We start from the raw sequence: 57,671 nt of genomic DNA, 5'->3' as shown, positions 1-57,671 counted from the left end.
CATGGAATACCGGCCATGAAGAACATGCCGCCCCACACGACTGAAGTCAGAATGGTCTGGCCGAAGTCAGGCTGGGCGATGAGAAGGGCTGCCACGATGCCGAAGGTGATGATGGCGAAGAGGTTGCCGGGAATTTCAGGATGGCGAGCGCGCTCGGCAAACAGCCATGCACAGACGATCACGAAGGCGGGCTTCATGAATTCGGACGGCTGAATGGAGAAACTGCCGATGGAAATCCAGCGGCGCGCGCCCTTCACTTCGATCCCGAAAAACAGCGCAAAGATCATCATCAGCAGCGCAACGATGAGCATGATGACGGCGACACGGCGCACTTGGCGCGGTGTGAGGAAGGACAGGCCGAGCATGATCGCCACTGATGGCACCATGAACATCGCCTGACGCTCCACGAAAAAGAAGCTGTTGAGGCCGATGCGCTCTGCGACAGCTGGAGACGCCGCAAACGACAGCATCAGCCCAATGCCCATCAATGCGATGAACGCAGTTAGGAAGAAACGGTCGATGGTCCAGAACCATTCCGCGACCGGCCCCCGGTCTATACGGCTTACCATTTCTTCATTCTCCCTTTTGAGAACCGACCAATATCGTCACGCCATCAAGTGCCGCAACGTGCGAAACGAACGAATCACCACGAATTTCAAAATTCTTATATTGGTCGAAGCTTGCGCAAGCCGGGGATAACATGACGATGTTTCCGTCTCTGCCATCCGCTTGCGCATCGGCTGCCGCATGCTCGACAGCTTTGTCCAGCGTTCCGGCGATTTCGTAAGGCACGGCCTCGCCCAGCGTCGCGGCAAATTCCGCCGCTGCTTCACCGATGAGATATGCCTTGGCAATGTGGGAAAACAACGGCGAAAGGCTACTGATGCCCCCCGCCTTCGGCAGCCCGCCAGCAATCCAGTAGATTCGATCATAGCTGGACAAGGCCGGTGCCGCAGCATCCGCATTGGTGGCCTTGCTGTCATTGACGAAGGTGACGTTGCCGCGGCGACCGACCGGCTGCATGCGGTGCTTGAGACCGGGGAAAGAATTGAGCCCCGCCTTCACCACATCCACCGAAACGCCGACAGCAAGGCACGCAGCAATGGCCGCAGCCGCGTTCTGTGCGTTGTGGCTGCCGCGCAGGGTCGCAATACCGTCGAGATCTACCAGAAGCGACGACGTGCCGTTCTCACCCTTCATGATCCGGCTTCCCTCGGCATAAAGACCATTGGCGACGACATTGCGTTTGGAGATACGCGATACCGTGACACCGGCGCGCTCGATGCGGTCGGCAATCAACGTGCAATAGCTGTCATCGACACCAACGACGGCCGTATCGCTGCCTGCAACCAGCCGCTCCTTGATATCGGCATAATGCTGCATCGTGCCGTGACGGTCGAGATGATCAGGCGTCAGGTTGAGCAGAATGCCTGCGGTCGGGTTCAGCGTCGGCGCGAGATCGATCTGGTAGGAAGAGCACTCAACCACATAGAGACGCTGTGCTTTCGGAGGTTCGAGGCTGAGGATCGCCGTGCCGATGTTGCCACCCAACTGCGTATCGCGACCAGACGATGTCAGAATATGTGCAATCAACGCAGTCGTCGTGGATTTGCCGTTGGTGCCGGTAATGGCGATGAAGGGGCAATCCGGCGCATGTGCACGGCGTTCGCGCACGAAGAGTTCGATATCGCCGATCACCTCCACACCTGCGGCGCGGGCCAGATCGACCGACCAGTGCGGCTTGGGATGAGTCAGCGGCACACCGGGCGCCAGAACGAAAGCGGCAAGCTTCGACCAGTCCAGTGTGCGAAGATCGGCTGTCGGTATGCCTTCGGCTTGAGCCTTGGCGACGCTATCGGGATTGTCATCGAATGCCGTGACCTCAGCACCACCAGCCACCAGCGCCCGTGCGGTAACGAGGCCTGAGCCGCCGAGACCGAAGAGGGCAACCTTTTGTCCAGCAAGTGAGGTGACAGGGATCATGCGATTATCTCAGTTTAAGCGTGGCAAGGCCCAGCATCGCAAGCCCAACGGAGATGATCCAGAAGCGGATAACAACCTGGCTTTCCGTCCAGCCCTTCTTTTCGAAATGGTGGTGGATCGGTGCCATCAGGAACACGCGTCTGCCGGTGCGCTTGAACCAGAACACCTGAATGATAACCGATAGCGTTTCCATGACGAACAGGCCACCGACGATGATCATGACGATCTCGTGCTTGACGGCCACTGCGATGGAACCGATCAGGCCACCCAGCGCCAGCGATCCTGTATCGCCCATGAAGATGGCCGCAGGCGGCGCATTGAACCACAGGAAACCAAGCCCCCCGCCAATGACAGCACCGACGATAACGGCAAGCTCACCTGTGCCAGGTACGAAGTTGATCTGGAGATAGTTGGCGAAAATCGCGTTTCCGACGAGGTAGGAAATGACGCCGAAGGTTGCGGCCGCAATCATGACCGGGACGATGGCCAGACCATCGAGACCATCCGTCAGGTTCACCGCATTCCCAGCGGCGACGATGACGAAGGCACCGAACAGCACGAAGAAATAGCCAAGATTGACCACGAACTCCTTGAAGAACGGAAAGGCGATCGAGCTTCCCAGCGTGCCGCCATGTGGCGCCGTTGCCAGTGCGACCTCCATCATGAAGAACACGGCAATCGCGGCAATGACGAATTCGATACCGAGACGGGCCTTGCCGGAGAATCCCTTGTCGCTCTGCTTGGTGACTTTCAGATAGTCGTCGTAAAAGCCGATGGCACCGAAGCCGAGCGTCACCATCAGAACCGAGACGACGTAAACATTTGAGAGGTCGCCCCACAGCAGCGAGCCGCCAAGGATACCCGCCAGGATCATCAAGCCGCCCATGGTCGGCGTACCGGCCTTCTTGAAGTGCGTCTGCGGACCATCGGCACGGATAGGCTGACCCTTGCCCTGGCGGATGCGCAGGGAATTGATGATGGCGGGGCCAAACAGGAAGACGATGAGGGCCGAGGTAAACAGTGCAGCACCGGCCCGGAAGGTAATGTACCGGAACAGGTTGAAGATTTGAACTTTGTCCGACAGTTCAACGAGCCAGATCAGCATGTTTGCCCTTTCAAAAGGCCGATTGAAGCGGCGGGCCGATAAGGTGAGCCCGCGCCGCTCCACGTTTTTGTTTCAGCACCGGATAGCCCAAGACCGCATTCGGTGATGGATATCGATGCTCTAGATTTGGCGTTCCGTCTCGGGGAATGCCGGATACTTGTCAAGAAGGGCCGTTACGATCTTGCCGAAACCGATGCCAAGTGACGATTTTATCATCAAGACATCGCCCGGCTGAACCCATTTCAGGACGAATTCATTCAATTCGGCGGTGGTGGGAAACCATGCAACATTGACGCTTTCCGGCAGTGCATCGCGAAGAGCCGCCATCGACTCACCTGCAAGCCACACATGCTCGATGCCAGCCGACAGAAGCGGGCCGGACAATTCCTCATGCACCTCGGCAGAGAACTCTCCCATCTCAAGCATGTCGCCCAGCACGGCCACACGCCGTCCATCGCCCTTAACCTCGGCTGCGGCCAAAAGCGCAATGGCAGCCCGCATGGAGGCCGGATTGGCATTGTAGCTCTCATCGATCAAGAGAAACGAGCCTTCGCCCACGGACAGGCGATGACGCTGCCCCCTGCCCTTCACGGCTTCCAAAGTCCCAAGCGCTGTAAAGGCCTTGTCGAGGTCCGCGCCCAAGACGGCAATCGTGCCGATGGCAGCCATGGCGTTTTCGGCGATGTGGCGGCCAGCAGCACCGATATGCAATTCGCTGGTTTCACCGTTGATGATGGCCCAGATGGTGGAGCCGTTGGGCGTGTTCTCATAATCGGCAAGGCGGAAGTCGGCCTTGGCATGTTGACCGAAGGTCAGAACATGCTCGATGCCCGCATCAAATGCCGCCCGTTCCAGCTGCTCGAACTGGGCATTGTCATGATTGAGAATGACAGCGCCACCGGGCAGAACACCCTCGAAGATTTCAGCCTTGGCAGCAGCGATCTCTTCTAGACTGTTGAAATTGCCCAGATGAGCCGCTGCGATGGTGGTGATGATCGCCAGATGCGGCTTCACCTGCTTGACCAAAGGGCTGATTTCGCCCGCATGGTTCATGCCGACTTCGAAAATGCCGAATTCCGTATCCGCCGGCATACGCGCCAAGGTCAGCGGCACGCCCCAATGGTTGTTGAAGGAAGACACAGCCGCATGGACCCGGCCCGAAGGTGCCAGAACCTGGCGCAGCATTTCCTTCGTGGTCGTCTTGCCGACCGAACCGGTGATGGCGATGATGCGCGCCGATGTCCGCTCTCTGGCAGCGATGCCAAGCTTGACCAAGGCAGCCAGAACGTCTTCCACCACGATCATCGGCACGGTCAGTCGTCCCAGCGCTGGCAGCTTGGATTCCGACACCACCAGAAGTCCGGCGCCATTGGCGACGGCGAAACTTGCATAATCATGGCCGTCCACCCGGTCGCCCTTGATGGCGAAAAAGGCTTCGCCTTCCTGCACCGTGCGGCTATCGATGGAAATGCCCGTAATGCCTTGCGGCAGGTTGCCGACCGGACGGCCTGCCATGACGGCGACCATATCCGGTACTGTCCATAACCAGTTCAAATCTTCAGTCCTTCCAGCGCAGTACGCACCTGTTCATGGTCCGAAAATGGCAGCGTCACGCCGCCAACAATCTGACCTTCCTCATGCCCCTTGCCCGCTACGATCAAAGTGTCCCCGCTGCCCAGCAGCGAAACGGCATGGCGTATAGCCTCTGCCCTATCGGCGATTTCCAGCGCACCGGGCGCCGCCGCCATGATTTCAGAACGGATGGTCTGCGGCTCTTCCGAGCGCGGATTGTCATCCGTCACGATGACGATGTCGGACAGACGTGTCGCGATTTCGCCCATGATCGGGCGCTTGCCCTTGTCGCGGTCTCCACCGCAGCCAAAAACCGTAATGATGCGACCGGATGTGAACGGCCGCACCGAGGTCAGCACATTTTCCAGCGCATCCGGCTTATGGGCATAATCCACATAGGCCAGCGCGCCGTTCTTCGTCTGGCCGATCAGTTCGAGACGGCCAGCAGCACCCACCAGTTTCTCGAGCGCCTTGAGCGCCACCGAAGCCGAAACACCGGTCGAGATCGCAAGCCCTGCGGCAACAAGCGCATTGGCCACCTGAAAATCACCGGCCAGCGGAATATCGACTTCGTAAATCTTGCCCTGATGATGCACTTCGATCATCTGCTTGTGGCGGAAATGTTCGACGCGCTTCAGCGTCAGATAATCACCCTTGCGACCGACGGTGCGCACATCATGGCCCGCGGCTCTCGCGACCTCGATAGCGCGGTCCGACCATGCATCGTCAGAGAAGATGACGACAGGCGAACCCTTCGGCAGAAGCGTATCGAACAACCGCATCTTGGCGGCCATGTAGTCTTCAATGGTGGGATGGTAATCCATATGGTCCCGACCGAGATTGGTGAACCCGGCAGCGGCAAGCTTCACGCCATCCAGACGGCGCTGGTCGAGGCCATGGCTGGAGGCTTCCATCGCCGCGTGGGTCACACCTTCGTCGGCCAATTCTGCTAAGAGCGCATGCAGCGAAACTGGATCAGGCGTCGTTAGCGAACCATAGTCCTCGCGACCCGGCGCGATCAAACCTGTGGTACCGATCTGCGCTGCCGCATGGCCCGCGGACTTCCAAATCTGGCGAATGAAGGAGGCGACGGAGGTCTTGCCCGCCGTGCCGGTCACGGCAATCATGGTTTCGGGCTGTTTGCCATAAAAGCGAGCGGCAGAAAGAGAGAGATAACGGCGCGGATTAGCGACAACGAGAACCGGTACGCCTGCATCCATGGCATGGCTGGATACGACAGCGACGGCACCCTTGGCCACGGCGTCCTGCACGTAAGTGCTGCCATCCGCCTTGGTTCCGGCCACCGCCACGAACAGCGATCCTGGCTGGGCCTTGCGGCTGTCAGCCGTAATCCCGGTAATATCCAGCGCTCCGGCGTCTGTCCGCAGCAACTCGTTCAGTTCGGGGAACTCAGCCCCCGAGAGGTCTCGCAAATTCATCGATATGTCCGTCTTGTCCCCCCGGCGCGATTCGCCGGTCCGTCATGAGATGTACCAATCAATAAGACACCAGCAAGGCCGAACCATCCTTGCCGAACTTCGGTTTCACGCCAAGAATGGCTGCGGAACGGGTGATGATATCGTGCACCATCGGTGCCGCAGACGTACCGGCCAGTGCCGCGCCATTGCCCTTGTCCGTCTTCGGCTCGTCGATGAAGGACAGAACCACATATTCCGGCTTATCCATCGGGAAGGCAGACAGGAAGGCGTTGAAGTTCTTGTCGTGAACATAGCGACCATTGACGACCTTGTCGGCCGTGCCGGTCTTGCCGCCCACGTTGAAGCCTTCGACGCGCGCATTACGACCAGAACCGTTGACGCCATTCCATTCGAACAGGAAGCGCATGTCCTTGCTGGCACCCGGCTGCAAGACTTGCTTGGCAACCTGATCGGCCTGCGCCACCGTGCGTGGCAGAAAGGTCGGCTCGATCAGCTTGCCGCCATTGACCAGGGCGGCACCGGCAATCGCCGTTTGCAAGGGTGTGGTGGAGACACCGTGACCGAAGGAGATGGTCACCGAGTTGATCTTTTTCCACACGCGCGGCTGCGATGGCATGGCGATTTCCGGTAGTTCCGTTTGCATCTTGCTCAGAAGACCAAGCCGCGTCAGAAACTCCTTGTGCCCTTCGATACCGACCGTATCGGCAATCTTGGCCGTACCAATGTTGGACGAATACTGGAAGATTTCCGGAACGGAGAGCATGCGACCCTTGCCGTGGAAATCCTTGATGGTGAAGCCACCGATGCGGATCGGCGCACGCGCATCGAACATATCGTTGATGTGGACTTTGCCGGAATCCAGACCCATGGCGATGGTAAAGGACTTGAAGGTCGAACCCATTTCGAACGTGCCGTTCGACATGCGGTTCAGCCAGCCTTCTTTTGCGCCTTCGGCAGGGTTGTTGGGGTCGTAATCCGGCAGCGATGCCATGGCGAGAATTTCGCCGGTATGAACATTGATGACGACAGCGCCAGCGCCAATTGCCTTAAACTTCTGAATGGCGTCGGCCACGACTTCGCGAACAATGGCCTGCACACGCAGATCGATCGACAGCTTGACCGGCTCCAGAGGCTGGTCCGAGGTCATGCCAAGAGCGGTCAGGTCTGCCAGACCCTGATTGTCGAGATAGCGCTCCATGCCAGCCACGCCGCGGTTGTCGATATTGACGTGACCGACGACGTGAGCTGCGGTATGCCCACCGGGATAGAAACGGCGCTTTTCGGGACGAAAGCCAATGCCGGGAATGCCGAGCGCCAAAATCTGGCTCTGCTGCTTGGGCGTCAACTGACGGCGCAGCCATTGGAAGCGCGATTCGGATTTCAGCTTCTGATAGGTGCCGCGCGTATCGAGATCGGGCAGAACCGTTTGCAGTTTCTCGATGGCTTCATCGACATCGACGATGCGATGCGGCTCCGCAAACAGCGAGACCGTGCGAATATCGGTTGCCAGCACTTCGCCGTTGCGATCCAGAAGATCGGGGCGCGAGGCCATCAGCCGGTCTGCGGGCGCGATGCTGGACACCGTTTCCGGCTGTGTCATGCCGTATTGAACCAGACGGCCACCGACTACGCCATAAAACGCGATGAAGCCGACAATCAGCAGACCGACGCGTGTCTTGGCCTGGGTGGCGCGGCGTTTGCGCGCGCCTTCAAAAGCGGCATGGTCGGCAAAGCCACTGGTGCTTGCGGAAAAATGAGCCCTGCTTTTCAGAACCATGACGCGAGACAGAAAAGACATCAGTCCACCGATCCAGTTATCGTTTCATCCATGTCACCAGTTTCGTCACCCTGCTGGGTACGCGCCACCGGCATGGGTTGTGACGGGCGAACCGCCCGCGCACGAGGCTGCGGCACCGGAACACCACCACTCACCGCAATCTGCCCGGCTGGTGGTGATTTGGGTTTTACACCACCCAATGTTGCGCCAGGCTTGGAGCCGCTCATCGCAGCCGCAATAACATCTTCAACGCTCATGCCGACAGGCTCCGGCGGCTGCGGCAATTGCGAGCGCAGCATCGGCAATTCCTTCGGCTGCGAAAGCTGCGTCGGCTGCGTCGGCGCCAGCGCCAGATCGCCCTGATAGGCGTTGACGAGACGGTGCAGACGGTTCGGCTGGGTCAAAAGCGCCCAGTCCGCCCGCAGTAGATCGATCGTGTCCTTCTCCAGCTTGATTTCGGCTTCCAGCTTGCGCACGGAATCCAGCTTCAAATCAGCCTGATGCTTGATGGAATAGGTCACGACAGCCGCAGCCACCATCACACCCATGAGAACGAAATCGAAGGTACGCAGCATATCAACCTCCCATCTTTGCTAGGCTGGCGAGATCAGGCAGCTCGAAGATCGACAGATCCGCAGGCCGAACCGGTGCCGTGGTGCGAACGCCTGCCCGCAGCTTGGCGGACCGGGCGCGCGGATTGATCTCCGCTTCCTCGTCGCTTGCCGCAATCATCGACTTGCCCACGGCGTCAAAAATCGCCGACTTTGCGGCCACCATCGGCATATGGCGCGAGCCCGTCGCACGGTCGGAACGATCGGCGAAATATTTCTTGACGATTCGGTCTTCCAGCGAATGGAAGGTGACGACCACGAGCCGACCACCCGGCTTCAAGGCGCGCTCGGCGGCAAATAAGGCCTGCGCCAACTCGCCCAGCTCATCGTTGACAAAGACGCGTAGTGCCTGAAACACACGGGTGGCGGGATGGATCTTGTCCTTGGCCTTGCGTGGCGTCACGATTTCGATCAATCCGGCCAAATCACGGGTGGTCCGAAACGGCTCTTCGGCACGCTTCTTTTCGATGGCGCGGGCAATGCGGCCCGGCTGCTTTTCCTCGCCCAGAAATCCGAAGATGCGAATGAGATCGGACACCTTGGCGCGGTTGACGACATCGGCCGCCGAAACGCCGGATGCCGACATGCGCATATCCAAAGGACCATTCCGCTGGAACGAAAAGCCGCGTTCGGCCTCATCGATCTGCATGGAGGACACGCCGATATCGAGCACAAGACCGTCGAGACCATCGGCCGGCACATGCGCGGAAAGATTGGAAAACTGCGACTGGATGAGCGAGAGGCGACCGCCATTGGCAGCAACCATGTCCTGCCCGCCTGCGATGGCGTTGGGATCACGGTCCAGCGCGATGACATTGGCGCCCTGGTCGAGAATGGCCTGGGTGTATCCGCCCGCACCGAAGGTGCCGTCGAGAATGATTTTGCCCGGCGCTGGCTCGAGAGCGCCCAGGACTTCATGGAGAAGAACCGGAATGTGGCGAACCGGTCCGCCACTGGCTTCAGAAGATCGTCCGCCAGAATTCGCCGTCATTCCGTTTCCCCGTCCTATACGGGGCGACCAGCGGTAAAACCGCGCCCCGTTCTTGCCGCCTTCTGCGCCTCGTGAAACGCGTCCGGCTGCCACAACTGAAAATGATCCGCTCGACCCACAAAGGTAACCTCGGTGGTGATGTTGGCGAATTCCCGAATGAAATCCGTCACCATCAATCGCCCTTCGGCATCGAGCTTCATGAAAATGCCGCCGCCGTGGACCAGCAGCGACATCGCGTTCGCCTCCGGCGAGAACGCATCCATGGAAGCGATCTGCCGTTCGTATCGTTCGAGCAAGTCCGGACCACCCACGCTGATGGCTGGAAATGCAAAATCCTGGAGACAATAAAGCTCCTGAATGCCACGGTCCGCCAGCACCGAGCGAAACAGCGACGGAACCGAAACGCGCCCCTTGGCGTCGATCCTGTTTGTCACGTTCGATAAAAAGCGACCCATTCTTAAACTCGCCAAAGCCGCCAAATGCAGAGCCAAAGCTTGCACCGACCGGCAACACCGTTACGCACGACACATCGCTGACCGGTAGGACGTAATGCCCATCGGACCCTTGCAGGCCTCTCCGTTTCAGAGATTGCGGGTCAAAAACACGACCCTTTGTGGTGTGCATTTGGGATACCATGGGACACTTTGGGCGTCAATGGGAGAAGCCGGCGGGATACCAGCCTCGGATCGAGTATTCATATCCCGTTAAGTTTAACGAATGGTTTACCGTGTTCATTCAAGGGCTTGAGCAACGACAATAAAAAATCGCCCCTAAAATCTTATTTTAGAAGCAATAACAAATACTTATATACGATGAGGGAGGTCGACTCCTAAGAGCCTGTATTAAAAAGGAATTTGCCAGTTGGCCTGTAAGCCGGGTTCTGTATGGCCCCGGTTTGACCCGGAACGTGGCAGCCATTCATCTGGGACGGCATTTGCACGCCGCCTCTCGCAACCCACCCGGATAACTCGCCCAAAAACCGGCTGTAGATACGCTTGCGCGCATCCCGCGTTATCCCTATTCGGTCTTGCTCCCGGTGGGGTTTACCATGCCACCCCTGTTACCAGCGGCGCGGTGGGCTCTTACCCCACCCTTTCACCCTTACCACTATAAAAGTGGCGGTCTACTCTCTGCGGCACTTTCCCTAGGGTCGCCCCCGCCGGACGTTATCCGGCACCGTGTTTCTGTGGAGCCCGGACTTTCCTCACCCTACCGTCTTTCGACATTGGTAAAGCGCGGCTGCCCGGCCAACTGGCAGGGGCTCCTTAGACGGGTTCAGAAACGAAAGCCACCGGAAAATCCGCGAACGGATCATTACGCAGAGAAAGCAGGCGCGAAATCCGCAGCATATTCCGTATCGATGATCCGCCCTTCGACCAGAAGCTCAGCGCCCAGCCGCCCGATTTCATCGGAACTCTTGGCCGCCGCGCCGCAGCCGCCGGTCAGAACGGCGATGCCTGGCGACGCCGTATAGCCGATCGCCGGAAAGCCGCTCGGCGTATAAGATGTCACGCAAGCCGCCATCGATATCCGCGAGCGATCAATGGAAGGGATCAGCGTTTCGATGATCTCGGAAAAATCATCGCGCACCTTGGCGCTTCCACCGGAGCGAAACCAGTCACGGATTTCGCGGTCGCCGTTCAAGACGATGTCGACAGGCTCACCGCCGATCTTGAGATAGGTCTTGCCATCGGGATAGCGCACCGGCGGCAAGAGATAGATGTGCTTGCGCGGATCGGCTGGCTCATAGATCAGCGATGGCATGCCCGCGTAGCGATGCAGTTCCTGGTCTGGAATTTCAAAGAATGCGACGGTGCGGCCATTGACCTGCATCTCAAGCTTCTGCGGCAACAACCCCTCGGCAACGGAAAAACCGCCCGCCGCGACGATTACTTTCTCTGCCGTATAGATATGGCCGGACGCGGTCGTCACCGTCGCAACACCGCCGTCTTCCCGCACGCTGACGGCAATGTCATCGATCCGCGTCACGCCACGCTTTTCAGCGCTGACGATCTGCGCCCGCACCATCTCACGCGGATTGACCCATCCGGCGTTGCGCCTCTCGAACACGCCTTCGCACCCACTCTCGAACGCAAAATAGGGAAAGCGATCCGCCAGCACCGAATCATCTAGAATCTCGATCTCGACACCCAGCGTCTCCGCCGCCGCGCAAACATTCTCGATATAGTCAAAGCCGGCGCCGCGTTTCTTGCCAACGATCAGGCAACCAACCTCACCGTAAAATTCCACGCCGCTCTCGCGCTCGATTTCGGCGTATCGGGCAATCGACCGATTGGCCAGCCGCGCCCAATCCGCATTGCCATCGATGGTACGGGTAATACGCGCCGCATCATAATGGCTGGCAAAAACACCGGTGTGGTTCTTGATATCCGCAGGCTCGCCGGGTCCGATCAGCGCGACGCCATCCGACTTTCCAGTCAGATGCCGCGCCGCAGCAGCCCCCATCATGCCCGCACCGACCACGATATATTTGAACTGAGTTGCCATGTTCGAGCTCACTGATTTTAGACTCTGTTACAAGGAGTTGTAGCGGTTTGCGGAATCGATTCCAGAGGTTTTGGGTTTGATGGTGAAGGTCGGTGGGTGTGGCTTACCCCCCTCTGTCCTGCCGGACATCTCCCCCACAGGTGGGGAGATTGAATCGCGGTTAGCTTTCGGCCAATTCGTACGTTGAGACTGAACAGAAGTTAGTGCGCCCAGCCGATCTCCCTCCTTGTGGGGAGATGTCCGGCAGGACAGAGGGGGGTGAGCCACACTCGCCGACCTTCACCATCGAACCCGCCTCAAACAAACACTGGCCCCACCTGCCCCGCAAAATCCTCTTCCGTCAGTTGTCCATCCAGCAGTAGCAATGCCCCCAACCGCCCGATCTCATCGGAAGACTTCGCCGAAACAAAGTTTCCACCCGTCAACACGGCAATGTTCGAAGACTGCGTATAGCCGATATAGGGATAGCCAGTGCGGGTAATCGACGCGACGCAGGAGCCTGACGTGACCGGGCACCCCTCCAGCTTCGGCATAAGCTCGACAGCCCGCTTCACCAGAAACGCCACCTCGCTCGCCGTGCCATCGGAGTGGAACCAGCGCACCGCCTCATCAAGCGTCTCCAGCCTACCCTTCTCGCTTTCGCCGCCGATTTTCAGGTAGGTCTTGCCATCGGGATACAGCACCGGCGGCAGGATATAGACGATGTCATCGGCATTTTCCGCCAGGACGATGGTCGATGGCATTCCCGCGAAATCGCGCTGCTTCTGCTCATCCAGTTCGAAAAATGCAATGGTGCGGCCCGTCGCCGCCATATCGACGTTGGACGGCAGCAGATCGGCCATATTGGTGAAGCCGCCCGCCGCCACGATCACCTTGTCCGCCGTGTAGCGTTGCCCCTCGTTCGTGACAACCTCCACACCGGAGGCCGTGTCATCGACGCTCACCACAGTCTCGCGAATCAGCGACGTACCCTGGCGTTCGGCGATCGCGACCTGCGCCTTCACCAGCGCGCGTGGATTGACATAACCGGCGTTGCGCGGCTCGAACCAGCCATCGTGATCTCTGGGCAAAGCAAACATCGGGAACCGGGTCCCGATCTGCGAGGCAGCATATTCCTCAACCACAAGCCCCAGCCGGTCCCGCGCCGCCATGGCCCCCGCTACGTAATCGCCACCAAGCCCTTTGCCGTTTCCGGTAAAGAGGCACCCCGCTTCGTGGTAGAAACGAACACCGCTCTTGGCTTCGATCTCGGCGTAACGGGCAATCGAGCGTTTCGCCAGTTCCGCCCAGACGGGATCACCATCGAAACCGCGGGTAATACGGGCTTCATCGTAATGGCTGGAAAACACGCCCTTGTGGCTTTTGATGTCCAGCGGCTCGGCAGGTCCGATCAAGGCCACGCCGTCCGTTCGCGCCGAAAGATGGCGTGCCGCAGCAGCCCCCATCATGCCAGCACCGACGACGATATATTTGAAATCCGCCATTTTTCGCGTCCCCACGGTCCCCGCCCAAACCCGTGGGCTGAAAAGACTTTTTACAGCCACGCAGACGCGCGTCTACCGTATTCCTGCGACGATCACAGGAATGACAGCGGTGGAATGCATCTAGCCTGCCAAAATCGCCTGCACCTTGCCGCAATAGCGCTTCGAAACCGGGTTCATCCGCGTGGCGCCATGGCCTGCATTATAGCGCAGAATAGTGTCGCATACCTGCCCGCCACCCAGTTGGTGCGCGGTTGCCAGATATTGCATGCCCCAGCGTATGTTGGTTTCGGGATCGTAAAGCGCTTTCGTCGTGCCGCGATAGCCCATCATCCGGGCCGTGGCGGGCTTGATCTGCATGAGACCAACCTCACCGGCACTGCCGCGTGCCCTGGGGTTGAACTTGCTTTCGACGGAAACGACGGCGTGGGCCAAATTGGTCGGCACGCCATAACGCTTGGCATATTTGACGATGAGATCGGAGTAGTTATTCTTCAGACCGGTTGGAAGCGTCTTTTCGGGGATGGGGTAGCCAGGCTTGCGGAAATAGGTCTCCAGAGTGACCGTCTTGGTCTTCACGTCGTCCTTGGCAAAAACAGGTCCGCTCTGTGCGGCAAGCATGGCGAGACAAGCCGAAACAGCAACAATCATTCTTCTCATTAGTATAAATGGTCTCCGACCGTGAAGACTGCGAAATTCGCCCGCAATAGCGCTCAAGTCAGGAAGATCATCGAAACGATCCGGCGCACGTCTTCATCATTGATACTGGCGACTTGGGTCTCTCACTGAAACCGGTCGCGGGTTGATGAGGCGTATTAAGTGGCGCATTAAGGATATACTGTGGCAAAGCGCAAAATATCGATTGCCGATCCACGGATATGGGAAGGATTTTCCGAAAATCGTGCCTAAACGGCGCGAAATTTCGGCAACTCGGAGATCAAGCGGTGCAACGTGTCGATGGTGGAAAAATCGGCAATGCCATCCACCAAAGCAGGCCGGAAATGGCGCTGGAATGCCGCCACCGCGCCTTCGGTTTTCTCGCAATAATGGCCTGTTATTTCAACGCCATATCCATACAGCGAAAGCATGGATTGCAGCGCCTCCACCGGCTGGCCGCTATCGCCCCGCTGAAAGAACCTGCCACCGCCAATGGTTGCTGGCAGAACCCAGTGGCCGACACCGTTCTGCGACAACACGTCCCACGGAAACTTTTCGCCTGGATCGATCTTGCGCACCGGCGCGATATCGGAGTGCCCCAGCACCCGTTCCGGCGCGATGGACCACCGCTCGCCGCAATCGCGACATAATTCGATAACGGCACGGATTTGCGCCTCAGGAAAGTCCGGCAACCCCGCCGGATGCCCGGCATTGGCAATCTCGATACCGATAGAGCGCGAATTGATATCGTTTGCGCCATCCCAGACGCTTTTGCCCGCGTGCCATGCCCGGCGCGTTTCCGGCACAAGTTGCATCACCCGGCCATCTTCAAAGACGAAGTAATGGCTGGAGACCTGACTTTCGGGATTACACAGCCAAGAGAGCGCGCTATCTGCGGTGCCCATGCCAGTATAATGCAGAATGATGATGTCGGGCGCGCTCACATCGATGCGTTCGCCATGGTTTGGCGAAGGCACGACGGTCGCGCCCTTATAGTCCGCAGTGAAGTCACTCATGCGACGCGGCGTTCTTTCTCGATGGCCGCATAGGCCGCATTCAACGCCGCCATGCGTTCATTGGCTGCCGCATGCAGTTCCATCGGCACGCCACGCGCAATCAGCTTATCCGGGTGGTGTTCGGCCACCAGCGAACGATAACGCTTGCGAATATCCATGAAGTCGTCGCCCGGCGAAACGCCCAGCACGCGGTAAGGGTCACGCCCTTCCATATGCACGTGCCGCGCCATGATCATTTCGAAATGATCTTCGGTGATTCTGAAAATCTCTGCGATGCGGCCCAGAAACGCCATTTCGCGCTCATGAATCAAGCCATCGGCCTTGGCGATATGAAACAGCCCGTCGATCACGCTTTCCAGCATGTCGCAATTCTGTTCGCCCGAACCGCACAGGCCGGACAGCCGCTCGGCATAGGCTTCGTAACCGGCAACGTCCTGACGTGCGAGGTTATAGAGCCGCGCAACGTTCTTGGCTTCCTCTTCAGGAAAGTCGAATATCTGACGGAAAGCTTTGACTTCGGCATCGTTGACCATGCCATCGGCCTTCGCCATTTTGGCGGACAGCGCGATGATCGCAACGGAGAAAGACACCTGACGACGGGTTTCCGGGTCACCTTCGAAGACGGTTCTGACAGCCTCGATCACGCGTCCAAGCACGTTGCCTGCTGCATCGCCGATTGCGCCGAGCAGCCGTTCCCACAGCGATGAAAGTTGCAAACACGCGAAATCGTACATCATTTCTCCAAGCATAAGGCCCGATTTGCTGAATGCAATATGCATAACGGTCGCATGCCATTAACTTTTCTTCATCTTGCGATCATATCGACTGACTTGAATTGCTAATACGTCGAGAACGCCAAATCGGTTTTCCACAGGCTGAGATGACCGCCGAAGGTCGCGCGTCAATTGAAACGATTATATCGGCTAACTCATTCAATCGCTTTGAAATTCCGCGATTTTCTTGAGAAATTCACTTTACATGCCACATTCTGTCACGCATCCATTTGCCACGACATCTTTGCAAAGAACTCGAAGGAGAGCCACGATGGCTAAACAGAAAGTCGCAATGTTGACCGCAGGTGGTCTCGCGCCCTGCCTTTCTTCCGCCGTGGGCGGGCTGATCGAACGCTACAGCGACATTGCTCCTGACATCGATATCGTGGCGTACCGCTCCGGTTATCAGGGCGTGCTCCTGGGCGACAGCGTCGAGATCACCAAGGATATGCGCGAGAAGGCGCCTCTCTTGCACCGTTACGGCGGCTCGCCCATCGGCAACAGCCGCGTGAAGCTGACCAACGCTGCCGACTGTGCCAAGCGCGGCCTCGTCAAGGAAGGCGAAAATCCCTTGGCTGTCGCGGCAGATCGTCTCGCGAAGGATGGCGTCACCATTCTTCACACCATCGGCGGCGATGACACCAACACGACAGCCGCCGATCTTGCGGCCTATCTCGGCGCCAACGGCTATAACCTCACTGTCGTTGGTCTGCCGAAGACGGTCGATAACGACGTCGTTCCCATCAAGCAGTCGCTGGGTGCATGGACGGCAGCCGAAGTCGGCGCGAACTTCTTCGATAATGTCAGCAACGAGCAGAGTGCCGCACCCAAAACCTTCGTCATTCACGAAGTCATGGGCCGCCACTGCGGCTGGCTGACTGCGGCCACCGCCCGCGCCTATATCCAGAAGACCAGCGGCAATGAATATGTCGAAGGCCTGCTAATGGGCGAGCAGCTCAAGAGCATCGACGGCCTCTACCTGCCGGAAATGGCCTTCGATATCGAAGCAGAAGCCGAGCGCCTGAAGAAAACAATGGAAAAGACAGGCTTCGTCACCCTATTCGTCTCCGAAGGTGCAGGCCTTGATTCGATCGTTGCCGAGCGCGAAGCATCCGGCGAAACCGTCAAGCGCGATGCCTTCGGTCACGTCAAGATCGACACGATTAATGTCGGCGGCTGGTTCCAGAAGCAGTTTGCCAGCCTCATCGGCGCTGAACGAACCATGGTGCAGAAGTCAGGCTATTACGCTCGCTCCGCACCCGCCAATGGTGAGGACCTGCGCCTTATTCAGGGCATGGTCGATCTGGCCGTGGAAAGCGCGCTGAACAAGGTCTCCGGCGTTACCGGCCACGACGAGGACCAGGGCGGAAAGCTGCGCACGATCGAATTCCCGCGCATCAAGGGCGGCAAGCACTTCGATCTGTCGACCAAGTGGTTTGGCGAGGTCATGGACCATATCGGCCAGCCCTATAAGGCAGCCTAAGAGCATAAAAGCGCCTCTTTACGCCGCATGATGCTGTCCATCGCAGACTGTGGCGTAAACACACCGCTCTCGACGTTATGAACCTATTGGCCCAGAAATGCGTTTCTGTTTCTGGGACGATACTGTAGGTTACAAAAAAATGACGTGCAGGGAGGGCTAGGAGGAAAGCATATGTCCGCACAAGTCTGGCTCGTGTTCTGCTTCGCCTGCGCCATCCTTTTCGCACTGCCTTCACCCGTGTCCTTCAAAGTCGCGAGCTACACCGCCATACGCGGCAAGCGCGCCATGATCGCTGCCGTCACCGGCGCGACGTTGGGCATCGTCACCACGGTCACCGCAGCCTCCATCATCGTCGTCGGCGCCGAGCTTCTTCCCTCCACTTTCGTTGATATTGCGCGCTGGGCAGGCACCGGCTGGCTGATGCTGTTCAGCCTGTGGACGATCGCCACCCCCGCCGCCCGTGAAGCCAATGCCGATAACGACAATCTGCGCGGAAAATCCTTCGGGACGATCTTTTCCGACTGCTTCGTGATGGCGGCGCTGCGCCTACGATACTTCGGCTTTTTCGTTGCCTTCCTCATGCAGTTCCTGAACGGCACCCGCGACGTGGTTGAAATGGTCACGCAGATGCAGGCGGTCCTCTTGTTGATCGCGCTGGTATGCCTTGGCCTGCAAGCGGCTTTTGCACGCTTTACCATAACCTCCGTCCGGCGCATGTCGGCGAATAAAAAGGTAAAGAATTCAAAGCGAAAGAGCTTCATTGCAGGCCGCGCCGTCAGCGCTGGATACCGCCGTATCGCTGCTTAAGACATTGCTGTTAAGTCGCCGCTTGCCCGAAACCTTACGATAGGTTAATGATCGCCGGATAGGGACTGCCTGCTTCGCTTGAATCGGCGGACACGAGAGACAGGCGCACTTAAGGGCGACAGCATGAAAATTTCAGGCAATTTTCGTCGAAGATCGGCGCTTTTTATGTCGTCCACGGTGGGCCTAGCGCTGACACTGGCAGGATGCACAAGCGTCGAATATTCGGCCAAAGGTGACCCATCACACCCAAAGATAGCCTCGGCTCCGGCCACACCTGATACAGCCACCCAAACGGCAAACGCCACATCCACCACGCCAGACGCCGCAGCTGCGGCAGGCACAGCAGCCGCCTCCACGCAGGTCGCCGCAAACACCACGACAAACACGCTGCCGACCGCCATTGCCCTAAAGGGTGGCCGTGTCGCACTTCCCCCAGCATCAGAAATCGCCGCCGCTGCTGCCATCGACACACAAATGCAGCCGCAGGCAGCCACCACCCAGGTTGCGCTCGCCGCACCGGCGGCAGCGACACCTGCAACGACTGCGGTCATGCATCAGGCCAACACAGCCGCTCTTCCGCAGGTCGTTGCGCTCAAAGGCAGCTTCCCGCCAGCGCCCGGTGCGCCCGGCACCCCATCGGCAGCTGCCATTCCATTGACCGAAGACATGATGAAGCAGCAGAGCGTCATCCCGGTTCCAAAGCCGCAGGGCGCTATGCTCGCCTATGCGTCCGCACCGCAAAACGCAGCCCTTGCCGCCATCAGTACCCGCGAAGGCCTCACGCCCTCGCTGGATGCACCATCCCTGGCAGGCCGCCAGAAGCTCAGCGGCCTCATCAGCAAATACGCCACCATGTATAACGTGCCGGAAGATCTGGTGCACCGTGTGGTCATGCGCGAAAGCCGCTACAATCCCAAAGCCGTCAACGGCGGCCATTTCGGCCTCATGCAGATCAAGCACGCCACCGCCCGTTCCATGGGCTTCGACGGCCCTGCCTCCGGTCTGTTCGATGCCGAAACCAACCTGAAATACGCCGTGAAATACTTGAGCGGCGCATGGCTGGTGGCAGACAACGACCGCGACAATGCCGTTCGTCTCTACGCCCGCGGCTATTATTACGATGCCAAGCGCAAGGGCATGCTGCACGTCTTGCGGAAGTAAAGGCGGCTCGGTGTTTTCTAGACGTTAATGTCTGCACTCGCAGCTTACCCCCCTCTGCCCTGCCGGGCATCTCCCCCTCAGGTGGGGAGATCGAATCGTAGCAAGCTCTCGCCCATCTTGAACGTTGCGGATGGGATTAGGTGCGCGCGCCCAGCCGATCTCCCCACCTGAGGGGGAGATGCCCGGCAGGACAGAGGGGGGTAAGCCAAGCCCGCCAACGTTTAATGCAGCATCCACCCCCCGTCATCAAACTGTTGCGTCTCATCGCTAAACGCCTCTCAACCGAATGAGAGGTGGAATCAGATGACGAGTGTCGCGCCGAAAACCGGTTTCAGCAAAAATGTAAAACTCAAGACCGCGTTGCTTCAACACAAGGCCCTGTCCACCAGCGGCCTGTCGGAGCGGCTGTTCGGTGTTTTGTTTTCCGGTCTCGTTTACCCGCAAATCTGGGAAGACCCTGAAGTCGATATGCAGGCGATGGAGCTGCGCGATGGCCACAGCATCGTCACCATCGGTTCTGGTGGCTGCAATGTGCTGGCCTATCTGTCGCGCAATCCATCCCGCATCGATGTCGTGGACCTCAATCCGCACCACATCGCGCTCAACAAGCTGAAACTGGCCGCTTTCCGCCACCTGCCGAACCATGGCGACGTCGTGCGCCAGTTCGGTCATGCCAATGTGCGCTCCAACAGCGAAGGCTACGATCGCTTCATCGCCCCGAACCTCGATCCGCAGACCCGCGCCTATTGGTCGAAGCGCCGGATGACCGGTCGCCGTCGCATTTCGGTGTTCAACGGCAATATCTATCGCACCGGCCTGCTGGGCCGCTTCATCGGCGCTGGCCACGTTCTGGCCCGCCTCCACGGCGTAAACCTTCAGGATATGGCCAACGCCCGCTCGATGGATGAGCAGCGCCAGTTCTTCGATGAGAAAGTCGCCCCTCTCTTCGACAAGCCGGTCATCCGCTGGCTGACGAAACGCAAGAGCTCGCTCTTCGGCCTCGGCATTCCGCCGCGCCAGTATGACGAACTCGCCAGCCTTTCCGACGGCAACACGATTGCACCGGTTCTTCGCCAGCGCCTAGAGAAGCTGGCCTGCGATTTCCCGCTGAAGGACAATTACTTCGCCTGGCAGGCTTTTGTGCGCCGCTACCCACAAGCGCAGGAAGGCAACCTGCCTGATTATCTGCGCACCGATTACTATCCAGCCATCCGCAAGAACGCCGCGCGCGTATCCGTCCACCACGCAACCTTTACCGAACTGCTAGCGTCCAAACCTGCATCCTCTGTGGATCGTTACGTGCTGCTGGATGCGCAGGACTGGATGACGGACACCCAGATGAACGAGTTGTGGTCACAGATCAGCCGCACGGCTGCACCCGACGCCCGCGTCATCTTCCGCACCGCAGCCGAAAAAAGCGTGATCGAAGGTCGCCTGTCGCCGGATATCCGCGCGCAATGGTCCTATCTGGAAGAGCGTTCGCTGGAGCTCAATGCGCGGGACCGCTCCGCCATCTATGGTGGCTTCCACATCTATCAGAGGGCGCAGGCATGAAGAGCATCGGCGACAATGTCAGCCTCGGCGATGTCAACCACGCCAATATGATGGACAAGATGTACCGCCATCAGCGGCACATCTACGACCTCACGCGCAAATATTATCTGCTGGGCCGCGACACGACGATCGAGAAACTTGATGTGCCCGAGAGTGGAAATCTGCTCGAAGTCGGTTGCGGCACCGGCCGCAACCTTCTCTACGCATCCAAACTGTTTCCAACCGCAAAGCTCTACGGTCTGGACATCTCTTCCGAGATGCTCACCACCGCCAGCGAGAATTTCGGTGGCCACCGCGAACGTCCGATCCTGCGCGTGTCCGACGCCACCACCTTCAAGCTCAACGAATTCGGTCGTAGCACCGGTTTCGACCGGATCATGATTTCCTATGCCGTTTCCATGATTCCCGATTGGGAAAAGGCTGTAGAGCGTGCCATGCTGGCGCTGGTACCGGGCGGCTCCCTGCACATCGTCGACTTCGGCCAGCAGGAGCAGTTGCCGCAGTGGTTCCGCAGCCTGCTTCAGGCCTGGCTTGCCAAGTTCCACGTCACGCCCCGCGCCAATATGCGTTATGTGCTGGAAACACTGGCGGGCAGCCACAATGCGACGCTGGAATTCGAGCCGATTGCCCGTGGCTACGCCTGGCGCGCCGTGTTGACGCTTCCGAAGGTTTGAAGTCGAAACATAGCCTACGGCAGTGGGTGTGGCTCACCCCCCTCTGTCCTGCCGGACATCTCCCCCTCAAGGAGGGAGATCGGCTAGGTACACGCTCGCCACTAGATCCGCAGCGTTCGAGATGGCCGAGGGCTCACCGCGATTCGATCTCCCCACCTGAGGGGGAGATGTCCGGCAGGACAGAGGGGGGTAAGCCACACCCACTGCCTTATGCGATACCGCTCTAAGCCACAGAATTTCTCCGCACACCATCTTGCCATAACCGCTTGTTTACCCTGTTATGGTAAACAGGAGTTTACAGCGCGTCTTGCAAGACGACTGGCGGGTAAATCATACATTCTGGGATCATCATGCAGCGGCTTCTTCCGGCTATCTTTTCGACCATGCTCCTGTTGAGCGGCTGCACATCCACCAGCTATGATTTCCTCGAAACGGCCTCCGTTGCCAAGCCACGCTTCAAAGACAATGACCCGCAGGATTTCGGCGCGCGCTCACCGCATAAGCATGAGGTGCACGGCATCGATGTGTCCAAGTGGAACGGCGACATCGACTGGAAGACCGCCCAGAAATCCGGTGTGTCCTTCGCCTTCATCAAGGCAACCGAAGGCACCGACCGTCTCGATGCGCGCTTTGATGAATATTGGCGCGAGGCGTCCGCCGCCGGTGTTCCGCACGCGCCCTACCACTTCTATTATTTCTGCGCGACGGCAGATGCGCAGGCAGACTGGTTCATTCGCAACGTGCCGAAGGAATCCATGAAGCTGCCACCGGTTCTGGATGTCGAATGGAACCCGGCCTCCCCCACCTGCAAGACGCGTCCGGCACCCGAAGTTGTCAGGTCAGAAATGCTGAAATTCATGCGTCGCATCGAAGCGCATTACGGCAAGCGACCCATCATCTACACCAGCGTCGATTTCCACCGCGATAATCTCGTCGGCCAGTTCAAGAACTACAATTTCTGGGTCCGCTCTGTCGCCGCCCATCCGACGGATATCTACAGCGATCGTCAATGGGCATTCTGGCAGTACACCGGCACCGGCGTCATTCCCGGCATCAGCACGCCCACGGATATCAACGTCTTTGCGGGCAGCGAAAAGAACTGGCGCCAATGGATGGCGTCCGCCAACCAGCCACGCGGCTAAATCCAAGATTTCAACTTGATTTTCCCCGTAATTCCGGCAGATGTGCTGCGAAATGATCGCACGGCTTGGAAACAAACCTTGTTCTCATGCTTTTCCAGGCTCTCGCCCACGCTTCTGCCACAAAACTTGGCGAACGCAGGGTCACCAGTCCATTTGAGGAATTCTGATGTTCAGCTTCTCGCCACGCAGCTTCGCACTTGCTGCAACCGTCTTCACATTGTCCTGCGGCTCCGCATTGGCCGTGCCCCTCGTAACCTCGCCGGATGACCCGAAGCAGGTTGCCTGCGGTGGCGATCTCGCAACGTTTCTGGCAGGTGTAAAGACCGAAGCCGTCGGCAAGGGCGTTCCCGCAGAGGCCGTCGATAAGGCGCTGGCTGGCGCACAGATCGACCAGAAGGTTCTGTCGCGTGACCGCGCCCAGGGCGTTTTCCGCCAGACCTTTCTTGAATTCTCCCAGCGCACCGTCAGCCAAGGACGCCTCGATCTCGGCCGCAAGAAGCTTCAGGAATACTCCGCTGCCTTCAAGCGCGCAGATGATGAATTCGGCGTGCCAGCCGGCGTCATCGCCGCCTTCTGGGCCATGGAAACGGATTTCGGCGCCGTTCAGGGCGATTTCAACACCCGCAACGCGCTCGTCACGCTCTCGCACGACTGCCGCCGCCCGGAACTCTTCCGTCCACAGCTGATTGCACTCACCGAAATGGTGCAGCACGGCGATCTCGACCCCGCCACCAACACAGGCGCATGGGCTGGCGAAATCGGCCAGGTGCAGATGCTGCCAAAGGACATCATCGCCTTCGGCGTGGATGGTGACGGCGACGGCCACGTCAACGTCAAGTCCAGCAGCCCGGATGCCATTCTGACGGCTGCCAAGTTCATCCAGCATCTTGGCTTCAAAAAGGGCGAACCTTGGATTCAGGAAGTCTCCGTTCCGGAAAACCTGCCATGGGAGAAATCTGGCCTTGGCGGCACCATGACGGCTGCTCAGTGGTTCGACCTTGGCGTGACCCCACGTGATGGCAACAAGACTTTCGCCTCCCTGCCCGCCGCCCTCATTCTGCCGCAGGGTCGCAAGGGACCGGCCTTCATCACCTATCCGAACTTCAACATCTATCTGGAATGGAACCAGTCCTTCATCTACACCACGTCGGCTGCCTATTTCGCAACCCGCTTCATGGGCGCCCCTGTCTATGCCAAGGGCAACCCAGAGCCCGGCCTTGACGATGCGGCCATGAAGGAACTCCAGACGAAGCTCGATGCAAAGACGCATGATGTCGGAAAGATCGATGGCATTCTGGGTTCCGGCACCCGCATCGCCGTTCAGCGCGAGCAGCAGCGCCTCGGCCTTCCCGCAGACGGCTGGCCGACCCGCGCTCTGCTGGACGCGCTTTAAGACGCTCGATACACAGATTCGAACTGATTAAGACAAACGGCCGTGGCATTAACCACGGCCGTTTACTTTTTTGGCATTTTGCACTGAGTTTTTCAGACTGTAATATAAGTTGTTTTTCAACGCATTGGCCGCAAAGCCTCAGAAATCATTGCCGTTTTCGTGTGCGACGCAATATAGATTTCGCTTTCCAAGAGACACAAAAGGGTCATAATGATTACTGTCAACGTAAAGGAGGCAGAGCATGGGACTTACAAATTCTCTTAATGCCTTAGCAGTCGGTGTGGCGTTCGCGTTTGTCGGAGTGATGTTGTTCATCTGACACGCACCTTGGGGTTTTCGATCACACCAAGCAGTTGATTATCATTTGCCATTAAAAAACGCAGGTTTTTCGAAACCTGCGTTTTGTTCATTCTGGAGATGTGACGCCAACCTTACGCCGCGGATTTCCGCATGGGGCGGTAACCGACATTCTCCAACACCGCATTCACCAGTGGCGCGCGGTTCATCGTGTAAAGGTGGAATTCGTTGATGCCGCGCCGTTGCAGGTCGAGGATTTGCTCGGCGGCAACATCGGCCGCCACTTTCGCCCGCCCCACAACATCGTCGTCGTAACCGGCAAAGCGATCGTCCAGAAACGAGGGAACGCTGGTGCCGCAACGACCGGCAAACCGCTTCAACTGTGTGAGATTCTGGATCGGCATGATGCCCGGCACAACGGGAATGGTAATGCCCGCCTTGGTCACGCGCTCCATGTACCGCTCGAAAATATCGTTGTCGAAGAAGAACTGCGTCAAGGCGCGCGTCGCACCATTGTCCGCCTTGCACTTGAGCATGTCGATATCGACGGAATCGCTTTCGCTTTCCGGGTGCTTTTCGGGATAGGCTGAAACCGAGATTTCGAAATCACCGAGCTCACGCAGTCCCCGCACCAGCGCTGCGGCATTTTCATACCCGTCCGGATGCGGCTTGTAGGCCGTGCCGGGACCTGTGGATGGATCACCACGCAAGGCCACGAAGCGTTTGACGCCGATGGCGCGAAGCTCCTCGACGACATCGTGGACCTCTCGCTTGCTGGCATCCACGCAGGTCAGGTGCGAAGCCGTCGGCAAACCGGCAATCGAGATCATCCGGTCGACCGCAACCAGTGTCGGGGCCTTCGTCGTGCCGCCAGCACCATAGGTCACGGACACGAAGTCCGGGTGCCAGCGGGAAAGCTCCTCCACCGTCTCCCACAGCTGCACGTCCATATCGGCATTCTTCGGCGGGAAGAACTCAAAGGACAGCTTGAAATTTTCAGTCACGTGGCGGTCTGCCTCAGTTTTTGTCATGTCATGCCCTCCCGGCGGAAAGAAGCGGTGCGTTCATCGGCTCCTCGCCGGCGATTAATAGGCGTGGATCGCGCGCAACCCATATTGTTACGTCGAGAGACTGGGCAGAGGCGTTGCCGGAATGCAGATCGACAGCCGTCTCGGGCGAAAGCCCCGCCTTTTTCAGCCACTCTTCCATGGTTTGGTGCGAGAAGCCGAGGCGCACATGCGCATGGTCTTCCCGCAGGTATTCCAGCTTGTGCGGCGCCAGATCGATGATTACCAGCCGCCCGTTCGGGCGCAGCATGCGCGCGGCCTCGGCAAGCGCCATTTCGGGATGATTGAGGAAGTGCAAAACCTGATGCACGACAACGAGATCGAAATCCTGACTTTCCAGCGGCAGGTTCAAAATATCGCCATGCCGAACGGAAGCATTCGCCACACCGGCCTTATCGAGATTGGAACGCGCTACCGCCAGCATATCCCGACTGGCGTCGATGCCGATCGCACGGCGATAGATGCCGCTGAACAGCTGGAGAATGCGGCCCGTACCAGTGCCAAGGTCGAGCATGGAATCCACCGGCGTCGTGCCGATGAGTTTCAAAAGCGCGCTTTCCACGGCATCATCGCTGACATGCAGACGGCGCAGCTCGTCCCACGCGGACGCGTTGCGACTGAAATAATCCTGCGCCCGCTCCGCTCTCACCCGCTTAACGGACGACAGGCGCTCGAAATCACGCAGCAGAACGGCGTCATTGGGAGATGCCACCGAAAGAAGCTGCTTGACCATCTCGGCAGACTTGCCATCCTGCTTCAAACGGAAATATGCCCAGGCACCTTCCTGGTACCGGTCAACAAGGTCTTCTTCGGCAAGAAGCTTGAGGTGGCGAGAAATACGAGGCTGCGATTGCCCGAGGATTTCGGTCAGGTCCGTCACCGTCAGGTCGCCCGCAGACAAAAGCGCAAGCAGCCGAAACCGCGTCGGCTCACCCGCCGCCTTCAAAAGCCCCACCAGATTATCAAGCCCTAGAGCCAACGCACAAACCTCAAGCCAATCAACATATAAAGATATGTTTATACGATTAGCGGAGATATGCAAGATGGGCGCGGCATTGAGCAGCACAAAATCGACACGCTGATCGTGGCGACCACTCTGTTTCGATGGTCGGCGAAACGGACATCGAGTGCCTATGGCAGAAGCACCGCCCCTGCTCTCTCGCTCCCCAGAATGTCACCGGGATTGCGCAACGGGCAATCCTTCACGGACAAGCACCCGCATCCGATACAGCCTTCCAGATCGTCTCTCAACTGCGTCAGCTTGTCGATACGCTTTTGCAGCTCTGAGCGCCATGAACTCGCCAGATTTTTCCAGTCCTCGGCATTCGGTGTTCTTCCATTCGGCAGTGCGGACAAAGCTTGCCGAATGTCCGCAAGCGGTATCCCCGCTTGCTGGGCGATTTTGATCACCGCCACGCGGCGCAAAACCTCTCGCGGATAGCGCCGCTGGTTCCCGGCATTGCGCGACGCCGTCAACAACCCCTTGGCCTCATAGAAATGGATCGTGGAAACAGCCACGCCACAGCGCCTGGCCACCTCACCAACCGACAGCTCACGATGAATATCAACCATGCCCTCTTGACCTCAACCATTATTGAGGTCGTATGAACCCGATCAACTCATCAATCAAGCGTCAGACGAAGACGTTCAGTACGACCAAAAGGAGTTGACCCATGATTTCCATTAACGGCCTCTACGAGGCACATCTCACTGTCTCGAACCTCGATCGCTCGATCGATTTCTACCGTGACGTCGTCGGCCTTGAGCTGGCCCACACCATACCGGACCGAAACGTCGCCTTCTTCTGGATCGGTGGGTGTGAGACATCCATGCTGGGCCTCTGGTCGATCCACAGTTCGCCCATGCAAATGAGGCTGCACATCGCGTTTCAGACGACACTCGATCAGGTCATCGAAGCGCCCACCTACCTGCGCTCCAAAGGCATCGTCCCCCGCAACGGCGCAGGCATGGAAATCAACGAACCCAGCGTCTTCCCCTGGATGCCATCGGCCAACGTCTATTTCAACGATCCCGATGGCCATCAGCTGGAATATATCGCGATTCTGCCGGGCAAGCCTCGGCCGGATATTCCAGGGATGATGACGCTTTCGGATTGGGACGGACTCGCGAAAGGCTAGCGCTACAGCATCAATTGACGATGCGAGATTCGTAGCAAAAGAGGCGGTCATCGCCGCCTCTCTCAAGTTCTCGTCTGCTAAATTCAGAATTCTTCCCAATCGGACTTAACAGCCAGCGCCGCATTGCCATGGCTCATTGGAGCGCTGCGACGTTCAGGGCTGGCGGCAGGGCGTGCTGGCTGAAGTACCGGGCGCGTCGCAGACGCCTGCCTGCGGGCATCCTGGTTGTCCAGCTGGAAGTTCGACAGAAGCCCGTTCAGCTTGGCGCTCTCCTGGGCGAGCGAGGCACCGGCGGCATTCATCTCTTCCACCATCGCTGCGTTCTGCTGCGTGGTCTGATCCATGGTGTTGACAGCATTATTGACCTCCACAAGTCCGGCTGACTGCTCCTGAGCCGCCGTGGCGATCGCCTCCATATGCGCATTGACCGATTGGACCAGTTGCGCAATTTCGGACAGGCCCGAGCCGGTATCGTTGACGAGGCGAACGCCCTCGCTGACGGCAAGCGCAGAATTGCCGATCAGTTGCTTGATTTCCTTGGCCGCCTTGGCCGAGCGCTGGGCAAGTTCACGAACCTCCTGCGCAACGACTGCAAAGCCCTTGCCCGCCTCCCCCGCACGTGCCGCTTCCACACCGGCATTCAGCGCCAAGAGGTTCGTCTGGAAGGCAATTTCATCGATTACGCCGATGATCTGGCCAATCTGTTTCGATGAATCCTCGATCCTGTCCATGGCAGCGACCGCGTTTTTAACGACCTCGCTGGAATTGCCCGCTTTCTGGCGTGCATCGCGCACCACGGCGCGCGCTTCCTCCGTCCTTTTCGAGGTGGAGGACACGTTGGCGGTGATCTGGTCCAAAGCCGCCGCTGTTTCTTCCAGCGACGCCGCCTGCTGCTCGGTGCGTCTGGACAGATGGTCGGACGCGGAAGAGACTTCCTGCGAACCGCCGGTAACGGTGGCCACGGATTGGCCGACGCCTGTCAACGTGTCGCGCAGCTGGCGAACCGCGCTGTTGAAATCATGGCGCAAGGCCTCGAACTGCGACGCCAAGGGATCGTTCATTTCGCACAGCATGTCGCCTGCCGCGAGTTTCTTCATGCTGGCGGCAAAGGTGCTCGTTGCCTGCACAAGGCGGGCTTCGGCATCGGCGTCGGCTGCCCGTTGCATGTCCACCCGCTGCTGTTCGGCCCGCATGCGGTTATCCGCCTCGGCGGCTTCGAGCTTTCGATTGCGAATGGCTGCCTGGCGGAACACTTCGACTGCCTGCTCCATCTCGCCGATCTCATCGCGTCGGCCAGACGAAACATCTGCGTCATCCACCTGTCCCGCCGCAAGACGCCCCATAGCTTTAACGATCTGGCGGATGGGTCGCACGACCGTCATTGCCATGACCGTGGAAAAAGCAATCATGAGAACAGCGCAGACAAGGGTAATGGCGATCATGAGAACGAGTGTGTTGAACGCCGCACTCGCATTCTGCTTTGCCAAAGCGGAAATGTCGTCGATGGTCTGGTTCTCGATCTGCTTCAACGCTTCGATGCGTTTCGTCGCCGCCGCAAACCAAGCTGCGCTATCGAGCCCACTGAGATCTGCATTGCCACCATTGGCCAGAAGCTTTGCGCGGAAATCCACGACGGCGCTCGACACATCGTTGATGAGAGTGGCAGCACTTTTCTGCAAGGCGGCATTCTGCTCTGACAGAAAGGCGTCGATCAGCACCTGCTGACCACCGGCCATGGATGCAAACTCCGCAAAACGGGCCGGGTCCATGCGCTTTGCCGCAATGAAGCCATTGGCGAGACCCCGCTCCTGACCGGCGATTTCCTTTGCGTGCATCAATTCGGCAAAGGCCGCAATGCGGCTGGAGACGTCGGGATTACCGGTCTCAACAGAAAGATCATCGGCAGTTGTGATGATGGTGGAAACGGCAGATGTGTAGGCCGCAAAGGCGACCCCTCCGGTCGTCGTCAGGCTGTCGACTGCGCTGCGGATGTTGACGGCAGCCGCCAGACTGTCCTTTGCTGCGGCTTGCTGGGCGGTCGAGGCGCCCCCCGTCAGGTCGTTTAACGCCGCCGACAGGGCAGGAAAATCATTCAGCACCGCATCGGTGGTCTTGCGGGCGGATGCAAGTTCGGTTGCCTGTTTCGTGCCTTTGGAGCCGATGAACCCTGCCGTCATGCCCCGCTCTACCTGAAGCGCATGGGCGATGCTGCTCAACTTTTTGAGCTGGTCGCCGATAACCACGACGTCGTTCATATTGTGATAGTCACCGAGACGCTCGGATATCTGCACATAACACAGATAGCCCGCGCCAAGCATGGGAAGAATAACAGCGGCCCAAAGCCTTTTGCTGATGGGGATATCGACGAGTTTCATGAGGCGGCTCCCAACGTGACCTCATGTCACAAACGTAACGCAACTCATAGGCGCACGAATATTAGTTACCGAATCCGTTAAGGAATATTGAAAAAACAGGTAACCATGGCGGAAAACCGCGCAGATGGAATGAAATCTAAAGTACAGTGCTGGAAGTAATAAAATAAAACAAAAATCGCCGCCTTAAAATAAGGCAGCGATCTCTTATTTTGCTCGTTTTGCGGGCAATTAACGCGTCAGGCGTTTGTAAGCCTGGCTGCCCGGGTTGAGCGCATCGGCACCCAGACGGCGGATTTTATCCTGTTCGTAGTCTTCGAAGTTACCTTCGAACCATTCGACATGGCCGTCGCCTTCAAAGGCGAGGATGTGGGTGGCAAGGCGGTCGAGGAACATTCTATCGTGGCTGATGATGATGGCGCAGCCGGCGAAGTTTTCGAGCGCCGTTTCCAGCGCGCCCAGCGTTTCCGTATCAAGGTCGTTGGTCGGTTCGTCGAGGAGGAGAACGTTGCCGCCGGCCTTCAGCATCTTGGCCAAGTGTACACGGTTGCGCTGACCACCGGAGAGGTTGCCCACCTTCTGCTGCTGGTCGCCACCCTTGAAGTTGAAGGCACCACAGTAAGCGCGTGAGTTCATGTCGAACTTGCCGAGCTTGATGATCTCGGCACCACCGGAGATTTCTTCCCACACGGTCTTGCTGCCATCCAGCGCATCGCGGCTCTGGTCGACATAGCCAAGCTGCACGGTCTCACCGATGCGAACCGAACCGCTATCGGGCTTTTCCTGACCAGTGATCATCTTGAACAGCGTCGTCTTACCGGCACCGTTGGGGCCGATGATGCCGACGATACCGCCCGGTGGCAGCTTGATCGAGAGATCGTTGATCAGCGTGCGGCCTTCAAAGCCCTTGACGATGCCTTCCATCTCGATGACCACCTGGCCGAGACGCTCAGATACCGGAATGATGATCTGCGCGTCGCCGGGACGCTGCTTGTCGGCCGCATCAACCAGCTGTTCGTAGGACTTGATACGCGCCTTGGACTTGGCCTGACGTGCCTTCGGGCTCGATGCGATCCATTCCTGTTCGCGAGAAATCGCCTTCTGGCGGCCTGCATCTTCGCGGGCTTCCTGCTGCATACGCTTGGCCTTCGCCGTCAGATACGCAGAATAGTTGCCCTCGTAAGGAATGCCGCGACCACGGTCGAGCTCGAGAATCCAGCCGGTGACGTTATCTAGGAAGTATCTATCGTGGGTAATCATCATCACGGCGCCGGGATAATCACGCAGGTGCTTTTCCAGCCATGCGATGGTTTCGGCGTCAAGGTGGTTGGTCGGTTCGTCGAGCAGCAGCAGGTCCGGCTTGGACAGAAGCAGACGGCACAGCGCGATACGGCGGCGCTCACCACCCGAAAGCAGGGAAACGTCGCTCTCCTTCGGCGGGCAGCGCAGGGCTTCCATCGCCATTTCGACCTGCTGCTCCAGATCCCACAGGTTCTGGCTGTCGATGATGTCCTGAAGCTTCGCGCCCTCATCGGCGGTCTCATCGGAATAGTTCATCATCAGTTCGTTGTAGCGCTCAAGCACAGCCGTCTTGTCTGCCACGCCCACCATGACGTTTTCGAACGCGGTCTTGGTCTCGTCCAGATGCGGTTCCTGCTCGAGGTAACCGACGGTCGCACCTTCGGCCAGCCACGCCTCGCCGGTGAATTCCTTGTCCTGACCGGCGATGATGCGCAGCACGGTGGATTTACCGGCACCGTTGGGGCCGAGAATACCGATCTTGGCATCGGGGTAGAACGACAGGTTGACGTTCTCGAGAATCTTCTTTGCGCCGTAAGACTTGTTCAGCCCCGACATGTGGTAGATGAATTGGCGTGCCATTGTAGCGAATGCTCCACGTCAGTTTGGGAAAGTTGCCGCTATGTAGGGTAAATAGGGCGTTGGAGCAACCTCCAACCAAGAATAAGCCACGCTGCGGAGACGGGAATGGTCGATATGATGTTTGGCGAAATCAACCGGCTGGAAAGCCCTTCCGGCGCCACCCTCGCCTACCGGCATCAACCCGCCACCGGCACGCCGTGCGGTGTGCTGATGATCTGCCACGGGCTTGTCGAGCATGCCGGTCGCTATCGCCGTTTCGCCGAGGTCATGTCCGCACAGGGCTTCGAGGTCTACGCCCACGACCATCGCGGCCACGGTCGCACGAAGGCGGACGATGCGCCCATTGGGCGCTTCGCGTGGAAGGACGGCGTTGGCAAGGTCATCGCCGATGTGATGGCGATCCGCACATTGGCCGCAGAACGCCACCCCGGCCTGCCCATCATCCTCTTTGGCCATTCCATGGGCGGCCTCATCGCGCTGAACACCGCCGTCAGCCACCCGGATGCCTTCGATGGCCTGTCGATCTGGAATTCCAACCTCAACACCGGCGTCATGGGCCGTCTGGCGCAAGTCGTTCTGCGCATCGAAAAAATGCTGAAGGGCTCCGATGTGCCCAGCGCCATCCTGCCCAAGGCAACCTTCCGCATCTGGAACAGCAAGATGCCGGAAAAACGCACCACGGCAGACTGGCTGAGCCACGACAAGGCAGCGGTCGATGCCTATGTTGGCGATCCTCTCTGCCAGTTTGAGGCCAGCGTCTCGCTGTGGCAGGACGTGTTCGACATGTCCTATCGCGGCCCGAAACTCATCTCCCGCCTCCCTAAAGCCCTGCCCATCCTCCTCGTCAGCGGCAACGAAGACGCCGCCACCAACAATGGCCGCGAGATCGTCTGGCTGGCCCAGCAGTTCCGGGCCGCAGGCTTCAGCAACGTCACCGACCGTATCTACCCCGGCATGCGGCACGAAACGTTGAACGAAATCGGCTGGGAGGTTCCGGCAGCAGATTTCGCGGCCTGGGCGCGGGAGGTCGCGGACTGATCAAAAGCATCCATTCTAAAAATCATTTGCATAATCGTTTTTAAACGAAGATAATCATGTTTGAGATTAGACATTATTTGACAGCGACTGGTGCAGACCCGATTGCCGACTGGCTGCGGGATATGCGTGACGCGCAGGCGAAAGTCGCCATTATCAGGCGCCTAAATCGTCTGGAACAGGGCAATTTCGGGGACTTCAAGCCACTGCGTGATGGTGTGCACGAACTGCGCATTGATGTTGGTCCCGGATACAGGGTGTATTACGCCCGGGCTGGCAAAGTGGTGATGTTGCTTCTGTGCGGCGGAAACAAACGGACGCAAAATACCGATATCGACCGCGCCTGTGAATATTGGCGCGACTGGCAAAATCGAACTGAGTAAGGGAGCTTTCCAATGAAAGATCGCAGTCATGACGATGCCATGGCCGATGTGTTTCGCGATGACCCGGCACTGGCAGCAGCCACCCTGGATGCGATCTTGGCGGATGGCGATCAGGGCGAGTTGATGGTGACTCTGCGGCAAATGGCCAGTGCATTTGGCGGCGTGTCGCACGTTGCAAGGGAAGCAAACCTCAACCCCACACAGCTTTACAGAACATTGTCGGTAACCGGCAATCCCGAATTGCGCAGCTTAAGCGCCATTCTGCGCACGATGGGCCTCCGCCTCGCTGTTCAACCCATTTCCGAAGGTGTCGCACACTCCTGATCTGACGACATTTCACTGCCGAAACGGAATGACGCCATGAGATTATTTCACATGCATGCAGAAGATGGCCCGTCTATAAACTTCTGAAATGTGTGAGACAGACATGGCAGAGACTTCCGATAAGAAACAGCCGCCCCTGAAGGGCATTCGTGTGATCGAGTTGGCGCGCGTGCTGGCCGGTCCCTGGGCCGGTCAGATGCTGGCCGATATGGGTGCTGACGTCATCAAGGTGGAAAGCCCCGAGGGCGGCGACGATACGCGCGCCTGGGGTCCTCCTTTCGTGGAGAGCAAGGATGGCGACAATCTTTCCGCCGCCTATTACCACTCCACCAATCGCGGCAAGCGCTCCATCACAATTGATCTGAAGACCGAGGAAGGTCGCCAGACCGTGCGTCGGCTGGTGAAAACCGCCGATGTCGTGATCGAGAACTTCAAGCGCGGCGGGTTAGAGAAATACGGGCTGGATTACCAGTCGCTGCGGGTGCTGAACCCCAAGCTCATCTATTGCTCCATCACCGGCTTCGGCCAGACCGGCCCTTACGCGGATTTTGCCGGTTACGACTACATCGTTCAGGGCATGTCCGGTTTCATGTCGATCACAGGCGAGCCGGATGGTCAGCCGATGAAGGCAGGCGTTGCGGTTGCCGATATCTTCACCGGCATCTATTCCGTCACCGCCATTCAGGCCGCCCTCATCCACGCCATGCGCACCGGCCAGGGCCAGCATATCGATATGGCACTTCTGGATGTGCAATCCGCCGTGCTGGCCAACCAGAATATGAACTACCTCATTTCCGGCAAGTCACCCGTGCGACTGGGCAATGCCCACCCCAACATCTCGCCTTACGAGGTGGTGCCCACCGCTGACGGCTTCCTCATTCTCGCCGTTGGCAATGACGGCCAATTCCGCCGTCTGTGCAAAATCCTCGGCATCGATGCCATCGCGGACGATGAGCGCTATGCGACCAACAAGGCGCGCGTCGCCCACAAGGTCGAGGTACGGCAGATCGTTTCCACCGAAACACTCAAATGGATGAAGCGCGATCTGCTGACGGCCTGCGAAACCAATGCCGTGCCCGCTGGACCTATCAATTCCATCGAGGAAATGTTTGCCGATCCGCAGGTTCAGGCCCGCGGCCTGCGCGTCGATCTGGAAGCCGCCGATGGCACCGTTATTCCCGGCGTGCGCACCCCCATCGTGCTATCCGAGACACCCTTGCATTATAATCGACCGAGCCCGCGTCTGGGCGAGCATCAGGACGAAGTTCTGGCCGAACTGGCTGATATTGAAAGGACCATTGCGCCATGAAGAGAACCGGCGGACAGTTGATTGTCGAAGCCTTGAAAGCCAATGGCGTGTCGCGCGTCTCCTGCGTGCCGGGCGAAAGCTATCTGGCGGTGCTGGATGCGCTCTACGAAAGCGGCATCGAAACCGTGGTCTGCCGCCAGGAAGGTGGCGCAGCCATGATGGCCGATACCTGGGGACGGCTGACCGGCGAACCCGGCATCTGCATGGTCACACGCGGCCCCGGCGCGACAAACGCTTCTGCAGGACTACACATTGCCATGCAGGATTCCATACCAATGATCCTGTTCATCGGTCAGGTCCAGCGCGACGCGCGTGAGCGTGAGGCCTTTCAGGAGGTCGAATACCGCCGCGCCTTCACGGAATTTGCCAAATGGGTCGGCGAGATCGATGACGCCCGCCGCATCCCCGAATTCGTCACCCGCGCCTTCGCCATCGCCACATCCGGTCGCCCCGGCCCTGTTGTCCTGAGCCTGCCCGAGGATATGCTGGTCGATCTGGTGGATGCACCGGAAGCCAAGCCCTACACGCCGGTCGAAAACCACCCCGGCCCGAAGCAGATGGCAAAATTCGCAGAGCTGCTGGGTAACGCCAAGCGCCCCATGGTCATCGTCGGCGGCACGCGCTGGACGGAAGACAGCGTCGCGAAATTCAAGACATTTGCCGAGACCTTCAAGCTGCCCGTCGGCTGCTCCTTCCGCCGTCAGGCTCTATTCGATCACCTCAGCCCATCCTATGCGGGCGATGTCGGCATCGGCATCAACCCGACGCTGTCGAAGGAAATCAAGGAGGCCGACCTCATCGTTCTCTTGGGCAGCCGCATGTCGGAAATGCCGTCTTCCGGCTATACCCTGCTCGACATCCCCTACCCGTCGCAGACGCTGGTGCACATCTTCCCTGACGCCGAAGAACTTGGCCGCATGTACCGCCCTGATCTCGCCATCTGCGCATCCACCAGCGATTTCGTCGATGCGCTGGAAAGCCTTGAGGCGCCACAGCACCCCGTCTGGGCAGACCGCACAGCCGCCATGCACGAAGCCTATCTGAAATGGTCCACTCCGCCAAAGACCGGCCCCGGCCCGGTACAGATGGGGCCGATCATGGAGTGGATCGAGGCCAATGTGCCTGTTGACGCCGTCTTCACCAACGGTGCCGGCAACTACGCCACATGGCTGCACCGCTTCCATCGCTTCCAGCGTTTCAACACGCAATCGGCCCCCACCTCCGGCTCTATGGGCTACGGCCTGCCAGCCGCAGTCGCCGCCAAGCACCTGTTCCCGGAACGCGAAGTCGTCTGCTTCGCTGGCGATGGCTGCTTCATGATGCACGGCCAGGAATTCATAACCGCCGTGCGCTATGGCCTGCCGATCATCACCGTGCTGGTCAACAACGGCACCTACGGCACCATCCGCATGCATCAGGAACGCGAATATCCCGGTCGCGTCAGCGGCACCGACCTCGTCAACCCGGATTTCGTTGCCTTCGCCAAAGCCTATGGCGGCCACGGTGAACTGGTGGAGAAAACCGAAGATTTCGGCCCGGCATATGAGCGAGCCCGCGCCAGTGGCAGGCCTGCGATTATCGAAGTGAAGCTGGACCCGGAGGCCATTACGCCTGCGCGGACGTTGACGCAGATTCGCGAGCGGACGTAATCTAGCCCTTGCTGTCCTCATTCCTGTGCTTGTCACAGGAATCTAGTCAGCCCAAGTCCTTGGGCTGAAAGGGCTCGTCCGCCGCGCAGACGCGCGGCACTGGATTCCTGTGACAAGCACAGGAATGAGGAAAGATAAATGGCAGAGCAGACACCAGCGGTCATAACCCCACGCAGCGCCACCATAGAACCATCCGCCGGTGCACCCTTCGAAGCCATCCGCGTCGCCCGCGATGTGCTCCACACGTCGCGCACCGCCGGTCTCGCCACGCTCGATCCACACAGCGGTTATCCCTATAACACTGCCACCAACATCGCGGTCGAACCAGATGGCACCCCCTTCTTCTTCACCGCCCGCCTCGCGCTCCACGCCCGCAACATCGAAGCCGACCCGCGCATTTCGCTGGTGCTCGCACCCTTCAACAAGGGCGACGCGCTGACATTGCCGAGGCTGACGCTGGTGGGAAAAGCCGAACTCATCGGCGAGAATGAGGTGCCGCTCGCCAAGACGCGCTACATCGCCCGATATCCAAAAGCCAAGCTCTATCTCGCGCTACCAGACACCCAGCTCTACCGCCTGAACATCGAAGGCGTGCAGATCAATGGCGGCCCTGCCCGCAATGCCAGCAACATCACACCTGCTGATCTGCGCACCGAGCTATCAGGCGCTGAAGACTTCATGACAGCGGCGGAGGCTGAAGCAGTTCGCCTCAATGCGATAAAGGGCGAGGCATCGCGTTTGGCAGCTCTGGCGGGGAGGAAATCCGGTGCCTGGAAAATCACGTCTATCGACCCGGATGGGATCAACCTCGCGTCCGCAGTTGATCTTGCTCGGCTTTGGTTTGACGAACGCGTCGTGGATTTGAATCAACTTTCGAAGGCACTGACTCAACCTCCGAAATTATAGAGGTAAGGGATTCAAAACGAAACAGAATCCCCTTCTTCCTGGACTGACGAAATAGCAAATGAAGGTGGGTGTGGCTTACCCCCCTCTGTCCTGCCGGACACCTTCCCCCTAAAGGGGGGAGATCGGTAAGACACACGCTCCACACTCCGTCCGCAGCCTTTGAAATGGGCGAGAGGCCTCAACGAGTCGATCTCCCCACCTGAGGGGGAGATGCCCGGCAGGACAGAGGGGGGTAAGCCACACCCACACCCACCAACATCAACTCAACACCCACCCCAAACAAAAAAGCCGGCCCAAAAGGACCGGCTTTCTCATCGAAAAATCAAACCACTCAAACAGCAGCTGTCACAATAAACTCGACCTTGTAATCCGGTGTCGCAAGCGCTGCTTCGCTTGTCGCACGGGCTGGTGGGTTTGCCGGGTCGATCCAGGCTTCCCAAACGGCGTTCATTTCGCCGAAGGTGGACATGTCGGAGATGTAGATGATGGTCTGGAGGATCTTGGATTTGTCGGAACCGGCAAGAGCCAGCAGGCGGTCGACTTCGGCAAGGGCAGACTTGCTCTGCTCGGTCACGGATGTGCCTTCACCGACCTGACCTGCGAGGTAGACCGTGTTACCGTGAACGACTGCGCCGCTCATGCGCTTGCCGGGTTCGATACGCTTGATGCTCATGCTGAAACTCCTGTTGGTACTTCGGATAGAAAACGGCGGCTGCGATCAGCCGCGGATATGATGGGTCTTTTCGTAGATCGCCGTGGAGCGCGCGCCGGAGCGGCAGAAGCCGAGCATGGGGCGCTGAAGTTCGTCCAGCGCATCGACCATGCCGGTGACGGCATCGGCATCAACACCGAAGCGTCCAACCGGCACATGCACAACGGCGATGCCGAGTTCTTGGGCTCGCTCTGCGATGTCGGCAAACAGGGGCTGGCCTTCTTCTTCACCATCCGGGCGGTGACACACGATGGATTTGAAGCCGAGCGCCTTGACCTCATCGAGATCGGCAACGCTGATCTGGCCGCTTACGGAATAGTCTTCGTCAATGCGCCTGATATCCATCTTCATGTCCTCCGGTAACGACGGCGATCCGGTTCGTTTCGAACCCGTGCCGTTTCAAAATCCGAACCCGGTGTAAGGGGTTAAATCCGGTGCGTCAATGATACGCCTTTCCAATTGAAAGGCGTTTTAGAGAATGGAAAACCGCAAACCGTAAGAGCGGCTTTCGCCCGGTTTCAGCATGTGAAACTCGCCGGCGGCCTCCAACTCTGCACGATCCACCCAGCGATGCGAGACGGGCTCGATGCCCATGACATGGGCCGGGTCGCTCTGGTTGCGCCACATCTGGAGATAGGGCAGCGTATCGGTGCGGAATGCCACCTTCAACGTGCGCCCGCCGATGGCCGCAATCGGACCCAGCCTCATCTCCGCCCAGCCTTCCTGGCTCTCGCCTGCCGGCACGCAGAAAACGCCGCCCGGCTCTTCGCCGAACCGCCAGCCGAAACCACCGCCATCAAACATCGCGCCAGAGAGTTTTACCCCGTCATCGAACAGCCGCGAACCGACATTCATGTGGTACATCTGGAAAACCGGCCGGGCGCTGTCACTGGTGTTGGTGACCACGTCGCTGAGGCTGACCTCGCCGCTTGCGCCATCGATCCGCCACTCGCGTTCCAGAAGCGCCGTGCCACCATCTGCAAGCTGTACGGGAACCCTTGCCGCCGCCCGCGCATTATCGTCCGAGACCACCCAATCGGTAATCTCGGCTGGGTGCGAGGAAAAAGACCCGTGTAAAGAATATTTTTGTCCATCAGCGCTGTTGGTCATTGGCTCTGGATGGCGAATGTGGTCGGGGCCGCAGGTGAACATAAAGCCTTCGAGAGAGTGGTCGATCCTGGGGTCGCCATCGTCAGGAATGGCCCTGCCCGGCGCGATGTCGATACCGTCTACGATGCAGGAGCCGATATCGAAAACAGAGGTCTCGTCTAGAAAAATCGTGGGGGATTTTCCGGCTTTCAGCGCGCGCATGGACTGTTCCTTCACTCACTCGATGACATGGCGATCACAAAAAAGCGATCGCCGCGTCGTAAAATTAAGATTGCGTTAACTTCGAATTCACCTTTTTCACAATAGGGTCAAGATTAACGTGTGTGTATTGGGCATGAACCCAAGGGATCGCAGAATCGTGAAACTTTTAATTAACGCAATGTTCTCTTTCGCTGTTGCGGCGACCCCTTTGCTTGCGCCCCATCAGGCCCTTGCCCAGCAGCCTATGCTGGTTTCGCCGGATGGCCGTGTCCTTGAGTTCACGCCCGACCGTGGCGATATTGTGATCAGCCGCGACCGGATCGGCCGCACGGTCTATTACGACCGATACGGCAATCTCGTTGCCACCGAAATGCCGAATGGTGCCGTGGCCCCGCGCCGCGAGGCCCCCCAAGACCCGTATTATCCGCAGCAGGATGACAGCTACTACCCGCCAGCGCCGGGGCAGATGCGCGAGCCGCAACCGCAATACGGCGCGCAGGGCAACCCCAACGGTAGTGATTTCAGAGAGTATCGCGGCGATGGCACCGATCCCGATGTCTATACCGGCTCTGTCGCAACCCGCCCTGGCGATGTCGAAAGCGGCCCGCTTGGCGAACCCATGCCCGGCGAAAGCACCACGGCCATCGTGCCGCAGCCAGATCACCTCGTCGAGCGTAACCAGCCGGTCACCGCACCGGTCAACCGCTCACGCCAGGAAATCGTGGCCCTTCAGGTCTTTCTCGACCGCGAAGGCATTTCGCCCGGCGTGATCGACGGCAAGATGGGCGACAACGTCAACAAGGCGATTGCCGCTTGGCAGGATATGACCGGCGAGCGTCTGGACCCTAATAACACCGACGACATTCTGGAGCGCCTGCGCAACACCGGTGGTCTGGCGATCGTCGATTATACGATTACCGCAGCAGACGCCGCAGGTCCTTACGTGGCCTCCATTCCCGATGACTACGCCGAAAAGGCACAGCTTCCGGCCATGGCCTATACCTCGACATCAGAGGCTTTGGCTGAACGCTTCCATATGGACGAGACCTATCTGAAGGAACTCAACCCCGGCGTCGATTTCACCGTGCCCGGCACCATCATCAAGGTCGTCAGCCCCGGCGATACGAAAAAGGGCCAAGTCGCCCGCATCGTTGCCCATAAGGGCATCAAGCAGGTATTTGCCTATGACGAAAGCGGCGTGCTGATTGCCGCCTATCCGGCGACTATTGGCTCCTCCGATACACCGTCGCCATCCGGGACGCACACGGTCGAGCGCATTGCGCTCAATCCGGGCTATACCTATAACCCCAAGATCAACTTCCAGCAGGGCCAGAACAGCCAGATCCTGCAGATTCCGCCCGGCCCCAACGGCCCGGTCGGCACGGTCTGGATTGCGCTTTCCAAGCCCACCTACGGCATTCACGGCACACCGGAGCCATCCAAGATCGGCAAGACCAACAGCCACGGCTGTATCCGCCTGACCAACTGGGATGCGACGGAACTGGCCAAGATGGTCCGGCCGGGCGTGGTTGTGGAGTTCGCGGAATAAGTGGTACACTCCGTCCGTCACCCCGCGCTTGATGTGGGGTTCAGCCGGCGTGCGTCTGCGCGGTATGAAAATTTCTTTCAGCCCAAAGACTTGGGCTGACTGGATCCCGGCTCAAGGCCGGGATGACGGTCGTGGGGTGCAGACCTACCCTCACCCGAGCTTAGGCACCCGCTTCTCACCCCTGCGCTCCGTCAGGAAGAACGCAAAAGCCATGGCGGGCAGCGCAAAACCAAGCCACGAGGCTGCTGCCCATTGGCCCTGCGCATAAGCCCAGCCACCAAGCGCAGAGCCGACAGCTCCACCCATGAAGAACGTTGCCATGAAGATGCCGTTGAGGCGGCTGCGGAACGCCGCACCCAGCGTGAAGATAGCGCGCTGACCCAGCACCAGATTGGTGGTGACTGCAAAATCCAGCACGATGGCCGCAACCACCAACAGCGCCAGCGACAGGTGAGAGCCCTCGGGCGCTATGTGGGTCATGAGGAAGGATGCCATGGCAGCCAGCAGCGCACAGAGAGTCGCTGCCCATGTCCAACCACGATCCGCCATCCGCCCGGCAATGGGTGCCGCAACGGCACCGGCGGCACCGGCCAGCGCAAACAGCGCGATTTCGCTTTGCGCCAAGCGGAAGGCGGGGCCGCTGAGATAGAGCGGCGTCACCGTCCAGAACAGGCTGAAGGCTGAGAACATGCCCGCCTGATAGATTGAACGGCGCTGCAAAAGCCGCGTGTTTACGGCCAGCTTGCCCATAGAGGCCAACAATGTGGTGTACGGCAGCTTCGCATCCGGCATGCGGCGTGGCAGCAGGCGGTAGAGCACGAGCGCCAGCACGGCCATGACACCAGCCGAAATCAGGAAAACACCGCGCCAGGAAACCAATTCCGAGAGAACGCTGGAAACAGGCCGCGCCAGCATGATGCCGATCATCAAGCCGCTCATGATGCTGCCAACGACGCGGCCTCGCGTGGCGTCAGGTGTCATATGCGCCGCCAAGGGCACGATCATCTGCACCGCAACCGAAGCGACCCCGACCAGAAACACGGCGGCGAGAAACTGTGCTGCATGCGGCGCGAGGGCAGCACCGATCAAGGACAGAACCGCCATGATGACGGTGATAATAATCAGCTTCCTGTTTTCGATGAGATCGCCCAACGGCACCACGAACAACAGTCCCAGGCCGTAACCGATCTGCGTCAGCGTCACGATCAAGCCTGTTGCAGCCGCAGACAGCCCAAGTTCTGCGCCGATGGGGCCGGCGAGCGGCTGGGCATAATAGATATTGGCGGCGATCAGCCCGCAGGCCGTGGCCAGCAGAAAAATCATTGCGGAAGAGAGTGTCTCTTCCTGCGCGGCCTCAGCGCCAAGCACCGTAGATGTCATTACCCGTCTCCAAATTAGGAAATACTCATTTCCCAAATACATATAAAAATCAGTCGAAAACCTTCATGGCAACATCGACCACTGAACTCAGTTCCGCTTTCGTCAGGCCCGTCTTGCCAACCACCCGCATGCCGTAAATGATACAGAGCGCCGTCTTCGCCAAAGCGGCTGCATCCTTAGTATTGGATACCGAGCCATCCGCCTGCCCCTCACGCACGAGGCGACCCAGAATGTTTTCGCGGGCATCGATGGCACCACGCACAACGCGCGCCATATCGTCATCCAGCGAAGCGAGATCGGCAGCGGCACCGACGACGAGACACCCCTGCCCGCCCGATGGGCCGACGCAGGCATCCGCATAGAAATTCATGCCCGCCAGCAGCTTTTCTCGCCCGTTCCTGCCGGTCTGAACAGCCGCCTCGAAACGCCGTGATTGCACCAGCTTGTAGCGCTCGACGGCGGCGATGTAGATGTCCTTCTTGTCCTTGAAGGCCTTATAAAGACTGCCCTGCGTCAGTTCCATGGCCTGCGTCAGATCACCCACTGATGTCGCGTGGTAACCGCGTTCCGAAAACACGCCGATGGCCTTGTCGATAGCGAGATCGACATCAAACTCACGCGGGCGGCCGCGCTGGCGTGTGTGGATTAAAGATGGGCTTGGCTGCGTCATGAGCGGCAATATAGGAAACGATCATTTCCAAATCAAGCACAAAATACGCCCGGACCGAATTTGTGCCGGGCGTATGAAAAAGGTTCAGGCGGCTCTGCGGCTGAAAAACTTGAGATCGCGACCGGAGCGAACGACACGTACAGGCATCAGGCGCATCACCTCATTGGCGAAATTGCGCACATTCTCCATGGCCTTATCGACGTTGCTCACCTTTTGACAGTCGAGCGCAGCCAGCGTGCCGCCATAGTCGAAGATGTCGCGGAACGCGGCGCGTTCGGCAATCGGCGTCGCCAGAACGCGGACGTTCTTGGCCGCCAGCAATGCCTTGACCACCAGCATAGAGCGTGTGCTGACCATCGCGTTGACGCGGGTGAGAACAACCGAGTGATCGATCGTGACGCCCATCTTGCGGTTCAGCAATTCGATATGTTCGAGAACCTCGGCAGCCCCGCGCGCATCCATGGCAGAACCTTGGACCGGGATAATGACGTGGTCCGAAATGCCCAGCGCCATCGTCAGCAGCGGGCTTTTGGTGCCCGGCAGATCGATGATGAAACAGTCCGTGCTGGCCTTGTTTTCGCGGATATGGGTTTCCAGCGATGCCATGGTGACATGCGAAATAACCGACAGGTTCTGGACAGTACCGGACATGTCCGACCAGCGCGAAATCCACAATTGCGGATCGGCATCGAGAACGGTGACCCGGTGACCGGTGCGCGCAAGTTCCGTGGCCAGCAGCAGAACCGCAGTCGTCTTGCCCGCGCCGCCCTTGGTGTTTGCAAATGTGATAACTGGCATAGGGCCCCCAATGCAGAGCCTGACTTCATCGCTCTTCAACGCACCGCGACATTCATGGTGCACTGTATATTGTTAACGAAGATGGTTAACGAAATGGAAATAAGCGTTGCGATTTGTTGTATGGCTCCGCTCGCGGTCTCAAGTTCAGCCCTTTGAAAAATCCGGCAGAGCTTGGAGACAAGCGTCGCCGTTCACGCCGCGCAGATGCGCCCGTGGTTTGCTGAAGCCCTTGAGAACACACGCAAATGCGGCAGTGTTTCAGGTATGGTCGTCGTCGGTACCGCATTTGCGTGGTCTCGAGTCTTACGAATTCTCAGGCCGGGCGTTGAATGCACCGGCCTGAGTTCAGTCTTCCGATGTACCTTTCCTCTTTCCATGTCCGAAAACCGTTTACGGAATTTCGAACATTTCATCAGTCAGGCCATCGGTCGTCGCATTTGATGATCACCCGCACGTCTACGGCCAATCACCAACCTCCGCCTGCCCCGACAGTGTCTCGCGAAAACACTCCAGCCGCGAAAGTGTGGAGATTGTAGGCATGGGGTTGGTGGCCATGGAGAAAAAAATTTGACTTTTTTTGGGATGGGAGATTGGTGGGTGAGCCGCATATTCCGCCCTCATGCATCATCCTGAGCCTGTCGAAGGAGAGGTGCTTGGCCGAAGGACAAAGCCTCGAAGCATCCGCTGCTCGCTCTGCCCTAAGCCCGCAACCCTCGTCCTTCGAGGCCCCTTTGGGGCACCTCAGGATGAGGGTTGCTGCGTTGCGGCCTGTCTCCGCCTACTTCAAAGTGAGATATTGCGTTGCGTCTAAAGCACCCTGCCCCTTCACAGCAGGTAGGGCACAATCACGTCAATCAAAAGCACTCCAGAAACAACGCCTTCGTATTCTCTGCCGTCATTTCCACCGGATTACCCCCGCAACTCGGATCCTTGATGGCCTCTGCGACAAGCTCATCCACACGGTCCGGCTTGATACCCATGGCCGTGAGGCTATCAGGCACGCCAAGCTCCTTACGCAACTCCAGCACATAATCATAAAACCCATCAAACCCGCCTTCGATGCCGAGATAAGCAGCGGCTCGGGCAATCTTGTCTTCGATAACAGGGCGGTTGAAGCGCAGGACAGCGGGCATGACGACGGCGTTGGTCATGCCGTGGTGGGTGTTGTAGACGGCGCCGATGGGGTGCGAGAGCGAGTGGATGGCGCCCAGCCCCTTCTGGAAGGCAACGGCACCCATGGCAGCGGCGGCCATCATGTTGGAGCGGGCTTCGATATCCGTGCCGTCCTTATAAGCGCGCGGCAGATATTCCTTGACCAGCCGCAGGCCTTCGAGCGCGATGCCCTGACTCATGGGGTGGTAGAAGGGCGAGGAATAGGCTTCCAGGCAATGGGCGAAGGCATCCATGCCGGTGCCTGCGGTGATGGCCTTGGGCATGCCGACCGTCAATTCAGGATCGCAGATGACCACGCCGGGCAGGAATTTCGGGTGGAAGATGATCTTCTTCACATGCGTCTGCGAGTTGGTGATGACGCTGGCACGTCCGACTTCCGAGCCGGTGCCCGCCGTGGTCGGCACAGCCACGATGGGCGCGATGCCATCGGAGTTGGCGCGGGTCCACCAGTCACCGATATCCTCGAAATCCCAGACGGGGCGCGTCTGGCCTGCCATGAAGGCGACGGCCTTGCCGAGATCAAGACCGGAGCCACCGCCAAAGGCAACGATGCCATCATGGCCGCCATCCTTGAAGGCTTTCACGCCCGCTTCGAGATTGGTCTCGTTGGGGTTCGGGTCCACGTCCGCAAAGATGGCGCGGCCAAGGCCTGCCTCTTCCAGAATATCCAGCGCGTGGCTGGTGATCGCCATATTGGCGAGGCCTCTGTCGGTCACCAGCAGCGGCTTCTTGATGCCGAGCGTTTTGCAGGCATCCGCCAATTCCTTGATGCGGCCGCGCCCCATCTTGATCGGGGTTGGATAGCTCCAGTTTGCGACGATGTTCATTTCGTGACTTTCTTCAGATGGTAGGATTTTGGACGTGTCAGGTTCTGGAAGCCTATGACCGACAGCGAGCCGCCGCGACCGGTATCCTTGACGCCGGTCCAGCACAGAGCGGGATCGAGATAATCGGCGCGGTTCATGAAGACGGTGCCGGTTTCGATCTCACGACCGATGCGCCCTGCCCGCTCAGCATCCTGCGTCCACAGTGATGCGGTGAGGCCGTATTTGCTGTCATTCATCAGGCGGATGGCCTCGTCGTCGTTCTTGACCTTCATGATGCCGACGGCGGGACCGAAGGTTTCCTCGGTCATGAATTCCATGGAGTGATCGACATCGATGAGGATTTGCGGTGCGACATAGGCGCTTTCGCCATCATCTGCGGCAAACTGCTTGGGATCGACCAGCGCCTTCGCACCCTTGGACACGGCATCGGCCACCTGCTTACGCACGACTTTAGCGAAGCGCTTGTTGGCCATGGGGCCAAGTGACGTCTCCTGCTCCAGCGGGTTGCCCAGCTTGTAATTGGACACCCATGCAACAGACTTCTCGACGAAAGCGTCGAACAGCGATTCGTTGACGTAGACGCGCTCGATACCGCAGCAGCATTGGCCGGAATTGAAGGTCGCGCCGTCCATCAGCGTATCGACCGCCGCATCCAGATCGGCATCTTCCATCACATAGCCGGGGTCCTTGCCGCCAAGCTCAAGACCAAGGCCGGTGAAGGTTCCGGCAGCGGCCCGCTCGATGGCACGACCGCCTTCGACGGAGCCGGTGAAATTGACGAAGTTGAACAGGCTCTCGGCAATCAGCGCCGATGTTGTCTGGTGGTCGAGGAAGAGGTTGATGAATACATCCTCCGGCACGCCCGCTTCCACGAAGGCCCGCACCATGCGCTCACCCACCAGCAGCGTCTGCGCGGCGTGTTTGATGACGACCGTGTTACCCGCCATCAAGGCAGGCGCGATGGTGTTGATGGCCGTCATGTAAGGGTAGTTCCACGGCGCGATGACGAAGACGACGCCGTGGGCTTCGCGCTCGATACGGCGTTCGAAATTGCCGCTTTCCTCGATGACGAGAGGTGCAAGAGCATCGGCTGCAATGGAGGCGACGTAGTTGGAGCGTTCGTTGAAGCCCTTGAACTCACCGCCATAGCGAACCGGGCGGCCCATCATATGGGCCAGTTCAGGCACCACCTCGTCCACCATCTCGTTCAGCCGGGCCACACCTTTCAGCACCAGTTGAACGCGATCTTCCAAGGGGCGGCGCGCCCAGGATTTTTGCGCGGCGCGCACTTTCGATACGGCAGCCCGTGCCGCGTCCAGCGACATCGCCTCGCGCTCGGCAAAAACCGAACCGTCAATCGGCGAGATATTCTGGATCATGACCATGATGGTTTTCCTATGATTTGTTATGCCCGTTCAAAACCGCGCGCGACTTCCCAATCGGTCACGCGGCGGTCGTATTCTTCCTGCTCCCATTTTGCGGCGCGAACATAGTGGTCGATCACATCATCACCGAAAGCGCTGCGCAGCATCTTGGAAGTGTTAAGGTGATCCGTCGCGTCCCGCAATGTCTTGGGTATCTCGCGGATGTCCTTGCCACCATAAGCGTCGCCTTCGAACTGCGGCTCAAGTTCCATCTTGTTTTCGATGCCGTCAATGCCTGCTGCAAGCAGGGCTGCCATTGCAAGATGCGGGTTGATATCCGACCCGCCGACCCGGCATTCGATGCGGATGCCCTTGCTGCCCTCGCCGCATAGGCGGTAGCCCGCCGTGCGGTTGTCCGTACTCCAGACAGCCTTGGTCGGCGCGAAGGTGCCTGCCATATAGCGCTTGTAGGAGTTGATATAGGGCGCCAGGAAATAGGTCGTCTCACTGGCGTGGGCGAGAAGCCCTGCCACGTAATGGCGCATCATGTCGGACATGCCGTGGTCAGCATTCTTGTCGAGAAACATAGGCGTCTTGCCATCCACACTCCAAAGCGATTGGTGGATGTGCGAGGAGCTTCCCGCCGCATCGTAGTTCCACTTGGCAAGGAAGGTCACGGCCTTGCCCTTGGACCATGCGATTTCCTTGCAGGCATTTTTGATGATCGCATGGCGGTCGGCCATGGTGAGCGCATCGGCGTAGCGGACGTTGAGTTCGACCTGACCTGCGGATGCCTCGCCCTTGCTGTTTTCGATAGGGATGCCAGCGGCTTGCAGGTTGTTTCTGATGGCGCGCATCACCTCTTCTTCTTTGGTCGTCTGGAAGATGTGGTAGTCCTCGTTATAAGGGCTGGCGAGATTGAGATCGCGGTAGCCACTGGCGCGGGCGGTCTCGAAACTCTGATCGAACAGGAAGAATTCCAGCTCGGTGGCCATAAAGGCTTTCAGGCCCATGGCTTCCAGACGTGCGACCTGCTTCTTCAGAAGCGCGCGCGGCGAGTGGGCGACTTCGGCGTGGGTGTGATGGTCGTAGGCATCACACAGAACAAGCGCTGTGCCTTCCAGCCACGGCACCCGCTTCAGTGTCGAGAGATCGGGCTTCAGCGTATAATCGCCGTAGCCCTTGTCCCAGCCGGTAGATTTGTAACCGGGAACGGTTTCCATCTCCATGTCGGTGGCCAGCAGGTAGTTGCAGCTGTGGGTTTCCTCATAGGCGCTTTCGACGAAAAATTCCGCCTGAAAGCGTTTGCCCATCAGACGACCCTGCATATCCACGAGGCATGCCAGAACGGTATCGATGCGCCCTTCGGCCACGTCTTTTTTCAGCTCGTCGAATGTGTAGGTGGTCGTCATGATCGTTTCGTTCCCTTTGTTTTATGGGGCGACCGTTGCCGGTCGCCCTGTTTATCGGTCAAGCCTTGGAGGCCGCCGCATTGAGTGCGGCCTGCTTGTGCTCCAGCGCAAATTCCTCTTCCGGCGACAGGATGAGGCGGTGACGGCCAACCAGCGCGAAATAGGCGATGGCGACGGCAAACCACAGCGCCACCCAGATCACGCCCTTGGTGAAGTTCGGGTCCTGCACCTGATAGAGCAAGGTTATGACAGCGATGATAATGGTCAAGACAGCACCGGGAATGCCGAGCGGCGAACGGAAGGGCCGTTCGATATCCGGCAGGTTACGGCGCAGCATGATGAAGGAGATGGCCTGCATGATGTAGGAGAACATCGCGCCGAACACAGCCATATTGAGCAGCACGCTGCCGATAATGCTGCCGCCTTCGGTGGCACCCAGTGCGAACCAGATGGTCATCATCACAGCAAGACCGACGATGGCACCCGTCAACATCGCGACATGCGGTGTCTTGAACTTGGGGTGGGTGACGGAAAGTGCTGTCGGGAAATAGCCCGCACGCGACAGCGAATAGATCTGGCGACCCTGCGCATAGAGGATCGTGTGGAAGCTGGCGATGAGGCCTGTGAGTGCCACAAAGCCCAAGAGAACAACGCCACCATCACCATAGACAGCCTTGAAACCATCCAGCAGCGGCTCCAGCGAGGAACCGAGATGGAAGGCGCCGATGCCGGGAAGCGAGGGGTTGAGCAGCACGATCATGAAGGCGGAAATCATCAGCGTGATGATGCCGAGAATGATGCCCTTGGGCATATCGCGCTTGGGATCTACCGATTCTTCGGCAGCCAGCGGCAATTGTTCGATGGCGAGGAACAGCCAGACAGCAAAGGGCAGTGTAGCAAGAACGCCGGAGAAACCGAAGGGGAAGAACGAGCCGTTGCCTTCTGGCAGTTCGACCGCTGCACCATCCGGCCCGACGCCGATGTTCAGTGCCCAGCGGGAGAAGTCCATATTGGGGATGGCGCTGACCCAGAAGAAGACGAGAACACCGAGCGAAATCAGCGTGATGACCAACGTTACCTTGAAGGATAGTTCAAGACCGAAGACGTTGAGCGCCAGAAAGATGACGTAGAACAGCACCCAGAGGAGCGGTGAATAGACCGGATCGAGCCCCAGAATGGAGTTCACATAGGCCGTGATGAAGGTGACGATGACGGCGGGGGTGAGGACGTATTCGACGTTCTCGCACAGGCCGGTGATGAAGCCGCCCCATGGCCCCATGGCCGTGCGCGCAAAGGAATAGGCCGCGCCCGTATGTGGCAGCGCCGGGCTCATTTCCGCAATCGAGAATGTCAGCCCCAGATACATGACGGCAATGATCATGCCCGCAACCAGCATGCCGCCCCAGCCGCCGGTGGCGAAGCCGAAGTTCCAGCCGGAAAAATGGCCTGAAATAACCGCGCCGACGCCCAGCGCCCAGAGCGACCAGACACCCGCATAGCGCGAGAGTCCTCTTTTTTCGAAGTAGGATGCGTCGGCCTTCTTATAGCTGACGCCTGATGATGAATTGTCCATGCCGTTCTCTCCTGATCAAGAAAAACAGGCCGTCAGCCAGAATGGCCGATTTTGCCCCAGTCTCGGCGCGATAGGAAAACCCGATCACGCCATGCACATCTGCTGTTCCCACGTTGCACCCCGGACCTGTCAGGCCTTCTTTGGATATGCAACGGCATTCCTGCCCGGCGGGGCAATTCCCGCCAAAGCGAATTCAGGGGCTGTGAGCGGCAATTGCCTTTGTCAAAAGCTCACTCAGAAAACCGGCAGCAGCCCGCTGCCCCTCCTCATTCTGGATCAGGTCATTTCGGACCTCGATCATAACGTTCAACAGCCCATTGGGCAGCGCATGGAGGCGCAGCGTGTGCGTCACACCATCCTCGGGGCCATAGGGTTCGTTGCGCTCGACCCGGAAATTTTTGTCCTCCACATGGTCCAACATGGCATCCACCAGCCGCGCATCCGTATCGTGCAGAAGGCCGATTTCGACCTCACGGCGCTTGCCGTGATAGACGGGCGTGAAGCTGTGCATGGTCACCAGAACCGTCTCGAGTCCCGCCTCTCGTTTGCTGGCGATGAGATCGCTTACGCGGGTCTGAAACGGGATGTAGAGCGCTGCCGTGCGGGCAAAACGCTCTGCTTCACTCAAATCCGCATTGCCGGGAATGTCGTAAATCTCGCTGGTAACAGGCATGGCCGAAGGCGATTCCGGCGGGCGGTTGCAATCGTAGATCAGCCGGGAATAGTTCTGGTAGATGACGGTGGCGTCGAGACTGGCTGACAAAAGACGGGTCACCGCGAGAGCACCGGGGTCCCAGGCGATATGACTTGTGCGCACATCTTCGCTGAGGCCAAGGGTGCCGAAGCGGGCGGGCAGCGTGTGAGAGGCGTGTTCGCAGACGAGCAGCACCCGGCCCTTGCCGAGCGGGTTTTCCACGACAACGGGCTCAGCCTCGTCGCTTGTGAAAAACTGTGCTTGCACCGTCATGGTGTACCCCGCTGTCAACATCACTGCCCCCCGACAGTTAGAAAAGAATTCTTCACACACGCCAAAGTGTCAAATGGTTTTTGAAATTTTCTCTTCATTTTTTCGATTGACTCCTTTTGCCCTCCGTATCTTAATCAGCGCTAACAGACCGGCGAAAAGCTCGGCTAGGGGAAAAATTTGCACAGTTCGGCCGCGACCGTTTCGGACGTTATCCAGGCTCAGTACGAGACCCTGACGCGTGCCGAAAAGCGCCTTGCGGAAAGTCTTCTCGGCAATTACCCGGTCTCGGGGCTGGGCAGTATCACGATAGTCGCCGAAAATGCCGGGGTCTCGACGCCGACGGTGGCGCGCATGGTGCAAAAGCTCGGTTTCAAAGGGTATGCAGAGTTTCAGGGAAGGCTGCATCAGGAACTGGAAGCGACGATTTCCAACCCCATTGCCAAGCATGACCGCTGGGCCAGCAACGCACCGGGCCTGCATATTCTCAACCGCTTCGCCGATGCCATCACCGGAAACCTGCGCGATACGCTGAGCGATCTCGATACCGCATCCTTCGACAATGCCGCCACCCTTCTGGCAGATAGAAAACGCAGCATCTACTTCGTCGGCGGGCGCATCACCGGGGCGATTGCCGAATATTTCTTCACGCACATGCAGGTCATCCGGCCAAAGACGGCGCTGATGTCTTCCAATTCCAGTTCATGGCCGCAATATATGCTGAACATGAACGCGGGCGACGTTCTGGTGATCTTCGATATCCGTCGTTACGAGCAGGACATGGTGACGCTGGCGCAGGTGGCGCACGACAACAATGTTCGCATTCTGCTGTTCACCGACCAGTGGACATCCCCCGTCTCGCGCTTTGCCGAACATACGTTTCGCGTACGCATCGAAGCGCCATCCGCATGGGACAGCTCGGTGGTGACGCTGTTCGTGGTGGAGGCGCTGATCGAGGCGGTGCAAAGCAATGGCTGGGATGAAACCCGTCAGCGGATGAATTCGCTGGAAGGCCTGTTCGAGCAGACCCGCCTTTTTCGAAAGCCGGGAAAAGAGGAGAACTGAAGAAAGCGTCTACCAGCGAACGAATGGCGCAACACGAATTTTTTATGTCGTTTCTCAAATATCATGGCGACGACAGGGCGCAATGATGGCAAGAAAACGGCAGGGACCATGATGAGGGCGGGAGACCGCCTGAAAAATCCGTCACATAACATTCATGCAACCCACGTACAGCGTCGTCAGACGCATCAGACACCAGAGGAGAACTAACCGTGATCTCGCACAGCCGCCGACTGCTATCGCTCACCACCGCAATGGTCATCGCATCCACTGCGATTGCTTCTGCCGCACCGAGCGAAGAACTCATCGCTGCCGCCAAGAAGGAAGGCATGCTGACGACTATCGCCCTGCCCCACGACTGGTGCGGTTACGGCGACGTCATCGCCTCCTTCAAGGCAAAATATCCTGAAATCCAGGTCAACGAGCTGAACCCTGACGCCGGTTCTGCCGACGAAGTGGAAGCCGTGAAGGCCAACAAGGACAACAAGGGTCCGCAGGCTCCTGACGTGATCGACGTCGGTCTCGCATTCGGCCCACAGATGAAGAAGGAAGGCCTTCTCCAGCCTTACAAGGTTTCCACCTGGGACGAAATTCCTGACAATGTGAAGGACGCCGAAGGCTACTGGTATGGCGATTATTACGGCGTCATGTCCATCTTCGTGAACAAGGACCTCGTCACCAATTCTCCAAAGGACTGGGCCGATCTGCTGAAGCCGGAATATGCCGGTCAGGTTGCTCTGGCCGGTGACCCACGCGCCTCCAACCAGGCTATTCTGGGTGTTCTCGCCGCCGGTCTTTCCACCGGTGCGAAGGACGGCAAGGAAGCCGGTGAAGCTGGCCTGAAATACTTCGCCGACCTCAACAAGGCTGGCAACTTCGTGCCTGTCATCGGCAAGGCCGGTACGCTAGCACAGGGCGCAACACCGATCGTCGTTGCATGGGACTATAACGCCCTTTCCTGGGCCAAGACGCTGAACGGCAACCCGCCGACGGAAGTCGTCGTTCCTGAAAAGGGCGTTCTGGCGGGTGTTTACGTGCAGGGCATCTCTGCCTATGCACCGCATCCAAACGCTGCCAAGCTATGGATGGAGCATCTCTATTCCGACGACGGTCAGCTTGGCTGGTTAAAGGGCTTCTGCCACCCGATCCGCTTCAACGCGATGGCAAAGGCAAACAAGATTCCGAAGGATCTTCTGGACGCCCTGCCACCGGCAGCAGCCTATGAAAAGGCCATCTTCCCGACACTCGAAGACGTCGATGCCAACAAGGCTGCCGTCACTGGCGGTTGGGACAAGGTAGTCGGCGCCAACGTGAAGTAACGAACGAAACAGCCGCCCTTATCTTTTTGAAGGCTGAGGCTTTTCAAAAGCAGGGGCGGCTGATTTTATAAGACATAAAGACCGCGATGATCGCGGCGTTTGGGAACATCATATGTCATCAAACACCCATGGCGCGCCACCGCGACCAGCAGCTGGGCGCCGCCTGAAGCTGGAATGGTTGGGCGTTCTGCCATTTGCAATTTTCATTCTTCTTTTTTTGATCATGCCAACGATGAAGATCGTCATTGGCGCATTTCAGACGCCCGATGGCAGTTTTACGTTTGAAAACATCGCTGGCCTGTTCACCCAATCCATTCTCTCGGCCTACTGGATTTCCATCAAGATCAGCGTTGCATCCGCCGCACTCGGCTGTCTGATCGGCTTTGGCGTCGCGACCGCCGTTGTTCTCGGTGGCTTGCCACAGAAAATTCGCGCGCCGCTTCTGACCTTTTCCGGCGTCGCCTCGCAATTTGCAGGCGTACCGCTCGCCTTCGCCTTTATCGCCACGCTTGGCCCTGTCGGCCTCGTCACCGTGTTTCTGAAAACGCAGCTCGGGCTCGATCTGCGCCTGCTCGGCTTCAACATTCTGTCCTTCTGGGGCCTGACGGTCACCTATCTGTTTTTCCAGATACCCCTCATGATCCTCATCATTACGCCAGCACTGGATGGCCTGAAGCGCGAATGGCGCGAGGCAGCGGAAATTCTGGGTGCCAGCGGCTTTCAATATTGGCGCATGGTGGCCTTCCCCATTCTGCTGCCCTCCATTCTCGGCACATTCTCGCTGCTGTTCGCCAATGCCTTCGGGGCCGTTGCGACTGCGATTGCGCTCACCGGCTCCTCGCTCAACATCGTGCCGATCCTGCTGTTTGCGCAAATCCGCGGTGACGTGTTGGGCAATCCCAACCTTGGTTATGCGCTGGCCTTCGGCATGATCCTTGTGACCTGCATTGCCAACATGCTCTATATCTGGATGCGCACGCGCAGCGAGAGGTGGCTGAAATGAAGCGGATTTTCGCCTGGGGCGCGCTGCTGTTCGGCCTGCTCTATTTTGCCCTGCCGCTGATCGGAATGACCAACTTCTCACTGAAAATGCGGCGCGGTGAATATTCCTTCGATGCCTATGGCAAGGTTCTCAGCGACCCGCGCTTTCAGGAGACGTTCACCTTCTCCATCGTGATGGCACTGTGCACCATTATTTTCGGCATCCTGCTGGTCGTTCCCACAGCCTATTGGGTGCGGCTGAAACTGCCGGCCCTTCGCCCGGTCATCGAGTTCATCACGCTTCTGCCGCTGGTCATTCCGGCCATCGTCATCGTGTTCGGTTATATCAGGCTCTACAACACCTCCAGCTGGTTGCCGCTGACGGGAACGACATCAGGCACCAATCTGCTTCTGGTGTTCGGTTACACGACGCTCGCCCTGCCCTATATGTACCGCGCCGTCGATACCGGGTTGCGCACCATCGACATCACCACACTGACGGAGGCCGCACAAAGCCTCGGTGCGGGATGGACGACGATTCTCGCCCGCATCATTTTGCCGAACGTGCTGGTTGCGGTGCTATCGGGTGCGTTTCTCACCTTTGCCATCGTCATCGGTGAATTCACCATGGCAGCGCTGCTGAACCGCCCGGCCTTCGGCCCATACATGCAGTTGCTGGGTGCCAACCGCGCCTATGAGCCTGCTGCGCTGGCCGTCATTTCGTTCGGCATCACCTGGGGCTGCCTGGGTCTGATCCAACTCGTCTCGCGCTATCAAAAAGGCGCGCCTCCCAAGGCCTGAGGACTTATTTTATGAGCTTTTTGACACTGCACAACATCAGAAAATCCTTCGGTCAGGTTCAGGTCGTCCATGATTTCAACATGGCGATCGAACAGGGCGAATTCGTTTCCTTCCTCGGACCATCCGGCTGCGGCAAGACCACCATTTTGCGCATGATCGCCGGTTTCGAAACGCCGAGCGAAGGCTCCATCGTCATCAACGGCAAGGACCAGACGACGCTGAAACCCAACCAGCGCAATATCGGCATGGTGTTTCAGGCCTATGCGCTGTTTCCCAACATGAATGTCTACGAAAACGTCGCCTTCGGCCTCAAGATCGCGGGCAAGCCGAAGGCGGAAATCAATGCGCGGGTGAAGGAAATGCTGGCGCTGATCCATCTGGATCATCTGGCCGACCGCTATCCCTACCAGATGTCCGGCGGGCAGCAGCAGCGCGTGGCTCTGGCGCGTGCGCTGGCCCCCAAGCCGCAGGTTTTGCTGCTGGACGAACCGCTCTCCGCACTCGACGCCAAAATCCGCGTTTCGCTGCGCGAAGAAATCCGTCAGATCCAGCGCAAGCTCGGCATCACCACCATTTTCGTGACGCACGATCAGGAAGAAGCGCTCTCCATCTCCGACCGCATCGTGGTGATGAATGCAGGACGCGCCGACCAGATCGGTTCGCCCTTCGAGATTTACAACAGCCCCTCTACCCGCTTCGTCGCCTCCTTCGTCGGCACGCTGAACCTCATCGACGCGACGGTCGTGGATTCGTCCGCCAACACCATCCAGATCGGCGACCAGCAGGTTTCGTTGAAGAAGCCACTGAACAAAGCCAACGGCGAAAAGGTAACCGTGGCGCTGCGGCCCGAGGCCGGTTCTCTGGGTGAGGCCAATGTCGGGGACGTCGCGATATCGGGCACGGTGACCTCCAGCCACTTCCTCGGCTCGGTCATTCGTACGCGTCTGGATGTCGGCGGCGCCACGCTCTCCTTCGACATGTTCAACGACCCCGGCACCGCACCACCGGCCATTGGTGAGCGCATCACGCTGAAATTTGCATCAGAAGATTTGATGATTGTAGCAGACTGACGCACTGTTTCCGACTGAGAGATCGGGCTAGAAAAAGCCATCTCAGGAGAGCCATTATGCGCGCATTATTCTACGAACGCTTCGGCGAAACGCCTATCATCGCCAACCTGCCGGACCCGGAACCGACGCCGGGCGGCGTGGTGATCTCGGTCAAGGCAACCGGCCTGTGCCGCAGTGACTGGCACGGCTGGATGGGCCACGACAGCGACATCCGCCTGCCGCATGTGCCGGGCCATGAATTTGCGGGCGTCATTTCCGCCGTCGGCAAAAACGTCATGCGCTTCAAGGTGGGTGATCGCGTGACCGTGCCCTTCGTGTCCGGCTGCGGCCATTGCCAGGAATGCCGCTCCGGCAACCAGCAGGTCTGCGAAACGCAGTTCCAGCCGGGCTTCACCCATTGGGGCTCCTACGCCGAATATGTCGCTATCGATTACGCCGACCAGAACCTCGTGCATATGCCCGACGAGATGGGCTACGACACCGCCGCCAGCCTCGGCTGCCGCTTCGCGACCTCCTTCCGCGCCGTGGTCGATCAGGGTCGGCTGAAGGGCGGCGAATGGCTGGCCGTGCATGGCTGCGGCGGCGTGGGCCTCTCCGCTATCATGATCGGTGCGGGCTTGGGCGCGCAGGTCGTCGCCATCGACATCGCCGAGGACAAGCTGGCGCTGGCGAAAGAGCTGGGCGCCACCGCCACGATCAACAGCCGCGAGGTTTCGGATGTGAGCGAAGCCGTACGCGACATCACCGGCGGCGGTGCCCATGTTTCCGTTGACGCACTCGGCCACCCGCAGACCTGCTGCAACTCCATCACCAACCTGCGCCGTCGCGGCCGCCATGTGCAGGTGGGCCTGATGCTGGCAGATCATTCCATGCCGCAGATACCGATGGCGCGGGTGATTGCCCATGAGCTGGAAATCTATGGCAGCCACGGCATGCAGGCCTGGCGTTATGACGATATGCTGGCGATGATCAACTCCGGCAAGCTCTCGCCGGAAAAGTTGATCGGTCGGCATATTACGTTGTCGGATGCGGTAACGGCACTGCCTGCGATGGATACGTTCAGGGATAGCGGGATCAGTATTATTGATCGGTTTGAGTAGGTGAATGGGCGGCAGTGGGTGTGGCTAGCCCCCCTCTGCCCTGCCGGGCATCTCCCCCACAGGTGGGGAGATCGACTCGTGGATACCTCTCGCTCATCTCTAGGGCTGCGGATAAGG

General features: G+C 58.7%; 50 protein-coding genes, 1 other RNA gene and 2 pseudogenes (1 of these 53 running past the window's edge). 21 read left to right on the top strand and 32 right to left on the bottom strand.

Annotated features, from left to right (window positions below):
• The 15 genes from ftsW to RRU01S_RS03230 form a co-directional block, all read right to left on the bottom strand.
• Positions 1-569, bottom strand: the 5' portion of a protein-coding gene (ftsW, locus tag RRU01S_RS03295; protein WP_045228834.1) for a putative lipid II flippase FtsW. 586 nt of this gene lie to the left of the window's left edge; the window shows 569 of its 1,155 coding nt (coding positions 1-569); the start codon lies at positions 567-569; its stop codon lies off the left edge, out of view.
• 4 nt (positions 570-573) lie between these two features.
• A complete protein-coding gene (murD, locus tag RRU01S_RS03290; RefSeq protein WP_045228833.1) occupies positions 574-1,983 on the bottom strand; it encodes a UDP-N-acetylmuramoyl-L-alanine--D-glutamate ligase in 1,410 nt (469 codons plus the stop codon).
• A 4-nt stretch (positions 1,984-1,987) separates the two neighbouring features.
• A complete protein-coding gene (gene mraY / locus RRU01S_RS03285; protein WP_045228832.1) occupies positions 1,988-3,088 on the bottom strand; it encodes a phospho-N-acetylmuramoyl-pentapeptide-transferase in 1,101 nt (366 codons plus the stop codon).
• A gap of 120 nt (positions 3,089-3,208) precedes the next feature.
• Entirely contained in the window at positions 3,209-4,642 is a 1,434-nt protein-coding gene (locus RRU01S_RS03280; RefSeq protein ID WP_045228831.1) for a UDP-N-acetylmuramoylalanyl-D-glutamyl-2,6-diaminopimelate--D-alanyl-D-alanine ligase, read from the bottom strand.
• The gene (locus RRU01S_RS03275) at positions 4,639-6,099 is read right to left on the bottom strand and encodes a UDP-N-acetylmuramoyl-L-alanyl-D-glutamate--2,6-diaminopimelate ligase (RefSeq protein WP_045228830.1); all 1,461 of its coding nucleotides are present in this window, start codon (positions 6,097-6,099) and stop codon (positions 4,639-4,641) included. Before RRU01S_RS03275 ends, RRU01S_RS03280 begins: the two co-directional genes overlap by 4 nt.
• A gap of 58 nt (positions 6,100-6,157) precedes the next feature.
• Positions 6,158-7,897: a peptidoglycan D,D-transpeptidase FtsI family protein gene (locus RRU01S_RS03270; RefSeq protein ID WP_045228829.1), complete on the bottom strand. Its 1,740-nt coding sequence runs from the start codon at positions 7,895-7,897 to the stop codon at positions 6,158-6,160.
• Positions 7,897-8,451 (bottom strand): cell division protein FtsL, encoded by a 555-nt coding sequence (gene ftsL / locus RRU01S_RS03265; RefSeq protein WP_045228828.1) that lies wholly within the window; start codon positions 8,449-8,451, stop codon positions 7,897-7,899. Before ftsL ends, RRU01S_RS03270 begins: the two co-directional genes overlap by 1 nt.
• A 1-nt stretch (position 8,452) precedes the next feature.
• Complete coding sequence (gene rsmH, locus RRU01S_RS03260) at positions 8,453-9,478, bottom strand: 16S rRNA (cytosine(1402)-N(4))-methyltransferase RsmH (RefSeq protein WP_045228827.1); 1,026 nt, start codon at positions 9,476-9,478, stop codon at positions 8,453-8,455.
• Positions 9,479-9,492: 14 nt separating this feature from the next.
• Positions 9,493-9,933: a division/cell wall cluster transcriptional repressor MraZ gene (gene mraZ, locus RRU01S_RS03255; protein WP_045228826.1), complete on the bottom strand. Its 441-nt coding sequence runs from the start codon at positions 9,931-9,933 to the stop codon at positions 9,493-9,495.
• Positions 9,934-10,331: 398 nt separating this feature from the next.
• Positions 10,332-10,733, bottom strand: an RNA gene (rnpB, locus tag RRU01S_RS24970) — RNase P RNA component class A.
• 59 nt (positions 10,734-10,792) lie between these two features.
• Positions 10,793-11,986 (bottom strand): NAD(P)/FAD-dependent oxidoreductase, encoded by a 1,194-nt coding sequence (locus RRU01S_RS03250; RefSeq protein WP_045228825.1) that lies wholly within the window; start codon positions 11,984-11,986, stop codon positions 10,793-10,795.
• Positions 11,987-12,282: 296 nt separating this feature from the next.
• Positions 12,283-13,470, bottom strand: a complete 1,188-nt coding sequence (locus tag RRU01S_RS03245) for an FAD-dependent oxidoreductase (RefSeq protein ID WP_045228824.1) — start codon at positions 13,468-13,470, stop codon at positions 12,283-12,285.
• A gap of 120 nt (positions 13,471-13,590) precedes the next feature.
• Positions 13,591-14,127, bottom strand: a complete 537-nt coding sequence (locus tag RRU01S_RS03240; RefSeq protein WP_045228823.1) for a lytic transglycosylase domain-containing protein — start codon at positions 14,125-14,127, stop codon at positions 13,591-13,593.
• Positions 14,128-14,372: 245 nt separating this feature from the next.
• A complete protein-coding gene (locus tag RRU01S_RS03235; RefSeq protein WP_045228822.1) occupies positions 14,373-15,140 on the bottom strand; it encodes an N-acetylmuramoyl-L-alanine amidase in 768 nt (255 codons plus the stop codon).
• On the bottom strand, positions 15,137-15,877 hold the full coding sequence (locus tag RRU01S_RS03230) for a J domain-containing protein (protein WP_045228950.1): 741 nt from the start codon (positions 15,875-15,877) through the stop codon (positions 15,137-15,139). The genes RRU01S_RS03235 and RRU01S_RS03230 overlap by 4 nt, the downstream gene beginning before the upstream one ends.
• 307 nt (positions 15,878-16,184) lie before the next feature.
• Between RRU01S_RS03230 and RRU01S_RS03225 the strand changes: the two genes are divergently transcribed.
• From RRU01S_RS03225 to RRU01S_RS03195, 7 genes are all read left to right on the top strand, one after another.
• The gene (locus RRU01S_RS03225) at positions 16,185-17,396 is read left to right on the top strand and encodes a pyrophosphate--fructose-6-phosphate 1-phosphotransferase (RefSeq protein ID WP_045228821.1); all 1,212 of its coding nucleotides are present in this window, start codon (positions 16,185-16,187) and stop codon (positions 17,394-17,396) included.
• 171 nt (positions 17,397-17,567) lie between these two features.
• The gene (locus RRU01S_RS03220; protein ID WP_045228820.1) at positions 17,568-18,203 is read left to right on the top strand and encodes a LysE family translocator; all 636 of its coding nucleotides are present in this window, start codon (positions 17,568-17,570) and stop codon (positions 18,201-18,203) included.
• A 123-nt stretch (positions 18,204-18,326) separates the two neighbouring features.
• Positions 18,327-19,364: a lytic transglycosylase domain-containing protein gene (locus RRU01S_RS03215; protein ID WP_045228819.1), complete on the top strand. Its 1,038-nt coding sequence runs from the start codon at positions 18,327-18,329 to the stop codon at positions 19,362-19,364.
• Between the two features lie 303 nt (positions 19,365-19,667).
• Entirely contained in the window at positions 19,668-20,918 is a 1,251-nt protein-coding gene (locus RRU01S_RS03210) for a BtaA family protein (protein ID WP_045228818.1), read from the top strand.
• Positions 20,915-21,592, top strand: a complete 678-nt coding sequence (locus tag RRU01S_RS03205) for a class I SAM-dependent methyltransferase (protein WP_045228817.1) — start codon at positions 20,915-20,917, stop codon at positions 21,590-21,592. Before RRU01S_RS03210 ends, RRU01S_RS03205 begins: the two co-directional genes overlap by 4 nt.
• 350 nt (positions 21,593-21,942) lie before the next feature.
• Complete coding sequence (locus RRU01S_RS03200) at positions 21,943-22,734, top strand: glycoside hydrolase family 25 protein (protein ID WP_045228816.1); 792 nt, start codon at positions 21,943-21,945, stop codon at positions 22,732-22,734.
• A gap of 166 nt (positions 22,735-22,900) precedes the next feature.
• Positions 22,901-24,127: a lytic murein transglycosylase gene (locus RRU01S_RS03195; RefSeq protein WP_045228815.1), complete on the top strand. Its 1,227-nt coding sequence runs from the start codon at positions 22,901-22,903 to the stop codon at positions 24,125-24,127.
• 431 nt (positions 24,128-24,558) lie between these two features.
• Here the strand turns inward: RRU01S_RS03195 and metF are convergent, their stop codons facing one another.
• The 3 genes from metF to soxR form a co-directional block, all read right to left on the bottom strand.
• Positions 24,559-25,455: a methylenetetrahydrofolate reductase [NAD(P)H] gene (metF, locus tag RRU01S_RS03190; RefSeq protein ID WP_045228814.1), complete on the bottom strand. Its 897-nt coding sequence runs from the start codon at positions 25,453-25,455 to the stop codon at positions 24,559-24,561.
• Position 25,456: 1 nt separating this feature from the next.
• On the bottom strand, positions 25,457-26,470 hold the full coding sequence (locus RRU01S_RS03185; protein WP_045228813.1) for an ArsR/SmtB family transcription factor: 1,014 nt from the start codon (positions 26,468-26,470) through the stop codon (positions 25,457-25,459).
• A 152-nt stretch (positions 26,471-26,622) separates the two neighbouring features.
• Positions 26,623-27,063, bottom strand: a complete 441-nt coding sequence (gene soxR, locus RRU01S_RS03180; protein ID WP_045228812.1) for a redox-sensitive transcriptional activator SoxR — start codon at positions 27,061-27,063, stop codon at positions 26,623-26,625.
• A 101-nt stretch (positions 27,064-27,164) separates the two neighbouring features.
• Here soxR and RRU01S_RS03175 point away from each other — a divergent pair, with 101 nt between their 5' ends.
• Positions 27,165-27,629 (top strand): VOC family protein, encoded by a 465-nt coding sequence (locus RRU01S_RS03175; protein WP_045228811.1) that lies wholly within the window; start codon positions 27,165-27,167, stop codon positions 27,627-27,629.
• A gap of 83 nt (positions 27,630-27,712) precedes the next feature.
• Here the strand turns inward: RRU01S_RS03175 and RRU01S_RS26835 are convergent.
• The 3 genes and pseudogenes from RRU01S_RS26835 to ettA form a co-directional block, all read right to left on the bottom strand.
• Positions 27,713-29,005: pseudogene (locus tag RRU01S_RS26835) on the bottom strand (methyl-accepting chemotaxis protein); the annotation flags it as partial.
• A 129-nt stretch (positions 29,006-29,134) separates the two neighbouring features.
• Positions 29,135-29,884 (bottom strand): annotated as a pseudogene (locus RRU01S_RS26830) (nitrate- and nitrite sensing domain-containing protein); the annotation flags it as partial.
• A gap of 348 nt (positions 29,885-30,232) precedes the next feature.
• Positions 30,233-31,882, bottom strand: coding sequence for an energy-dependent translational throttle protein EttA (ettA, locus tag RRU01S_RS03165; RefSeq protein ID WP_045228810.1), 1,650 nt, complete (start codon positions 31,880-31,882; stop codon positions 30,233-30,235).
• Positions 31,883-31,987: 105 nt separating this feature from the next.
• On the opposite strand from ettA, the gene RRU01S_RS03160 reads away from it, so the two are divergent.
• From RRU01S_RS03160 to RRU01S_RS03135, 6 genes are all read left to right on the top strand, one after another.
• Positions 31,988-32,920 carry an alpha/beta fold hydrolase gene (locus RRU01S_RS03160; protein WP_045228809.1) on the top strand — a complete coding sequence of 311 codons (933 nt, stop codon included), beginning with the start codon at positions 31,988-31,990 and terminating at the stop codon, positions 32,918-32,920.
• Positions 32,921-32,976: 56 nt separating this feature from the next.
• A complete protein-coding gene (locus tag RRU01S_RS03155) occupies positions 32,977-33,300 on the top strand; it encodes a type II toxin-antitoxin system RelE/ParE family toxin (RefSeq protein WP_045228808.1) in 324 nt (107 codons plus the stop codon).
• Between the two features lie 12 nt (positions 33,301-33,312).
• A complete protein-coding gene (locus RRU01S_RS03150) occupies positions 33,313-33,624 on the top strand; it encodes a helix-turn-helix domain-containing transcriptional regulator (protein ID WP_045228807.1) in 312 nt (103 codons plus the stop codon).
• A 103-nt stretch (positions 33,625-33,727) separates the two neighbouring features.
• A complete protein-coding gene (gene caiB, locus RRU01S_RS03145) occupies positions 33,728-34,933 on the top strand; it encodes a succinate--glutarate CoA-transferase (protein WP_045228806.1) in 1,206 nt (401 codons plus the stop codon).
• Complete coding sequence (locus tag RRU01S_RS03140; RefSeq protein ID WP_045228805.1) at positions 34,930-36,582, top strand: thiamine pyrophosphate-binding protein; 1,653 nt, start codon at positions 34,930-34,932, stop codon at positions 36,580-36,582. The genes caiB and RRU01S_RS03140 overlap by 4 nt, the downstream gene beginning before the upstream one ends.
• Positions 36,583-36,720: 138 nt before the next feature.
• Positions 36,721-37,488 carry a HugZ family pyridoxamine 5'-phosphate oxidase gene (locus RRU01S_RS03135; protein ID WP_045228804.1) on the top strand — a complete coding sequence of 256 codons (768 nt, stop codon included), beginning with the start codon at positions 36,721-36,723 and terminating at the stop codon, positions 37,486-37,488.
• Positions 37,489-37,819: 331 nt separating this feature from the next.
• Here RRU01S_RS03135 and RRU01S_RS03130 read toward each other — a convergent pair whose 3' ends face one another.
• From RRU01S_RS03130 to RRU01S_RS03120, 3 genes are all read right to left on the bottom strand, one after another.
• Complete coding sequence (locus RRU01S_RS03130) at positions 37,820-38,161, bottom strand: RidA family protein (RefSeq protein WP_045228803.1); 342 nt, start codon at positions 38,159-38,161, stop codon at positions 37,820-37,822.
• A 45-nt stretch (positions 38,162-38,206) separates the two neighbouring features.
• Entirely contained in the window at positions 38,207-38,545 is a 339-nt protein-coding gene (locus tag RRU01S_RS03125) for a protein tyrosine phosphatase family protein (protein ID WP_045228948.1), read from the bottom strand.
• A 126-nt stretch (positions 38,546-38,671) separates the two neighbouring features.
• Positions 38,672-39,511: a DUF4432 family protein gene (locus tag RRU01S_RS03120; RefSeq protein WP_045228947.1), complete on the bottom strand. Its 840-nt coding sequence runs from the start codon at positions 39,509-39,511 to the stop codon at positions 38,672-38,674.
• A gap of 178 nt (positions 39,512-39,689) precedes the next feature.
• Between RRU01S_RS03120 and RRU01S_RS03115 the strand changes: the two genes are divergently transcribed.
• Positions 39,690-41,060, top strand: a complete 1,371-nt coding sequence (locus RRU01S_RS03115) for a L,D-transpeptidase (protein ID WP_108722550.1) — start codon at positions 39,690-39,692, stop codon at positions 41,058-41,060.
• A gap of 150 nt (positions 41,061-41,210) precedes the next feature.
• Here RRU01S_RS03115 and RRU01S_RS03110 read toward each other — a convergent pair whose 3' ends face one another.
• The 8 genes from RRU01S_RS03110 to RRU01S_RS03075 form a co-directional block, all read right to left on the bottom strand.
• Positions 41,211-42,440 carry an MFS transporter gene (locus tag RRU01S_RS03110; protein ID WP_045228802.1) on the bottom strand — a complete coding sequence of 410 codons (1,230 nt, stop codon included), beginning with the start codon at positions 42,438-42,440 and terminating at the stop codon, positions 41,211-41,213.
• A gap of 49 nt (positions 42,441-42,489) precedes the next feature.
• Positions 42,490-43,110, bottom strand: coding sequence for a TetR/AcrR family transcriptional regulator (locus tag RRU01S_RS03105; RefSeq protein ID WP_045228801.1), 621 nt, complete (start codon positions 43,108-43,110; stop codon positions 42,490-42,492).
• An 84-nt stretch (positions 43,111-43,194) separates the two neighbouring features.
• Positions 43,195-43,908, bottom strand: coding sequence for an AAA family ATPase (locus RRU01S_RS03100; protein WP_045228800.1), 714 nt, complete (start codon positions 43,906-43,908; stop codon positions 43,195-43,197).
• Positions 43,909-44,762: 854 nt separating this feature from the next.
• Positions 44,763-45,908 carry an iron-containing alcohol dehydrogenase gene (locus tag RRU01S_RS03095; protein ID WP_045228799.1) on the bottom strand — a complete coding sequence of 382 codons (1,146 nt, stop codon included), beginning with the start codon at positions 45,906-45,908 and terminating at the stop codon, positions 44,763-44,765.
• Complete coding sequence (locus RRU01S_RS03090; RefSeq protein WP_045228798.1) at positions 45,905-47,293, bottom strand: aldehyde dehydrogenase family protein; 1,389 nt, start codon at positions 47,291-47,293, stop codon at positions 45,905-45,907. The genes RRU01S_RS03095 and RRU01S_RS03090 overlap by 4 nt, the downstream gene beginning before the upstream one ends.
• A 20-nt stretch (positions 47,294-47,313) precedes the next feature.
• Positions 47,314-48,684, bottom strand: a complete 1,371-nt coding sequence (locus tag RRU01S_RS03085) for a glutamine synthetase family protein (RefSeq protein WP_045228797.1) — start codon at positions 48,682-48,684, stop codon at positions 47,314-47,316.
• Positions 48,685-48,742: 58 nt separating this feature from the next.
• A complete protein-coding gene (locus RRU01S_RS03080) occupies positions 48,743-50,257 on the bottom strand; it encodes an amino acid permease (protein ID WP_045228796.1) in 1,515 nt (504 codons plus the stop codon).
• Between the two features lie 193 nt (positions 50,258-50,450).
• On the bottom strand, positions 50,451-51,224 hold the full coding sequence (locus tag RRU01S_RS03075) for an N-formylglutamate amidohydrolase (RefSeq protein WP_045228945.1): 774 nt from the start codon (positions 51,222-51,224) through the stop codon (positions 50,451-50,453).
• A 177-nt stretch (positions 51,225-51,401) separates the two neighbouring features.
• Here RRU01S_RS03075 and RRU01S_RS03070 point away from each other — a divergent pair, with 177 nt between their 5' ends.
• From RRU01S_RS03070 to RRU01S_RS03045, 6 genes are all read left to right on the top strand, one after another.
• Positions 51,402-52,286 (top strand): MurR/RpiR family transcriptional regulator, encoded by an 885-nt coding sequence (locus RRU01S_RS03070; protein WP_045228795.1) that lies wholly within the window; start codon positions 51,402-51,404, stop codon positions 52,284-52,286.
• A gap of 209 nt (positions 52,287-52,495) precedes the next feature.
• Positions 52,496-53,602 (top strand): ABC transporter substrate-binding protein, encoded by a 1,107-nt coding sequence (locus tag RRU01S_RS03065; protein WP_045228794.1) that lies wholly within the window; start codon positions 52,496-52,498, stop codon positions 53,600-53,602.
• A gap of 112 nt (positions 53,603-53,714) precedes the next feature.
• Complete coding sequence (locus RRU01S_RS03060) at positions 53,715-54,605, top strand: ABC transporter permease (protein ID WP_045228793.1); 891 nt, start codon at positions 53,715-53,717, stop codon at positions 54,603-54,605.
• On the top strand, positions 54,602-55,384 hold the full coding sequence (locus RRU01S_RS03055; RefSeq protein WP_045228792.1) for an ABC transporter permease: 783 nt from the start codon (positions 54,602-54,604) through the stop codon (positions 55,382-55,384). Before RRU01S_RS03060 ends, RRU01S_RS03055 begins: the two co-directional genes overlap by 4 nt.
• Before the next feature lie 11 nt (positions 55,385-55,395).
• Positions 55,396-56,454, top strand: coding sequence for an ABC transporter ATP-binding protein (locus RRU01S_RS03050; protein WP_045228791.1), 1,059 nt, complete (start codon positions 55,396-55,398; stop codon positions 56,452-56,454).
• 56 nt (positions 56,455-56,510) lie between these two features.
• Positions 56,511-57,554, top strand: a complete 1,044-nt coding sequence (locus RRU01S_RS03045) for a zinc-dependent alcohol dehydrogenase family protein (protein ID WP_045228790.1) — start codon at positions 56,511-56,513, stop codon at positions 57,552-57,554.
• Positions 57,555-57,671: the final 117 nt, after the last annotated feature.

It is taken from the genome of Agrobacterium rubi TR3 = NBRC 13261 (assembly GCF_000739935.1).
GTDB classification, from domain to species: domain Bacteria; phylum Pseudomonadota; class Alphaproteobacteria; order Rhizobiales; family Rhizobiaceae; genus Agrobacterium; species Agrobacterium rubi.
This window is presented reverse-complemented; position numbering and strand designations above follow the sequence as displayed.

What these genes read in the sequence shown, in the direction of transcription:
- murD (WP_045228833.1), bottom strand. Translation starts at nt 1,983, where the DNA reads ATGATCCCTGTCACCTCACTTGCTGGACAAAAGGTTGCCCTCTTCGGT.
- mraY (WP_045228832.1), bottom strand. Translation starts at nt 3,088, where the DNA reads ATGCTGATCTGGCTCGTTGAACTGTCGGACAAAGTTCAAATCTTCAAC.
- RRU01S_RS03275 (WP_045228830.1), bottom strand. Translation starts at nt 6,099, where the DNA reads ATGAATTTGCGAGACCTCTCGGGGGCTGAGTTCCCCGAACTGAACGAG.
- RRU01S_RS03270 (WP_045228829.1), bottom strand. Translation starts at nt 7,897, where the DNA reads ATGTCTTTTCTGTCTCGCGTCATGGTTCTGAAAAGCAGGGCTCATTTT.
- ftsL (WP_045228828.1), bottom strand. Translation starts at nt 8,451, where the DNA reads ATGCTGCGTACCTTCGATTTCGTTCTCATGGGTGTGATGGTGGCTGCG.
- rsmH (WP_045228827.1), bottom strand. Translation starts at nt 9,478, where the DNA reads ATGACGGCGAATTCTGGCGGACGATCTTCTGAAGCCAGTGGCGGACCG.
- mraZ (WP_045228826.1), bottom strand. Translation starts at nt 9,933, where the DNA reads ATGGGTCGCTTTTTATCGAACGTGACAAACAGGATCGACGCCAAGGGG.
- RRU01S_RS03250 (WP_045228825.1), bottom strand. Translation starts at nt 11,986, where the DNA reads ATGGCAACTCAGTTCAAATATATCGTGGTCGGTGCGGGCATGATGGGG.
- RRU01S_RS03245 (WP_045228824.1), bottom strand. Translation starts at nt 13,470, where the DNA reads ATGGCGGATTTCAAATATATCGTCGTCGGTGCTGGCATGATGGGGGCT.
- RRU01S_RS03240 (WP_045228823.1), bottom strand. Translation starts at nt 14,127, where the DNA reads ATGAGAAGAATGATTGTTGCTGTTTCGGCTTGTCTCGCCATGCTTGCC.
- RRU01S_RS03235 (WP_045228822.1), bottom strand. Translation starts at nt 15,140, where the DNA reads ATGAGTGACTTCACTGCGGACTATAAGGGCGCGACCGTCGTGCCTTCG.
- RRU01S_RS03230 (WP_045228950.1), bottom strand. Translation starts at nt 15,877, where the DNA reads ATGATGTACGATTTCGCGTGTTTGCAACTTTCATCGCTGTGGGAACGG.
- RRU01S_RS03225 (WP_045228821.1), top strand. Translation starts at nt 16,185, where the DNA reads ATGGCTAAACAGAAAGTCGCAATGTTGACCGCAGGTGGTCTCGCGCCC.
- RRU01S_RS03220 (WP_045228820.1), top strand. Translation starts at nt 17,568, where the DNA reads ATGTCCGCACAAGTCTGGCTCGTGTTCTGCTTCGCCTGCGCCATCCTT.
- RRU01S_RS03215 (WP_045228819.1), top strand. Translation starts at nt 18,327, where the DNA reads ATGAAAATTTCAGGCAATTTTCGTCGAAGATCGGCGCTTTTTATGTCG.
- RRU01S_RS03210 (WP_045228818.1), top strand. Translation starts at nt 19,668, where the DNA reads ATGACGAGTGTCGCGCCGAAAACCGGTTTCAGCAAAAATGTAAAACTC.
- RRU01S_RS03205 (WP_045228817.1), top strand. Translation starts at nt 20,915, where the DNA reads ATGAAGAGCATCGGCGACAATGTCAGCCTCGGCGATGTCAACCACGCC.
- RRU01S_RS03200 (WP_045228816.1), top strand. Translation starts at nt 21,943, where the DNA reads ATGCAGCGGCTTCTTCCGGCTATCTTTTCGACCATGCTCCTGTTGAGC.
- RRU01S_RS03195 (WP_045228815.1), top strand. Translation starts at nt 22,901, where the DNA reads ATGTTCAGCTTCTCGCCACGCAGCTTCGCACTTGCTGCAACCGTCTTC.
- metF (WP_045228814.1), bottom strand. Translation starts at nt 25,455, where the DNA reads ATGACAAAAACTGAGGCAGACCGCCACGTGACTGAAAATTTCAAGCTG.
- soxR (WP_045228812.1), bottom strand. Translation starts at nt 27,063, where the DNA reads ATGGTTGATATTCATCGTGAGCTGTCGGTTGGTGAGGTGGCCAGGCGC.
- RRU01S_RS03175 (WP_045228811.1), top strand. Translation starts at nt 27,165, where the DNA reads ATGATTTCCATTAACGGCCTCTACGAGGCACATCTCACTGTCTCGAAC.
- ettA (WP_045228810.1), bottom strand. Translation starts at nt 31,882, where the DNA reads ATGGCACGCCAATTCATCTACCACATGTCGGGGCTGAACAAGTCTTAC.
- RRU01S_RS03160 (WP_045228809.1), top strand. Translation starts at nt 31,988, where the DNA reads ATGGTCGATATGATGTTTGGCGAAATCAACCGGCTGGAAAGCCCTTCC.
- RRU01S_RS03155 (WP_045228808.1), top strand. Translation starts at nt 32,977, where the DNA reads ATGTTTGAGATTAGACATTATTTGACAGCGACTGGTGCAGACCCGATT.
- RRU01S_RS03150 (WP_045228807.1), top strand. Translation starts at nt 33,313, where the DNA reads ATGAAAGATCGCAGTCATGACGATGCCATGGCCGATGTGTTTCGCGAT.
- caiB (WP_045228806.1), top strand. Translation starts at nt 33,728, where the DNA reads ATGGCAGAGACTTCCGATAAGAAACAGCCGCCCCTGAAGGGCATTCGT.
- RRU01S_RS03140 (WP_045228805.1), top strand. Translation starts at nt 34,930, where the DNA reads ATGAAGAGAACCGGCGGACAGTTGATTGTCGAAGCCTTGAAAGCCAAT.
- RRU01S_RS03135 (WP_045228804.1), top strand. Translation starts at nt 36,721, where the DNA reads ATGGCAGAGCAGACACCAGCGGTCATAACCCCACGCAGCGCCACCATA.
- RRU01S_RS03130 (WP_045228803.1), bottom strand. Translation starts at nt 38,161, where the DNA reads ATGAGCATCAAGCGTATCGAACCCGGCAAGCGCATGAGCGGCGCAGTC.
- RRU01S_RS03125 (WP_045228948.1), bottom strand. Translation starts at nt 38,545, where the DNA reads ATGGATATCAGGCGCATTGACGAAGACTATTCCGTAAGCGGCCAGATC.
- RRU01S_RS03120 (WP_045228947.1), bottom strand. Translation starts at nt 39,511, where the DNA reads ATGCGCGCGCTGAAAGCCGGAAAATCCCCCACGATTTTTCTAGACGAG.
- RRU01S_RS03115 (WP_108722550.1), top strand. Translation starts at nt 39,690, where the DNA reads ATGTTCTCTTTCGCTGTTGCGGCGACCCCTTTGCTTGCGCCCCATCAG.
- RRU01S_RS03110 (WP_045228802.1), bottom strand. Translation starts at nt 42,440, where the DNA reads ATGACATCTACGGTGCTTGGCGCTGAGGCCGCGCAGGAAGAGACACTC.
- RRU01S_RS03105 (WP_045228801.1), bottom strand. Translation starts at nt 43,110, where the DNA reads ATGACGCAGCCAAGCCCATCTTTAATCCACACACGCCAGCGCGGCCGC.
- RRU01S_RS03100 (WP_045228800.1), bottom strand. Translation starts at nt 43,908, where the DNA reads ATGCCAGTTATCACATTTGCAAACACCAAGGGCGGCGCGGGCAAGACG.
- RRU01S_RS03095 (WP_045228799.1), bottom strand. Translation starts at nt 45,908, where the DNA reads ATGAACATCGTCGCAAACTGGAGCTATCCAACCCCGATCAAGATGGGG.
- RRU01S_RS03090 (WP_045228798.1), bottom strand. Translation starts at nt 47,293, where the DNA reads ATGGTCATGATCCAGAATATCTCGCCGATTGACGGTTCGGTTTTTGCC.
- RRU01S_RS03085 (WP_045228797.1), bottom strand. Translation starts at nt 48,684, where the DNA reads ATGACGACCACCTACACATTCGACGAGCTGAAAAAAGACGTGGCCGAA.
- RRU01S_RS03080 (WP_045228796.1), bottom strand. Translation starts at nt 50,257, where the DNA reads ATGGACAATTCATCATCAGGCGTCAGCTATAAGAAGGCCGACGCATCC.
- RRU01S_RS03075 (WP_045228945.1), bottom strand. Translation starts at nt 51,224, where the DNA reads ATGACGGTGCAAGCACAGTTTTTCACAAGCGACGAGGCTGAGCCCGTT.
- RRU01S_RS03060 (WP_045228793.1), top strand. Translation starts at nt 53,715, where the DNA reads ATGTCATCAAACACCCATGGCGCGCCACCGCGACCAGCAGCTGGGCGC.
- RRU01S_RS03055 (WP_045228792.1), top strand. Translation starts at nt 54,602, where the DNA reads ATGAAGCGGATTTTCGCCTGGGGCGCGCTGCTGTTCGGCCTGCTCTAT.
- RRU01S_RS03050 (WP_045228791.1), top strand. Translation starts at nt 55,396, where the DNA reads ATGAGCTTTTTGACACTGCACAACATCAGAAAATCCTTCGGTCAGGTT.
- RRU01S_RS03045 (WP_045228790.1), top strand. Translation starts at nt 56,511, where the DNA reads ATGCGCGCATTATTCTACGAACGCTTCGGCGAAACGCCTATCATCGCC.